Here is a 57,671-nt window from a genome sequence, read left to right as displayed (position 1 = left end):
GTCTGTTGCTGCTCGCGGTCGAGACTGGAAGCCTTACAGTAATTGGGCCTTTAGTGCAGGAAATCTGCACGGAGCTGGTGATGCTTGGCCGAGAAGAGCTGCGAATCAAAGAGACATTTGTACGGATACTCAGTACTGTATTAGCCCGGCTGGAACCCTCTTATCCGGAAATTCGCGCCTACGCGGCAGAGCATTCGCCTCCGATTGGAGAGCTTTACCACAGCTTATATCTGAGTGATCTGCAGGCGCAGTCCGTGTCCTTTCTCGAGGAGATCGCCGGGCAGATGAGCAGTGGAGGGCGGGGTAATGAAGTCAAGAAGATAACCGAGCTGATTCATCGCCGTTACAACGAGAACCTGAAGCTGGAAACTTTGTCCGAGTTGTTTAACTATAACAGCGCTTATCTGGGTAAAATGTTCAAGAACACAACGGGTGAATATTTTAATACGTACGTGGACAAAGTGCGAATTGAGAAGGCCAAGCAGTTTCTGGCGCAAGGCATGAAAGTATATGAGGTAGCTGAAAAGGTTGGCTATATGAACCCCGATTATTTTAACGCCAAGTTCCGCAAATATGAGGGTGTTTCTCCTACCTCCTACCGCAAAAACACCTAAACTTTAAGGGAATGCTGCGCAACCTCCAACTAATGTTAATAATGACGTGCAAACTGGCATCGGTTAGCACGTCATTGTTATTATTCTACTTTTCTACGATAGGCCTCTTCCAAATATTCCTTTAATCCCTCACATTGCTTATTAATTAAAGTCATCCATAATGTTTCACCCTTTTTAGCTAGTTCCTCACGCGTGTATTCGCCTGTCGTGTAATGTCCCCAATTTCCATCTTTGGTGAGTTTATCCCACCCTATATAATCGGCAAATCCATTGTATTCTTCAGGTATTTCCGACCCCATTGTCTCTAATTTCACAAGCTCAGGGCAGAGCCACATTGCTGTACAAACTCCGGTTAAACCACCGTGCATATCATTTCGTCCGTTTAACCCGGCGGCGTTTACGGCTAACTCCCAGGCCTCTCTTTGATACCCTGGAAAGATAACAATGATATCAGGGTACTTGTAGTTCATATGTTTGATAAATGCGTTGAACCAGTAGGCCCCACCATGACCTGAGCATAGCAGGAATTTCTTAAAACCTTGTCTGCGTAGGTTTTCTATAATATCTTCCAGGAAAGCAGTTAGTATATTCGGACTGACCGTAACCGTACCTTTAAATCCGGCATGTTCTTCTGAAGTATTAAAGGGGAGGACGGGTAAAACATAAGCATTTATCGCTTTACCATATTCATTTGCATACCGTTCAGCAATTAAAGAATCAATATGCATGGGTAAATAGGGACCAAATTGCTCTGTTGCCCCAACTGAGATTACCGCCGTATCAATGTTGCTTTCCGCTAATTCTGTTGTTGTGTTTCTATAATCCAACATAATCTGTCCACCATTCCTCATTTGTAATTATTTACCTATCTCATAATACTACACAAATTCATATACGTATCAAAATCTCTAATTCTCACCTGATTTTAGGTCGAATTTATAGGGTACTGCAATCGCTTACACCCCCTTAAAATATAGACATAGAGAGGAGGGGGCTTCATGAAAGCGGCAACAACCTTACAAGAAATCCAGCCTGCTAACGACAAGCTAAACAAAAAGCCTGCTTCAGGGGGACGGTTTTGGAAAACCTTTAAAAATCAGAAATATTTGTACATGATGTCATTACCCTTCATTATTTGGGTGTTCGTATTCAGTTACCTCCCACTTTGGGGATGGACGATGGCTTTTCAGCAGTACAAGCCCGCAAAAGGATTTTTCGAACAGAAATGGGTCGGTTTCGAGCACTTTAAGACTCTTTTTGCAGACGATCAATTCATCTTGGCGCTGCGCAACACGCTAGCGATGAGCGGAATGGGCTTGGTGGCAGGCTTTGTATTTCCGATAACGTTTGCAATTTTATTGAATGAGGTTCGCTTAAACTTTTTCAAACGCTTCGCACAGACGATTTCGTATCTGCCTCACTTTGTATCATGGGTTGTCGCTGCGGGCATTGTAACTAAAATGCTATCTGGCGAAAACGGTCTTGTAAACGATCTCTTAATGGGTGTCGGCTTCATTGACTCGCCCATCCAGTTCATGGCTCAGGGGCATCTCTTCTGGGGAATTGTCACCTTCTCGGATGTCTGGAAAGAAACCGGATGGAACGCGATTATCTACCTTGCGGCCATTGCGGGAATTGGACCTGAACTTTACGAAGCAGCCCGTGTAGACGGTGCTAGCCGGCTGCGCCAAGTTTGGCATATTACGATTCCGGGTATTCGCCCGACGATTACCGTTCTGCTGATCATGTCGATTGGGAACTTGCTTAATATCGGCTTTGAGAAGCAATTCCTGTTAGGAAATAACCTGGTTACCGACTATTCGCAAGTACTTGATCTGTACTCTTTGAAATACGGGTTAGGCATGGCGAGATATTCATACGGTACCGCGATCAATATATTTAACTCAGTAATTAGTGTAATCCTGTTGTTCACCATCAATGGAATATTCAAACGTACTACTAAAGAAAGTCTTCTGTAGAGAGGGGGGCATCATTTTGGGAAGTTCTACATTTGCTAACCGTAAGTCATGGTCTGACCGGATATTTGATATTATCATTTATGTTGTTGTGACCTTTGTTGTCATAGTTACCTTATATCCGTTTTTGAATGTACTCGCTATATCACTGAACGATTCGATCGACAGTGTACGCGGCGGAATCACTATTTTCCCACGGGAGTTTACAGTTGATAACTATATCAAGATATTTTCCTTTACCGGTCTGCTTACCGGTCTGAAGATATCGGCCTTACGTACGGTTATCGGAACGTTTCTCGGATTATTGACGGCCTCGATGCTGGCGTTTACGATCGCCCGTGTAGATTTCCAAGGTCGCAAATTCGTTTCCACATTTCTCGCTTTAACCATGTATGTATCGGGAGGATTAATTCCAACCTACATGCTGATGCGTGATTTGCATCTGATGAATACCTTCGCAGTCTATATTCTACCTGGTGCAGTCAGTGCCTTTAATGTATTCGTTATCCGTTCCTTTATCGATGGTATACCTTATGCGCTTCAAGAATCGGCTACACTGGATGGAGCAAATGACTTTACGATCTACTGGCGTATCATTCTACCGCTAGCCAAACCAGCACTGGCAACTATTGCCTTGTTCTTGGCTGTGGGACAATGGAATGCTTGGTTCGATACGTATCTCTATAATGGCTCCAATGAAGCCTTAACTACCTTGCAATTCGAGCTGATGAAAGTGTTGCAGAGCACGACAGCAGGAAGTGGGGGAGACTACCGCTCCAATATTGTCAGTCAGGCTACGAATCAAGTCTCGCCTGAATCTATCAAGATGGCAATTACCATTGTCGTTACTGTACCTATTCTGCTAGTATATCCTTTCCTGCAAAATTATTTTGTGAAGGGCATGACGCTTGGAGCCGTGAAAAGCTAGATTTAGCGCAGGTCTTTTGCAGGGACAGCTGCTGTAAAAGACCTGACACATGGTATCTACAGGGGTTTCTCCTGTTATACAATAGATAAATGAATCAAGGAGGGTTTACATGATGGCTAGCAATAGAAAAAAAGCTTCCGCATGGTTGTTAGTTTCGACATTAATGCTCGGTATGCTTGCCGGCTGCGGTGGAAATAACAATAATAATGCGACAACCGAGGAGAACACTGGCAATACAGGTACGGATTCGGCTACTGCAACTGCTGCACCTGAAGATACCAGTCCTATTACATTCTCTTTCTTCAGCGCTGACCCAAGTCCAAACTGGACGGGCATGCAAGATGAAGTTGGTAAGGTCCTTACTGAGAAAACAGGTGTAACGCTTGACGCTGAATTTGCCGTGGGTGACCCTGTACAAAAAGTGGCTCTAATTGCGGCAAGTGGTGATTATCCAGATATCGTTGCTGCCAAGAATGACGTTAGTAAGCTAGTGGATGCAGGTGCGATGCTTGACCTTACAGAATTGATTGATAAATATGCCCCGAACATTAAAAAGGTACTTGGCGAAGAAAATATGAAGCGTGCCCGTTACAGTGATGATGACCATGCTATTTATGCGATTCCAACGAATGCCGGAGTGGATAACACGTACTTCAACGCAGGCGGCGGTTTCGAACTGCAGCATCGTGCGGTAAAAGAAGCTGGCTATCCAGCAATCAAGACAGTTCAGGATTATGAAAACGTAATCAAAGCCTATTTAGAAAAACATCCTACCGATGAGAATGGCAATAAAAATATTGGGATGACACTGAATGCAGATGACTGGTATATGTACATTACAGTTACCAACCCTGCCTTTTTAACTACAGGCTCATCAGATGATGGAGAGTACGCAATCGACGTAGATACACAGAAGGTAACTTATCACTTCCGTCGTCCTGCAGAGAAAGAATACTTCCGCTGGTTGAACCATATGAACGATATTGGTTTGCTTGATCCAGAAAGCTTTGTGCAAAAATATGACCAATACAAGGCTAAGATTGCAACCGGCCGCGTTGTTGGCCTGATTGACCAAGACTGGGGTTACGGCGATGCTGAAAAAGCGCTGAAAACCGCTGGTAAATTCGATCAAGGCTATGGTCATTATTCTGTAACCCTGTCTGAGGAATACAAAGATGCTTCTTTCTGGCCAACAGGTTTCATGGCTGGTTACGGTGTCGGTATCAGTACATCATGTAAAGATCCGGTTCGTGCCATCAAATTCCTGGATTACCTTGCTTCTGATGAAGGTCAAGTTCTGTTGAACTATGGTGTTGAAGGTAAAGACTATAAAGTAGAGAATGGCAAACGTGTCATTCCTGATGATGTAAATAACCGTATTGTAAATGATAACGCCAACTTCACCAAAGAAACCGGTATAAGCTTGTACAATATGCTGGGTGTTCACTACGGCGACGGCGTTAAGGATCCTTCAGGCAACTACTACACTACGAAATTCCCTGAACAAATTACTGCCCAATTCAATGATGTTGAGAAGGAAACACTGGCTGCTTACCATGTAACCAACTGGAAAGAACTGTTCCCTAATGAAAGCGAGTTTAAGGTTAAACCTTGGGGTGCTGCTTGGAATATCACGATCCCTGGTGACAGTGAAATCGTGGTGCTGGATAATAAGCTGAAGGATATTACTTGGAAACGTATTCCAGAAGCGATTTTGTCCAAACCAGCGGAATTCGATAAAATCTGGGATGCCTATATGGCAGAACTAGATAAAGCTGGCGTAGCCAAAGTAGAGGCGCTGCGTGAGGAATTGGTTAAACAACGCGTTAAACTGTGGACTGAATAAGCATCATAAATAATCTTAAATAAGTTCAATATGGCGGGGAGTCCGAATGAAAATTCGGGTTTCCCGCCGATTGATGTTCAGGGGGCAAAAAATGGGAGGAGACGTGCGAGTGAAAGACAGCAACAATAATCGTAAAATACTATGGTATAGCAAACCTGCAGCCGTATGGGAAGAGGCTTTGCCCATTGGTAACGGTAGTCTTGGCGGTATGGTATTCGGCGGAATAGATGAGGAAGTTATACAGCTGAATGAAGATACGTTATGGTCGGGCTTTCCACGAGATACCGCCAATTATGAGGCGTTGCGGCATGTTGCCTCGGCCAGAAAGTTGGTGGCGGAAGGCAGTTATACTGAGGCAGAAGCGTTAATCGAAGCCAAAATGCTGGGCAGACGTACCGAATCCTACCAGCCGCTTGGTGATCTGCGCATCAAGCTGTATACGGACAGTCCTGCGGAGAATTACCGGCGGGATCTGAATTTGGATACTGGAATAGCTTCCGTATTCTACACTGTTGGCGCTGTAAGCATTGTGCGTGAAGTATTTTCCAGCAGACCGGACGGCCTGATTGCCGTGAATATTCGAGCTGAGGGGGAAGATCATAACGCGATCTTGCCACAAATCACGGCTGAACTGACCTCACCACATCCTTGTGATGTCCAGGTCATCAAGGGAAGTAAGCTCCTGATGACCGGGCGTGCTCCATCTCATGTCGCCGATAATTATGTAGGCGATCATCCGAGGGCTGTACTGTATGAAGAGGACTGTGGGCTGAGCTTTGCCGTGGCTCTGGAGGTCCGAACTGAGGGTGGAACGTTGCGCGCCGAAGACGGGCGCTTGATTCTCACAGGTGCACACTCGGTCACATTCCTGCTTCCAGCGGCTACAGATTATGCTGGTTATGATCGTATGCCGGGAGCCGGTGGCATTCTTCCTTCAGCTCTTTGTCTGGATCAATTATCAGCGGCTCCAGCTGCGTATACCGAGCTGCGAAACCGGCATGTTAGCGACCATCAATCATTGTTCCACCGTGTTGAGCTTATGTTAGAGTCCCCAGAACGTCTATTCTCCGATGAGCCAACCGATGTTCGGCTGGAGCAGTATCGCGGAGGACAAACTGATCTTGAACTGGAGGCTTTACTGTTTCATTATGGGCGTTATCTGATGATCGCGGGTTCCAGGCCGGGAACTCAGGCACTTAATCTGCAGGGGATCTGGAATCCTTCTATCCAACCCCCCTGGAACAGTAACTATACGACTAATATCAATACTGAAATGAACTATTGGCCAGCTGAAATCTGCGCATTGGGCGAATGCCATGAGCCACTGATAGATTTAATCTCTGAACTTAGTGTAACGGGAGGACGGACGGCAGCTATTCATTATGGTGCCCGTGGTTGGGTGGTTCATCACAATACCGATTTATGGAGGATGTCTTCACCATCGGACGGGATGGCTATGTGGGCCTTCTGGCCGATGGGTGGCGTCTGGCTCTCCCGGCATGTTTATGAGCGTTACGCATTCCGCCCTGATCACGATTACTTGCAGGACACAGCGTACCCTTTGCTTAAGGGAGCAGCGCTGTTCTGCCTGGACTGGCTGGTAGAGCTTCCGGATGGGAGACTGACCACGGGTCTGTCCACTTCACCGGAGAATGTATTTCTGACCGCTGACGGGACATCTTGCAGTGTCTCTGCTGGATCGACCATGGATTTGTCGCTGGCTGCCGAATGTTTCAACCACTTCATTAAGACTGCGGAAATATTGCGGATGGATGCAGACTTACGGCAAGTGCTTACCCTGAAACTGCCGCTTCTGGCTCATCCCGGAATAGCGCCGGATGGGCGGATGCGGGAATGGAATGATGATTTTGCCGAAAAAGAGCTAGGGCATCGCCACGTCTCCCATCTCTATGATTTATTTCCGGGAAACGTAATCAGCCCATCCAAGACGCCGGAGCTGGCACAGGCTGCTTCATTATCACTTGCGCAGCGCTTGAAATCCGGTGGTGGACATACGGGATGGAGCGCAGCTTGGCTGCTTAATCTCTATGCGCGTCTAAATGAAGGCGAGAATGCCTACCGCTGCTTGCGCCGCATCCTGCAGGATTCCAGCCTGCCTAATCTATTTGGCAATCATCCACCCTTTCAGATCGATGGCAACTTTGGCGTAACAGCAGGTATCGCTGAAATGCTGCTGCAGAGCCATCAAGGACAACTGGAGTTATTGCCAGCTCTTCCGGAGAACTGGAGTGCAGGAAGCGTCAAAGGTTTGGTGGCACGTGGTGGTTTTGTTGTCGATATTGAATGGAGTGGGGGCCAGTTAACTAAAGCGGAACTTACTTCGACTCATGGCCACCCGTGTAGAATACATTACCTCCAGCCGTTTAACGTATTAAGTCAGGACGGGTTACTCATAGACGCAGCGAGAGAATTTAGAACTGTGATAGGCGGAGTCTATAGGATTACACCAGGATTGAAGGAGATTTAACGAATAGAGAAGATTATATTGTGGATAACGGTCAAGACTGTCCCCTGTGCAGACTATTTTACACAAGGGGCAGTCTTTTTTAATAACTTTATATTTCTTGAAGAAACGGGTACCATTCATATAATGAACGGTGAAGCCGTTTTTTCTTGTATTAGGCCTTATTACCCGATCATGATGGGCCGATATTAATAATCAGAACGCTTCAAACGTAAGCTTTGGAAATTTACAGTTGTACAGATAAGGTTTAGCGCATCTAATATATAGTGAGACTATTTCATGAGCGAATTTAATAGGTATGAAACAGACTGCAGGAGGAGCTAAACAGATATGAACAAGAAACGCTTCACGCTGATAAAGGCTGTTCTTGGAGGGATGATTATAGCCAGTGTAATTCCACCGATGATTTACTGGGGCTGGGGGCGTGCCTATGCGGCTTCTACTTCAGCAGCGCTTCATAGTGTGGGTGAAGTCGCGCAGAAGCTTACGGGTGCAATGAACAACCGCAGAGAGACGATAACCTTTACCTATGAAGGCAAAACCACAGGTCTGAAATCCAAGCTGCAGTCGGCTCTTGATCAAGCCATGGAGAGCGACCCTTATCTGTATTACATAGTAGACAGCTACGGTTATTCTTATCGCGGAAGCGTAAATTCTGCAAATGTTACCGTGCAGGTTAAGTACCGTGAGACGCTTGCCCAGACTGCCGTTGTGAACCAGAAGGTGAAAGCTGTCTTAAAGAAAATTATTACACCAGGGATGAACAATCATGAGAAAGTGAGGGTTATCCATGAATGGGTTGTGCGGAATCTGAAATATGATAAGTCTTACCGAAAATATACGGCCTATGAAGCCATTCAGAGCGGTAGTGCTGTGTGCCAGGGATATTCTCTGTTGACGTATAAATTGCTAAAGGAAGCCGGCATCACCAATACCATTGTCGAGGGGACAGCGAGGCAGAAGGGTGGAGTTCGGGAGTCACATGCCTGGAATCTGGTACTGCTGGACGGCCGTTGGTATCATCTGGATACAACTTGGGATGATCCAACACCGGATCAGGGTGGAGTTGTCAGCACTTCATATTACCTGAGAACGGATGCGCAGATGCGGGTGGATCATAACTGGACCAAGTTTTATCCGGCAGCCTCCATCGGCTACCACCAAACTTTAGCAGAGCTTGTTAAACTTGGGGGTCAGAAAGTGGCCGTCTATCAAAAGCTGCAGAAGGAGCTTGACTACAGTTTGTACGCGGAGGATCAGATCATCCATTCTGGAGCAGAACTTTCCCAGTTTGCCAATAAAGAAATTTCCTCCGGGAAGAAGTCCTTATTATTCCGTTATAAGGGCAGCGTGAGGATGCTGGAGAATGATCTGCAGGAGCTTTATAAGCTGGGCTTGAATCAATTGTCATACTCCAGTTCAGCGTTTGACAATACTGGTGACCTTAAAGTGTATGTTACCTGGAAGTAAGAGTGCAACGGACCACTCTATATGTAAAAAGAGGATGCTCCAAAAGCCGAAATGGCTTGGGACATCCTTTTTTTGTTGAAAAGCTGAATTATTCAGCTGGTATGCTGAGGTCGCATTGATCCAGTGGAATGATGCTGCTCTTTCTGAACCAACGGTAGCCCATCCAGGTTAAGGCGAAGATCGGCAGGCTGACGTAGGAGACGAGGATGCCGTACCAGTCAATGCTTTTCCCGGAGAAAGCACCGAGATTCTGCCCAGCTATGGCTACCAGACATAACGCGAAGGCAAAGAGTGGCCCGAACGGGAACCATTTGGCCCGGTAAGGCAGCTCATCCAGAGAATGACCTTGCGCTACAAAGGCGTGTCGGAAACGGTAGTGGCAGATGGCTATGCCAAGCCAGTTAATAAATCCGCACATGCCTGAGGCGTTAAGCAGCCAGTTGTAGACAACACCGTCGCCAAAAAAGGAAGCCAGAAAGGCCAACATGCCGACAGCTGTAGTAACCAGTAAAGCTCCGACAGGTACACCACGGCGATTCAGTTTACCTAGTGCGCGCGGCGCCATGCCATCCTTAGCCATTGCATACAGGATACGGGTAGAGGCGTACATTCCGGAGTTTCCGGCTGACAGCACAGAGCTAAGAATGACGGCATTCATCACGGATGCAGCTATGGCAAGACCTGCTTTATTGAATATGATCGTGAATGGGCTAACTCCGATAGCATCGATGCCACCGCGCAGCAGATCAGGGTTGGTATAAGGAATCAGCAGACCGATTACGAGAATAGAAAGGATATAAAAGATCAGAATTCGCCAGAACACTTGGCGGATGGCCAGCGGCACGTTGCGGCGCGGATTCTCGCTCTCACCTGCGGCAACGCCGACCAACTCGGTGCCTTGAAAGGAGAAGCCGGCAGCCATAAAGACACCAACGAAGGCAAAGAAACCGCCGTGGAAGGAACTGCCTCCAAGTTGGAAGTTGCTGAGGCCGACCGCTTTTCCACCCATGATGCCAAAGATCATCAGAACCCCAACCGCGAGGAAGACGATGACAGTTATAATCTTGATAATGGCGAACCAATATTCCGATTCTCCGTATCCACGGGAAGAGAGGAAATTAAGGCTGAACATTACCAGTAGGAACAGCAAGCTCCAGAGGATGGAGGGGCTGTCTGGAAACCAGTATTTAATAATGACTGTCGCGGCAGAAAGCTCTGCTGCAATGGTGACCGCCCAGTTATACCAGAAATTCCAGCCGATGGCGAAACCGAAGGCGGGGCTCACGAAGCGGGTACCATAAGTACTAAATGACCCTGAATCCGGTAAATAGGTCGCTAGTTCTCCCAGACTGGTCATTAGAAAATAGACCATAATGCCGACAGCCGAGAAGGCCAATAGTGCCCCTCCGGGTCCGGAGGATGCAATGGCCCCACCACTGGCAAGAAATAGTCCGGTCCCGATGGAGCCACCGAGCGCGATCATGGTTAAATGTCTTGCTTTGAATGTTTTTCTGAGTCCTGGACTGTTGTTAGTGCTGGCTTGTGTACTATTCTTCTGCTTGCCCTGCATGAATCTGACACTCCTTCTGCTGATCTCATGTTTCTGTTCATGAACGGGGAGTGCTGAGCGCCATAGATTATGTGGAATAGAGTGCCCATATAATTCCTTATATGGGCACAAAAAAACCGCAGACTATAGCTGCGGTTTCTTATATTTCAGTTCCGCATCATACTCCCTGTGAAGATAGCGCAACACCGTGCAGCTTGGCTGTAATTCACAGGCCATGCACGGTGACAGTTCCGCACCTTTCGGTAACGGCCCCAGCCCGCGCCGCAGTAGGAGCGGCAACGCAGGCTTCGGCGAATATTCCTTTCAGCAACGCTTCATAGACGGCTCTTTAACGTCTCCACGCACTTACTCTTTATATCCGCGACCTCTACCTCATCGTAGGTATGATGAGGCTATCTTTATTTCGTTTATAAACACAACAGAGATTAGTATAAAACAACTTTTGCCCTCAAGCAATGACAAATTAAGGCAGGTATGTGTCAGGTACGGCGGCGTTCCGACATTTGCTGCCAGACCGTTCCGGCAGCTTCTTCACCGGATGCGATGCGTTCCAGAGCCATCCGGGCTTGCAGGCCGACCTCGAATTCTGGGTCTTCTGCAGCGAGTGTCAGTGCATCCAGCGCTTCGGCGGTGCCTACTTCGTACAGAAAGCGGGCTGCTCGCCAGCGGACGAGCTTGCTCTTATCCTGCAGCGCAGCCGTCATAACCGGCGTGGCCGCAGGATTGCCGATGTCGGACAGCGTATCGCCAGCGGTGCGGCGTACAGCAGGGGCGCTGTCTGCCATCGCCGCGTAGAGCAGCTCCATCGCTTCGGGCGTGCGCAGATCGCCCAGATAGACCACCGCAAGCCTGCGAATATGCAGCTTGGGGTCATGCAGCGCCGCCTCAAGCTCCGGCAGGAGCTCCGCCGTCGGCGCAAGATCCTCCAGCGCAGCGTAGCGCACGCGCCAATCTTCATTCTTCAGGTCTCGCAGCAGCTCGCCCTGATCCCGAGTTCGTCTCTGCTCGACGAACTCACCGACTGCCCCGTGCGCGATGGCCTGCTGCACGAGGGAGTCGAGGCGTTCCTGCGGATACGCCGCTTCCAGTTCCTGCTCCACCTCGCGCGCAATTTCCGCGGGCTCGCCGTAGCGTACGCCGTAATCGGTGAGCTTGCGCTCTTTGATCATCACGGCGCTAGCCACATCCATCACCGCTTTCGTGAAGCGGGTGGACAAGGAGATGCGTTCTTCATTTGCGCCAGTCTTGACGCGAATCTGCATCGGGATTCCCCGGAACAATTGCACAAATACTTGTGCTTCCCCGAAATGGGACCCGGCATTCTCATCGGTCAGGCTCCAATCCTCCGTTAACCCTTCACCGTTGCCGAAGCGGCGCTGGACCTCCCGAAGAATCGCTGCCCAGTCAGCGCTTCCTTTGCGCTCAAGCGCCGCAAAGTCGGCGGCGTGATAGACGCTGGTTACGCCTGGAATGGTCAGCATATCCCGCGCCCAAGCCGGTGCGGAACGCTGACTTTCCGGTGTATAGGTTCGACGAATTCCAGGTTCCAGACTTTCGTCCAAATGAAGCTTCATCGTATTTGGACTTGGAGTCGGTTCAATAAATGTGATCTTCATACGTGTCTCCTCCTTGAACGGCTTGTACACCGCTGTCATTACCCGCATTTTACATCATTGAAGGTGGTGAACACAAAAGGACTATTTGCATATTCCGCTTAAACCGATAAGTAACTAAGCAGTATTTTGCAAAGAAGTCTGTAGAATCATATAGTTGAAGTATATTCGTGTAAGACAGTTTTTGCCCGTCAGACCTTATAAGGAGAGATACCCTATGGCTAAAACTCGTTATAACAATATTGATAATGTAAGTACCGATAAAACACTGAAAGAATTTCGCCAATGGCGTGAAGAACGTCGCCGCAAGAAGAAGGACTATTCTTTTGTTGTGCCCAATATTCCGCCAAAGCTGTCCTATCTCACGGAAAACAAGTTGGATACTACGATTACCTGGATTGGGCACTCGACATTCTTTCTTCAATATGAAGGGCTGAATATTATTACTGATCCCATTTGGGCGCGCCGACTGGGCTTTGAGAAACGATTGGGAGAACCGGGAATTCCCGTCAGCGAGGTCCCGCCAATCGACCTGATTCTGATTTCTCATTCCCATTATGATCATCTGCACATCGCTTCTATCCGCAAATTGTACCGGACAGGGACGACGATTATTGTTCCGGCCGGGCTTAAACGAAAAATGCTGCGCAAAGGGTTCCATAACTGTGTGGAAATGCAGTGGTGGCAGGAGATTACTCTTCAGGGAATCAAGCTAGCCTTCGTGCCAACCCAGCATTGGACCCGGCGCACTCCGTTTGATACGAATACCTCACATTGGGGCGGCTATGTCCTGCAGCCCTCTCACCCGGAGAATCACCCAGTAGATGAAGAGAGAGGGGAGAAGCAGAAGCTGCCTCCCAACCTGTATTTTGCCGGTGACAGCGGATATTTTCCGGGTTTTAAGGAGATCGGAAGTCGTTACAAGGTACATGTTGCGCTCATGCCAATTGGCGCGTACGAACCGGAATGGTTTATGACTTCTCAGCATGTGAATCCCGAGGAGGCCATGCAAGCCTTTATAGATGTAGGTGCAGAGACAATGATTCCGATGCATTACGGGACCTTTAGACTTGCCGATGATACCGCCCGGGAAGCCTTGGACCGGATGGAGGGCGCTCGAGCAGCCCATAGAATAAGTGCAGAACGAATTAAGACGCTGGGTTATGGCGAGACGCTGGTTGTGCATCCCGAGGTGCGTACTTCCAGGCAATAATGCAAAAAGTGCAACGAGAGTAGAGCAAACAGCGTACTTTACGGGATTTTTGCATTGAATTTATGATATAATGAGCCGGAAACCTAAGAAAAAGGATGGTAATGCTTAATGATTAGCACAAGCGGTGTAACACTCCGCTACGGAAAGCGCGCACTATTTGAGGATGTAAACATAAAATTCACACCTGGTAACTGCTACGGTTTGATTGGTGCCAATGGCGCTGGTAAATCAACCTTTTTGAAAATTTTGTCCGGCGAGATTGAATCCAACTCCGGTGATATCCATATTACACCGGGTGAACGTCTAGCTATTCTCAAGCAGAACCATTTCGAGTACGATGAATTCCCGGTACTTGAGACGGTTATTATGGGGCACACACGGCTCTACGAAATTATGAAGGAAAAAGATGCGCTATACGCCAAAACCGATTTCTCGGAAGCGGACGGCCTGCGTGCGGGTGAACTTGAAGGTGAATTTGCCGACGTAAACGGCTGGGATGCCGAGCCTGATGCGGCTGCCATGCTGATCGGTCTAGGCATTGTACGTGACCTGCATGACAAGAAAATGATGGAGCTCAGCGGCAATGAGAAGGTACGTGTCCTCTTGGCACAGGCGTTATTCGGCCGCCCGCATAACCTGCTGCTGGATGAGCCTACCAACCATTTGGATCTTGAATCCATCGGCTGGCTGGAGAACTTCCTCATGGACTACGAAGGTACTGTTATCGTCGTATCTCATGACCGTCACTTTCTGAATAAAGTATGTACGCATATTGCGGATATTGATTTTGGTAAAATCCAGATGTATGTAGGCAACTACGATTTCTGGTACGAGTCCAGTCAGCTTGCCCAAGCATTGCAGCGCGATTCGAACAAGAAGAAGGAAGACAAGATTAAGGAGTTGCAGGCGTTCATTCAACGCTTCTCCGCCAATGCTTCCAAATCCAAACAGGCAACATCGCGTAAGAAGACACTCGATAAGATTACTCTGGACGACATTCGTCCTTCGAACCGTAAATATCCATTCCTCAACTTTAAGCCTGAACGTGAAGCCGGCAAGCAGTTGCTGACGATCAGCGGAATAACCAAAGCCGTTGATGGCGAGAAGGTACTGGATGAGATCAGCTTTGTAGTGAATAAAGGGGATAAGATCGCGTTCGTGGGTCCGTACTCTCAGCCTAAATCCATGCTGTTCGATGTCTTAATGGGCGAGAAGGAATTAGACGCCGGAGAATTTGCATGGGGGATTACAACAACCCAGGCGTATTTCCCGAAAGATAACTCCAATTATTTTGATGGTGTAGAGATGAACCTCGTTGAATGGCTTCGCCAGTATTCGAAGGATCAGGATGAAACGTTCCTGCGCGGATTCTTGGGCCGGATGCTGTTTGCCGGAGAAGAAGCATTGAAGAAAGCAAGCGTGCTGTCCGGTGGCGAGAAGGTTCGCTGTATGCTGGCCAAAATGATGCTGAATGGCGCGAACGTGCTCATATTCGATGAACCTACCAATCACTTGGATCTGGAGTCAATCACAGCACTAAACAATGGTTTGGCCGATTTTGATGGTACGATTCTGTTTACCTCCCATGACCATCAGTTTATTCAGACGATCGCTAACCGCATCATTGAGATTACACCAGCTGGCGTAATCGACCGCGTGATGAGCTACGACGAGTATTTGGAGAACCCGGAGATCAAGGAAATGCGTCAGCGCATGTATCCTGTAGAAGTATAATTTTTTATATAGAAGAGAAGAGTTAGCAGACAGCGGCTTGTCCACTCCCCAGGGAATGGACGGCTGCTTTTTAAACATTATAAACGAACAACGGCTGCGTCTTCCCCTGAGGGATTACGCAGCCGTTGATCTCAAAATATAAAAATTTATATGCTTCACGCAATAATTCATCCTTATATTTCTCGAAGAAACGGGTGCCGTCCATATAAAGGACGGCAAAGCCGTTTCATCTTGTTGCTGTTCTTCTTGTAACATACTTGCAGTAATGATCTCTGCCTTTGAAGCTAATTATGAACCGCCGGCACGACGGCGCTGTTTGTTAGGCATTTTGTTATTCTGTGATTTCAATGGTTTAGCAGAACCAGCCTGAAATGAAGATTCGGGTTTGAAGCCTTGTTGTTTCTTCTGTTCTAGCTTTTGACGGATGGCATCTGCTAGATTGATTTTTCCTTTTTCATTGCTTTCGCTCATTGTGTTGACCTCCTTCGAAACTAATCCCTACCTCTATTCTAATTGTTTTTAAATGCTGCCACAAGGGCAAGAATAATTGAAGGAACTCTTTGCTTCCAGAAATACTGAAATTATAAGGCTACAAGAGGGGGTGAAGGGAAATGAATGATATTTATGAAGATATACGTAAGGGTGAACGCGGGGCCTGGGTAAGCATAGCAGCTTACCTCATCCTATCGACCTTTAAGTTAATTTGTGGTTATTTGTTTGGATCGAGCGCATTGCTGGCAGACGGCTTTAATAACCTTACAGATATTGTTGCTTCTGTAGCGGTGTTGGTAGGTCTGCGTATATCACAGAAACCGCCGGATTCTGATCATCACTATGGGCATTTTCGTGCCGAGACGGTAGCTGCGTTGTTGGCTTCTTTCATTATGGCGATGGTAGGCATTCAGGTTATTGTAGAAGCGATACGTTCTTTATTTGAAGGAGCCAAGGAAACACCACAGCTCTGGTCGGCGGGTGTGGCTATTGTGTGCGCGGTGGCGATGATGGGTGTATACGTATATAACAAAAGACTGGCCAAGCGGATTAATAATGGGGCACTTATGGCTGCTGCCAAAGATAATTTCTCTGATGCTATAGTTAGTATCGGAGCTGCGATAGGCATTGTTGGGGCACAATTTGGACTGCCGTGGATTGATTCTGCTGCTGCGGTCGGGGTCGGACTGCTTATCTCCAAGACGGCTTGGGATATTTTTCGTGACTCTACCTATCGGCTCACGGATGGCTTCGATGAGCACAAACTGATGGATCTGCGCAGCACCATTGCCCGCACTCCAGGGGTAGAAGGCATTAAGGATGTGAAAGCTCGTGTTCACGGGAATCATGTGCTGGTGGATGTCGTTGTGGAGGTAGACGCAAACATTACTGTTCTGGAAGGTCATAAGATCAGCGACTCCATTGAAGAGCGGATGAGTAAATTACATAACATCATGAATGTGCAGATTCATGTTGAACCCAAAGGCATAACAAAGATATGATTTTCTATTATTATACAATGATAGACATATTCAAGGAGGATTCAAGACTATAGACCTGTATATTACCACAAAATGGAAACCTTATTTGTGAAATTTGGAGCATGTTCCAAATCCCGGGTAGGCCTATAATGAGGGCAGAAAGCAATAAATGTTGTGCGCACCTTTGTTGTATTTCTCAATTTGTTATTCGGGGGAACCTATGATCAAGTCACATAAGCAACTTACAGCATCGCTTTTGGTCTCAGCCGCACTTGCCGTATGCTTGGGCGTTATCAGTCCTCAGCCGGCAGCTGCAGCTTCTCTTTCATCTAGTTCTTCAGTAACGGCTTCTGCCGCAACGGCGATCATCGAGTCAAGTGTTCGTTTGCGTATTACTCCTTCTACAAGTGGCACTGTATTGACCTACTTGAAAGAGGGTGAAATAGTAACGATCCTGGAGAAAACGAACAGCTACTGGTACAAAGTGAGAACTGCAACAGGCACCGTTGGATACACCAGTACTGGGGAGCAGTACATCTCTCTTATTTCTGGCAACGGCGGAGGTTCCGGTACGGTAACACCGGTACCAACAACACCAGCAACTCCGTCTCAAGGGAATACAATCGAGAGTGTGATTGCAGCTGGCATGAAATATCTCGGAACACCGTATGAGTTCGGCTCCAGCCGTAGTAATACCAATACCTTTGACTGCTCCGATTTCATCCGGCAAATGTTTCTGGATGCAGCGAATTTTAAGCTGCCTGCGGATTCACGGCAGCAGGGGGATTGGGTGAAGCAGAAGGGTACGGCGGTCACGAATATTTCTGCTCTAAAGCGCGGTGATCTAATGTTTTTTATGGACTATAAAGGCAGCTCGGCCTCTGCATATGCAGGCATCGATAAGTCCACAGCAAGAATCTCACATGTAGCTATATATCTGGGGAATGGGCAGATTCTACATACTTATTCCGTAGCTTCTGGTGGGGTAAGAGTAGATAATTTAAGCGCTTCTTGGATGAATCGTTTCCTCTTTGGAGGTTCGGTCATTCGCTAAACATATAGGTTTCAAATGTTGCAGGAAGCGAAAAGCATCGCAGGTTTGTGACGGGTGAACTAGGGCGGTTGTAATCGTGGGGCTATCTTTTCAGTAGAATTGCTGAGAGGATGGCCTTTCCTTATTTAAAATATAAGAATTTATATGCTTCACACGATAACTTATCCTTATATTTCTCGAAGAAACGGGTGCCGTCCATATAAAGGACGGCGAAGCCGTTTCATCTTATTCTGTCTGTGAAAGTGCATAACGAAACGGCTGGCCAAGACCTTTTAGAAGGTCCTGATCAGCCGTTTTATTTTATGTACGCCCTGTAGGGCGTATTTGCTTATAAAGAAAAGCCCTTAGATTCCCGTCGTGGTGTTAAAATAAACGATATAGACGGGAACTATTTGTTTAGCTAAGTTGTGGAGTGATTACATAGTTGGAGTAATTATATAAGCGGAGGCAGGAACTTTAATCCATGCTTTTCCGAGCCAAGTATAAATTTCTCTCCATTCATTGCCCCATGTATCAGTCATGACTTGACCTGTAGTATCGATCGTTTGAGCACCAAGCCAACCTGCTGGTGTAGTAGTACTGCCCACAGTAAAGTGGAATGCTGTTGTTTTGGTCAGAATAATCATCGGTGTAGCCGGATGAATATCCGCTGGTGTGATTACAGTCTCAAATTGTTCAGTGTAAGTGCTTCCTGTTACCGTTGTAGTACCTGTAGTAGTACCTGTTACGTCTGCGGCGGAAGCTGTGGCTGCTATGCAAGCCATAAGTCCGACGGCTACTGTAAAGCTGGCGATTTTTTTCATGTGAAGTTCCTCCTGTTAATGGGTTTTGGCTTTGGCGCTTTTTTCCATGTACGCTGTTTGCTAATAAGGTAGTAAACATAAAATGGGTATGATGAACCACAGTGGAATATATATTTATTTTTCCATGACAAGTGAAGAATAATAGTGTATACTTTCAGCTTGATAATTTCAAAATAAAAACCAGCTTTCTACATCGATCTGCCCCTGCGCCCTGTGAAGAGCGATATTATGAATACCACCAAAAAGATATAGAACAATAATCTGGCAATTCCGGCAGCTGCAGCCACAATACTAAAGAAACCAAAGATTCCGGCAATTAAAGCAATTATAAGTAGTATGATAGATCCTTTTAACATTAGGTGTCCCCCTTTCCTTCTAATATGAGGTAGACATATTTTAAACGGCACTTTTGGAATTGAAACAGGGCAGAGGGGGAGTTCTAAAGAGGTTGATTAGTTGTTTCGGCCCATTAGTGAAGGGGTAACTATGCAGTATTAGGGCAGTTCATTTTTAACTAGCCATTTATGATTTGGAAGGGGTTATTGGATATGATCATTCAACTTAGCGTAGCGCTTGCAGCTGTCGCATTCACAGTACTTGTTTTCTTTTTAATTACAACCTTGAAATCGGCGAAGGGATCTCTCGACAAAGTTAGTCAGACCTTGCAGGAAGTACAGAAGACGATGGATGAGCTAACTTATGAAGTGAAAACTACAGTCAGACACGCTAACGATATTACTTTAGATGTGCAGGGCAAAATTCAAAAGATTGATCCCATTATGGATTCAGTACAGAATTTGGGTGATGTTATGAATGAATTAACGCTGACTGTTAAGCAAGTATCCGTAACTGCTATTGAGAAGTATCGTAAATCCCGTGAGCTGAAAGAAAGTGCCAAAGCAAAAGCTATTTCCTTATCGAATGAGACACTAACACCGTCTGAAGAACGTACAGTTAATTCCTATGAAACGGTGTATGCCAAGAAAAAAACAGGGAAAATAGGTTCTGTCCTGAAGGGTGTAGATTTAGCAGCAACCGTCTGGCAGAAATTCCGCCATTAGGATAAGAAGGGGGACAACAACATGAACATTATTATTCTTTTGCTAAGTCTCCTTTCTCCATACTTTAATGCACCGCCCACACAAAGTGAGCCGATTCCTGTCGTTTCCTTGGCGAAGCAACCTTCGATTGTCCTGGCCTTTCAACAGGATCTCAGCTCCACTTCAAATGCCTACATAAGCAGCTTTGATTCTTTGGCAGACGTATCCCTTTATGCGACCAAGGAAGAACTTATACAGGCTAAAGGGAAGCCGCTTAATATAGTGAATGAACTCTGGGAGGACTGTCTAGAGTATCAATACGCGGATATGTCTGCTGGGGTCTCGAACGGGATAGTGATCTATGTTCATGTAACTCCAATTCAGGCACAACAGTATGGTTTGCAGCTTAGTGGAGTAGAGATTGACCCTGGCAAGGGCAAGCTTTCAGAGTTGCTGGGAGCCCCTGACTTTATCGCTGAGGACGGCGATGTTTATATGAGAGGAAGAACAGCGCTCAAGATTTATCGTAATTTGGTTACGGGTGAATGGGATGGAATTGATTTATTTGATGGTAGTTCTTCTTAAATTGTTTCAATCTCATCCATTATGGTTATAAAAGATCAGTTATCTTTTTGTCGAACTGGCCCTTTATATAACCTAAGGAGAGTGAACTCTATGGATTCGATCAACGCACAGTCGTATGCAAAAGTGCTGGAAAATGGTGTTCAGGCTATTGAGGAAGTGAAGCGGCTTGGAAGCAGCGGCTATAGTAAGTCGGAGATTTATGTAATTAGTCATGATGAGGATCGTGAAGGTCGGATTGTTGATGCCGCAAAGATTAATGAGATCGGTTTGCAGGAAGAAGGATTGTTTGGGGCTATCGCCAATCTTTTTCGTTCACGGGGTGAAGCACTCCGCTCCAAGATCACGTCATTAGGATTTAGTGGAGCAGAAGCAGCCTTTTACGAGAAGGAGCTTGATTCAGGTAAGGTTCTGGTTATTGCCAAGAAACCCCTGTTCTAAGTACCGACTGCAGCAAATATGTACCCATAGTTCAATAGCGTAACCTCTAGAACCACTGTGTATTTAGTGGAGCTGGAGGTTACTTTGTTGAAGAACGCAGAGAAGAATGACTTTATTTAACAATAGATTGTAAATGGCAACAGACTACTTGAATAGGTATGATAGAGATATTGCAATACTACATAACTAATGTGAGGTGAGAACGATGAGAATATTAATTGTAGATGACAATCCGACCAACGTAATTATTATCCGTGAAATTCTGAAAAAGGAAGATTACCGGAATTTTATAACCGCATCGTCAGCCAAAGAGATGCTAGAGCTGCTTGGCATTCGTTCCCATAACGAAACAGGACGCACCCGAATGTCTGACGTGGATTTGATTCTGTTAGATATGATGATGCCGGAGATGGATGGAATTGAAGCTTGTCGTGTTGTTCAACAATACGAGCATCTGAAGGACATTCCGATTATTATGGTAACCGCTGTCGGTGATTCCAAAAAATTGGCGGAAGCCCTTGATGCTGGTGCTGTCGACTATGTCACAAAGCCGATTAACAAGGTGGAGCTCATGGCCAGAATCCGGCTGGCGCTTCGGTTAAAGCAGGAGAAGGATTGGCATAAGGAAAGGGATCAGCGACTTCAGGATGAACTGAAGCTGGCTGCTCTTGTACAGAACGCTGTACTGAGTCTGCCGCTAGAAGAGGAAGCTTTTGAAGTGCATGCAATCTATCAGCCATCTTCGGAGCTGGCCGGTGACTTATACGCCTGGTACGCTCTGGGTGACGGACGTTATGGAGTTATTCTGCTGGATATGATGGGACACGGAATTTCATCTTCACTCTTCTGCATGTTTCTTGCTTCTGTGTTGAAGGACACTGTGACTACTTATGTAGAGCCGGAAAAAGTCATACAGGAGCTGAATCGGCGGTTTAATCAGCTCTATATTGAGAAACAGCTGGTTCAGTACTATTTCACAGCCATTTACCTTGTCGTCGATACTCGCCTGAAGCGAATTGATTATGTAAATGCAGGACACCCGCCAGCATTGCTCTTTGAGGGTGCGGGCACGAAGCCGGTGTTGCTGGAGAGCAACTGCCACCCTGTAGGCCTATTTGACCGAATTGAGATTCAGCCGCAGACAATGAACTATGAGGACGAAGGGCATTTAGTGCTGTATACGGATGGTCTGCTGGAACTGGTTGAAGGTGAACAGGAGCAGCAGCTGGACTTTATGATTCAGCATTTGACAGGTGAGCATAAGTGGCAGGAAGAGAATATGCGTGCTGCCTTTTTTAATAAAAAAGCTATTAAAGAACGAGATGACGATAAATGTATGGTGTGGATATCACTGATGAAGGGAACAGATAAGGGATGAAGATTAAAGCCAAGCTGCTGATCGGCTTTAGTGCGATGCTGGCAATTATGCTTGCGCTAACAATGATTGGATATGATCGACTGAATTATATGCACAACCAGCTGGACGGCTTTCAAGATAGATATATGAAGGGGCGCGCTTCTTCGGGAATGCGTGGCGAAGTGAATGATATGGCGCGGATACTGACCACATCCATGCTGAATGCCGATGCGCTGACCGTGGAGTCCCAGAAAAGTGAAATTAGTAAAAAGGTCACCAAAGTAGAAGATTATTTTGCAGACATAAAGTCTTCGATGGCGAATGCGGAAGAGATGGAAATCGTCAATCGGATAGATAGCGCCTATTCTGCTTATTTAGATTATCAGAATAAGGAGCTGGAGCTGCTCACGGCCGGTTTATTTCAGAATGCCAATACCTACCGGAATGCCAAGGGACAGGATATTCAGAATGAGGTGTTGAACAGCTTAAACAGTCTCTCTGATTACAACGTATTCATGATGAATGAAGAAAGTACCCAAGCGAAGACAGCATATGATAGCTCCATTCAGACAGTGACCTTAATTATGATCTTGGGCCTGCTACTCGGGCTTGGGGTTATATTATGGGTGATACCAAGTATTACTCGTGGTCTAAATGTTGTATCGATGATGATCAGCAGCTTTGGTAGTGGCAAAATAAGAGCCATCCGACGAATAAAGGTTACCTCTAAAGATGAAATCGGCGATGTTGCGCGTGTCTTCAAGGAGATGGCTGAAGATATCGAACAGAAGCAGCAGATGGAGAAAGTTTACGCTCAGGCGCAAACTGACCAGTCCTGGCTAAATGCGAATGTGGCTCGGGTCACCGAGCTGCTGCGCGGTGTGCGTTCATTGGAACAGATCGCCCAGACCTTTATCAGTGAATTTACTCCGGTGCTGGGTGCTCAATACGGCGCAGTCTATTTAAAGGATATCCATAACCCGGAATTGCTGAAAAGCAGTGGTTTCTATGCCGTCGATCATGATCAGTTGCCGAAGGAAGGTTTTCTGATTGGTCAAGGACTTGTGGGACAGAGCGCACTCGATAAGACACCCATCAGACTGAATAAAGCTCCTGATGATTATATTACTGTTTCTTCCGGACTAGGGGACTCCCAGCCGGGGAATATTTCTATTTATCCACTTTTATTCGAGGACGAGCTTTTGGGAGTCGTCGAATTTGCTTCGTTTACTCCGTTTAGTGCACTGCAGAATGAGTTGCTGCATCAACTGGCAAAGAATCTGGGAGTGGTGCTTAACAATATTAGCCGCCGACTCAACGTGGAGGAATTGCTGCGGGAATCTCAGGCACTTACAGAGGAACTACAGTGTCAGTCGGAAGAAATGCAGACACAGCAGGAAGAACTCCGCCGTTCCAATGAGAATTTGGAGGAGCAGACGGATGCGCTTCGTCGTTCTGAAGAATTGCTGCAGCGCCAGCAAGAAGAACTGGAGCATTATAATACTGAGCTTGTCTCCAAAACTCGTGCCTTAGAGGATCAGGTACAGGAGGTTGAGGAGAAAAAGGATGAGATTGAACATGCACGCAGTCAATTAGAGAAACAGGCTTTGCAACTGGCAGTTACCAGTAAATATAAATCGGAATTTCTGGCGAACATGTCCCATGAATTGCGGACACCGCTTAATAGTCTGCTTATCCTGTCTCAATTGCTTACAGAGAATAAGGAGGGCAACTTGACCGAGAAACAGGTGGAGTTCGCACATACAATTTATATGTCCGGTGCCGATCTTCTGAAGATGATTGATGAAATTTTGGATCTGTCCAAAGTCGATGCAGGCAAAATGAGCCTGAATTATGAAGAGGTACGGCTAACGGAGCTGAAAAGCTTCATAAAACAAAATTTTGCACCACTGGCAAATAAAAAGGGTCTAACGTTGCGCTTTTCCTTTGCGGATACGTTGCCGGAGAGTCTAATTGCTGACAATCACCGACTGAAGCAGGTTCTGCGTAATTTGTTGTCCAACGCCTTTAAGTTCACAAGTAAAGGATTTGTAGAATTTTCTGTAAGCCTAGCTGACAGCGAACATCTCCCATATGATTTGCCACGCGAAGTAGAATATATGGCCCTTGCCGTAAAAGATAGCGGTATTGGTATTCCAGCAGACAAAATGGATATTGTGTTCGAAGCCTTCCAACAGGTGGACGGGACTACCAGCCGCAAATACGGCGGTACCGGGCTCGGACTTTCGATAAGTCGAGAATTAGCACGTCTAATGGGTGGGGCTATTGTACTGGAGTCCCTTGAGGGGGAAGGCAGCAGCTTCACTTTATATTTACCGGTTAAAGCCGATTATAGTTTGCAGCCAGTCGCTGTTGATGTTGCTGCTGCCCAAGAAGCCACTACTTTGGCAGAGTATGTCGAAGAAAGGCTGACACATACCCTAGCTGGCACTCTCCCAATGCCTTTATCTCAGGTGCAGACAGTGATAGCGGATGACCGAGACGAGTTGACCTCAAAAGATAAGATTTTGTTGATCATTGAAGATGATGAAAGCTTTGCCAAAATATTACTCGATATGGCCCGCAGCCGTGGCTTCAGGGGACTGGTAGCTCTACAGGGAGATATAGGACTGCAGATGGCCAAAGCTTATTTGCCAGATGCGATCATTCTTGACATTCAGTTGCCCGTGATAGATGGCTGGTCGATTCTTAGTGAGCTGAAGGGCGCAGCACAGACCCGTCATATTCCCATTCATGTCGTCTCCGTTAGTGATGAAGTAAAGCAAGGACTAATGATGGGTGCGATGGCTTTCTTAAGAAAACCTTCGTCAAGAGAAGCATTGGAGCGGGCCTTCTCGCAGATTGAGAGCTATACATCCAGTACCTTGAAACATCTGCTGATTGTAGAGGATGACGAAATTCAGCGTCGTTCGATTATGGAGCTAATTGGTCACGATGATGTTGCCATTACCGCTGTTTCCTCAGGCCGCGAGGCACTGGAAGAATTGCGTAAGCAGAAATATGATTGTATGGTTCTTGATCTGATGCTTGGTGATATGAATGGCTTTGAACTGCTGGATCAAATTCGGGATGATGAGAAACTGAACGATCTGCCAATCATTATATATACCGGCAAAGATCTGGATGCCAAAGAAGAGACGCGGCTGCGCAAGTATGCTGAGTCCATAATTATAAAGGATGTACGTTCGCCGGAAAGACTGCTTGACGAGACCACACTTTTTCTCCATCGTGTAGAAGCAAATATGCCGGAGGACAAGCGTAAAATACTGCAGAAGCTTCATAATAAAGAAGAATTGTTCGACGGCAAAAAAATATTGCTTGTCGATGATGATATCCGTAATGTATTTGCTCTTTCAAGTGTACTGGAAGGGTATCATATGGAAGTGAAGTTTGCGGAAAATGGCCGTGAAGCGTTGGAAATGTTAATAGAGCACGAGAATTTCGATCTCGTACTCATGGATATGATGATGCCGGAAATGGATGGATACGAGGCCATGCGCCGCATCCGCCAGATGCCGCAATATCAAAGGCTGCCGATTATTGCCCTTACAGCCAAAGCCATGAAGGAGGACCGTGCTAAGTGTATTGAAGCCGGAGCTTCTGATTATATGAAAAAACCGATCGCCACAGATCAGCTTCTTTCCTTAATGCGTGTTTGGCTGTATTCGTAACTCCAATTTTGGGGTAATGAACTCATAACACTACAAACAGCCAGTCTAAGAAGATATGGCAGGTGGTAAGGGAGTAGGGATCACAATGACAGCAATGAAACCTGAATATGAGGGAAAGACTATTATAACGGATGTCAAAAACGAATTGGAGCAGATCGAAATTGAACTGCTGCTTGACGGTGTACATCGTTTATATGGATATGATTTCAGGAATTATGCGTTGCCCTCCTTGAAACGGCGTATCTGGCATCACGTTCATGCGGAGAATGTACCTACCATATCCGCGTTGCAAGAGAAGGTGCTGCATGATCGTTCCTGCTTCGAACGATTTATTTATAGCCTTTCTATACCTGTAACGGAAATGTTTAGAGATCCGGGATTGTTTCTAACCTTTCGACAAAAAGTAATCCCGTTGCTACGTACCTATCCTTACATTCGAATATGGCATGCAGGCTGCTCCACAGGCGAAGAAGTTTATTCCATGGCTATTCTGTTGCATGAAGAGGGATTGTATGACAAAGCACGCATTTATGCCACAGATATGAACGAACGCTCTTTACAGCAGGCTAAAGAGGGCGTATACGATATTAGTAAGATGAAGCAGTATACCAAGAACTATCTGGAGGCGGGCGGAACACGCGCGTTCTCTGAATACTATACAGCAAAGTATAATTCAGTGATTTTACAGCCATATTTACGCAAAAATATTATTTTTGCCGAGCATAATCTGGCCACCGATACTTCATTTAATGAGTTTAATGTGATTTTATGCCGCAATGTAATGATCTATTTCAATGATGAGCTTAGGGATCATGTACATGGCTTATTCAATGAGAGCTTGAGTCGATTCGGAATACTTGTGCTCGGTTCTAAAGAATCTATTCATTTCACCGGGTATAGCGACAGCTACGAACCCCTGGACAGAGTGGAAAAAATCTATCGAAAGATTAAATAGCAGCTTTGGGGGAGGGTCCTATGGGGTTTCAAGAACCGGTTCATATACTACTGGTAGACGACCGTCCGGAAAATTTGCTGGCGCTGGAGGCAGTGCTTGATAATCCGCAATACAAGCTAATAAAAGCCATCTCCGGCGAAGAAGCGCTGCGATGTCTAATGAGATATGAGTTTGCAGTGATCGTACTGGACGTACAGATGCCGGATATGGATGGAATAGAAACCGCCAAATTGATTAAGGCCAGAGACAAAACGAAGGATATTCCGATTATTTTCATTTCGGCTAACAGTAAGGATGCGGAGCATCTATTCGCAGGTTATTCAGCAGGAGCCATTGATTATATGGTCAAACCCTTTATCCCACAAATTCTGAACTCTAAAATCGAAGGTTTTGTTCAAATGTATTTGACCAGCAAAAAACATCAGACCCAATCTATGTTGCTACAGCAAAAAACACAAGAGCTGGAAAGAATTAATGGTGAGCTTGTCAAGGCTAAGGAAGATGCGGAAATTGCTGCCAAAGCTAAGACGGAATTCCTGGCCATGATGAGTCATGAGATTCGTACACCTATGAACGGTGTAGTAGGAATGATTGATCTGTTAATGGAGACAGAGCTTGCTCCAGAGCAGAAGGAATATACAGAAATTATTCGTAAAAGTGCCGATACGCTCATTACTGTAATAAACGATATTTTGGATTTCACGAAAATGGAATCGGGAAAAATGGAAATGGAAGAGCAACTGTTTGAACTCCGTTCCTGTATTCAAGAGGTATTTAATCTCTTCTCTGTGGAAGCGAGCAAGAAGAATTTGGAGCTTGTCTTTTTTATTGATCAGAAGCTGCCAAAGCTTTTATATGGAGATATGGCCCGTCTTCGTCAGGTATTAATTAATCTGGTTGCGAATGCAGTTAAATTTACCAACCAGGGCGGCGTCTATTTAGTTGCTTCCAATTCACAAACAGCGGATAATAAGATGGTATTAGAATTTACCGTTAAAGATACTGGCATTGGTATTTCCCCAGAGAAATGCGATCGTTTGTTTAAACCGTTCTCACAGATTGATTCTTCCATGACACGGAAATATGGAGGGACTGGCCTTGGACTCGCCATCTGCAAATCTCTTGTAGAGATGATGGGCGGTGAGATCCGGGTAGAATCCATGGAGGAAAAAGGGGCAACCTTTGTCTTTACCATTCAAGTGTCTGCGCCAGAGGAAGAACTGCTAGGGAGCAGCCAGGAAGAGGAACCCGTTGAGGTTATTCCTGGTGAACATGCACAAAGCAAAGCTCTGATCGTGGATGATCACCCTATCAACCAGAGGCTAATGTCCAGCATGCTGCAAAAGCTGGGTCTTAAGGCTGATATTGCCGAAGATGGCGCTCAAGCCGTTTTGATGGCGCTTAGTTATTCTTATGATTTCATCTTTATGGATCTGCAAATGCCCGTAATGGATGGGTTGGAGGCTACTGCACAGATTCGTCTCAGTGGGGGTCTATCGGCCCAGAATGCCGTGATTATTGCGATGACTGCTAATGTGATGGATGGGATTCAGAGTAGATGTTTAGCTTCAGGGATGGATGATTATATTAGCAAACCGCTCAAATTGAGTAGTATTAAGCAGATTATCACCCGTTATTCCCCAAAGAATAAATTGTATCCCGAGCGCAATACGTCTATTTACAATGCTTGATCTATTGAATAATATTTACCTGCAGATTTTTTGTTTCAAGAGTAGGACTTTAGGGTTATTGGTAAAGAAAACACTTATCAGGAGAGATTGTCTATGAATACACATAAAAGCGAAAAGTTCCAGGCAAAAACCGAAACAGAAGGTAGTGTATGTACAGTTTTTCTGAGCGGAGAGCTTGATTTGTCAGTTGCTCCCGATTTCCGGCTAGTTATGGAGCCGTTGGTAGGTGATAAGGGACTTGATCTTGTCATTAATCTTAAGGAATTAAGATACATCGATAGCACAGGTATTGGAATTTTGTTGTCCATCCTGAAAGCAAGGCACGGACTCGAAGTGAAATTTTCAGTGGTCGAAGTTCCTTCGCAAATACAGAAGCTGTTTGATATGACTGGTATTTCCAAATTTTTCGCCCCCCAAGAGGACTCCCACTAGGAAAGGATCGAACTTAGAATGAGTGATGATGTACAAAAAGTGATTCTACAGTTACCTGCCAGCGCAGAATATGTCGATATTGTCAGATTGAACTTATATGGTATTGCCTCAAAGATGGGTTTTACCTATGAGGATATTGAAGATATGAAGGTAGCGGTATCAGAAGCCTGTAACAATTCTGTATTATATGCTTACGGTCAGAAAGATGGAGTGGTTGATGTCATTTTTGAAGTTGGAGCAAAGTCTTTATCCATAACTGTCAAAGATGAGGGGGAGAGCTTTGATGGGTTGGATTCGTCCGGAGAACGTATGACGCTCCATGATAAGGAGCTGAGTGACGTTCAAGTCGGAGGGCTGGGGTTCTATTTGATGCAGGCACTCATGGATGAAGTTAGCGTCGTAAGTGAAACAGGGAAAGGAACAGTTGTTACCTTGACCAAGCGACTTAATTTCACCGAGGAGAAAGTATGAACGAAAAGGTGACTCCCCCAGAGTCCATGAATGAAGCAGTAACCCTTATTTGGGAGTATCAGCAATCGAAGGATAATGATATTGCTACAGTATTGATCAAGAAGTATGAGCCTATGGTTAAGATGGCCTCCGGCAAAATAGCCCGTAACCGTCCCGACTTATATGAGGATTTGTATCAGGTGGGTCAGATGGCGCTTATTCGGCTGCTCCAGCAGTATGATATCAGTATGGGTATTCCTTTTGAACCATATGCTATGAAGAGTATGATTGGACATATGAAGAATTACCTGCGTGATAAATCCTGGTACATACAGGTTCCGAGACGAATCAAAGAAAAAGGGGCTTTAGTCCAGCAGGCGATCGATGAATTAACGATTCGGTTAGAACGTTCTCCTGCTGTAGAAGAAATCGCCCATTATCTTGAATTATCTGTTGAGGAAACTGTAGAGATACTGGCGGGTAGGGAGTGCTATCACTACGTATCTCTAGATTCGCCTATCTCACAAGAAGAGACCGGCGCTACGCTTGGTGAGCTTATCAGCTCAGATGCCAATGATTACGAAACGCTTGAGAAACGAATGGATCTCCAGCAAGCGCTTGGACAACTTAAGGAACAGGAGCAGCAGGTGCTGTTGCTGGCCTTTCAGGATGGAGAGTCACAGCGAGCTATCGCTCAGAAGCTGGGTGTTTCACAAATGAGCGTCTCACGGATTCAGAAGCGGGCTACCGAGAAGCTTAAACAGATTATGTCGAATTCCTCCTATTAAATTTTTATAAATGACAAAGGGCATGCTTTCTTCTTAAGGAGAAAAGTATGCCCTTTATTTTTAAACCTAACTGTTAGCGTCAATATACTTTTTGATCTCGCCAAGATATTCCCCGATAATCGGCACATTAAGAAATAGACTCAGGATATAACCCAACAAACCGAGAATGACAAAGGTGCCAATAGAAAGGCCTAAACCACGGGAAATCCCAGCCATAAGATTCGTAATAATTCGCTTTTTCGGGTCGGTATAGTTCTCGAGAATATCCTTGAATTCAGACTTCTCCAGCGAATCCGCAATTTTATCAAGACGAGCATTTAACCTTTTCAGCTCATGCCGCAGCTCAAAGGGGTGCTCTTCCACTTCGTATACCTTGGTCCTATTTTCCAGATCTCCCATAAGTATTCCCTACTTTCTGTAGCCCGAAGGGCTTATGATCAATCTTTATTGCGCACCAATAGCCAGCTACGGTCAGCTGGCTATTGGCAGGGTAGAGTAGCTTGTGTTTCCATGTAACTTAGTAAGTTGTTTTATAAGTATCTTTAACTTGCTCTTTGGCATCGGACGCTTCATCAGTTACCTCTTTGGAGGCATCAGTTACATCAGCAGATATACTTGCCGAAGCTTCGCTTACCGTTTCGCCGATCTTCTTGCCAGTATCGTGCAAAGTAGCAGCAATGTGCTGTTTGCTTTCGCTCACTGTAGTGTAAATATCGGAGGCCTTAGAGGACACCGTACTCGCCAAATCACTTGCTTTTTCTCCAACAGTAGTAGCTATAGATATAGTTTTGTCAGTCACTGCACCGGCAACCTCTTTGGTCTTGTCAGTTGCAAGTGCAAGCTTGTCGGATAAATCATCGCGCAATTCACGACCTGGTTTTGGTGCAAACAGCAGGGCTGCTGCAGCCCCAAGTAAACCGCCTATGAAAATTCCTTTTAGAAAAGTGCTTCCGCTTTGTACTGGGTATTCCGTTTCTGCTTTATTCATCACAAATCACTCCTTAAGAGAATATTGTATTCCAAAATCAGTCGGCGGGCCGAAACATGCGTTTCGTGTTTCGGCAACGATGCCTTCTTCATTTAGATATCAGGATAACCTGAAGTTCTTACTTCGTATATAAACGTTACTATGTAAGATGAAACACTAGAAGCGTAAGAGAAAGATTTCCGGAGTAAGAAGCAGGATGGTCGAAATAACAAGACTTTATAACCGCTAAACAGTCCGTTTTGGGACTTTACAATCTACCTTACATGACGGAAAGATTATAGAGTTTTCTATTATTAATCATCTAGGTCTGGCTATATAGAGAAAAGAGGAGAGACATCATGGAAACTGTGTTGGTGCGGGAATATCGGTCGGATTTACTAGAATGTGTTCATAGTGGGCATATCGCAATTGTAGGAGAAGGCGGATTATTAAAGGGTTATGCCGGAGACCCCGGTTTTGTATCCTTTACCCGTTCTGCGGCTAAGCCGCTGCAGGCGATTCCAGGTATTCGAGGGGGGATTGTCGAGCAATATGGACTTACTTCAACCGAAATCGCTCTGATGACTGCTTCTCACCGTGGGGAGAGCTACCATATCGACACACTAGAGAGCATTTCGTCTAAAATCGGTATTGAGGAGTCTCAAATGATCTGCGCAACAAGTTATCCGCTGGATCTGAATAGCCATGAACAGGCTATACGCGGTTTTGGGAAAAGAAAATTTTATCATAATTGCTCAGGCAAACACATGGGTATTTTGTCTTATAGCAAACTGAAGGGTCTGCCGCTCGACGAATACGCACAACCAGAGCATCCTGTGCAGCGTGAGATTATTAGCACGATTGCTTATATGGCCGATGTTGCTCCGGAAAGTATTGGCCTCGGCACGGACGGCTGCGGCTTGCCGGTATTTGCTCTGCCTCTGACAGCATTGGCGAATGCTTATTTGAAGCTGGCCTGTCCTGATTTGATCAGCGATGAGCCTACACGTAAAGCGGTTAGCAGGATAACATCTGCGATGAATACCCATCCGGAGATGGTTTCCGGTCACGGACGGTTGGATTCCATTCTGTTAGAGGATGGGAATATCATTGCCAAAGGTGGGTTTAAGGGTGTCTATTGCTTCGGCTTACGCCAGGAACGGCTCGGAATTTCCTTTAAGATTCTAGACGGTTCGGAAGAAGAGTGGGGTCTTATAGTACAGAGTATTCTTGAGCAGTTGGGATATAGCCAGAAAAACACGCTGGAGAAGCTCCGGTCTGCTTTTTCAGGGGTCATTTATAATGATGGAGGTAGACAGGTGGGTCATGCGGCTCCAGAATTCCAATTGGAGTTAATCTAGTTAGAGTAGCTGTCCAGTCCTGCCGTAACAAAGTGCACAGCAAAAGAGCCTCTTGCCCTACTAATCCACCGAATTGGTGGAAGCAGAGCAAGGGGCTCTTTTGCGAAAAAGCTGATTTATTTTTGCCGCAGACGTCCGAGCTCGGACACGAGCGCTTCCACCTGGGAAATGCTGAGTCTATCACTGCCCATAGTTACTTCGTAAACATCAAGAATATCCTCATAGTTATTCACCGAGAATGCGGATGCCTGCATAGCTGCGGCACTGGCCATCTTTAGTTTCGTTTTGATACCTTCGATCATATATTCAACATTTTCCTGACTAGGCTTTGTTAAATCCATTGGGTCACTAACATCCTCTCTGCTCGGTGTATTCATCCTTTATTTTATCATGTTTGGGTGCTGTACCACCATTTTTTTGTGAGGATAGCTAAAATCATGTAAAATTAAAGGTAATTTAAGAGGGTCATTCACATCGGAGGGAGCGAAGGCATTGGCGATTAGGGAGCAGGGCAGTGGGAATCGGAGCAGAATGAAAGCTGATGAGCTAAGTTCCTTCTTTCGGGAAATTGCAGAACAACATGTGGTAGAGCAAATCACCTTCCTTTGTATCGGAACAGACCGTTCTACAGGGGATGCTCTAGGTCCGCTGACAGGCAGTAAACTATTGGAGTACGGCTTTTCGCATGTGGTTGGCACGCTTCCGTCTCCGTGTGATGCAGATAATCTGGTGGTTCGTATAGGTGGCATACCTGCTGAGCATATTGTGATAGCCATTGATGCCTGCTTGGGACCTCCGCTTGCGCTTGGCTTCTTTTTTGCCGCTCACGAACCATTGCAGCCAGCACAATCGGTCGGACTACACTTACCGGCTGTAGGGCATTATAGTCTTGCTGCCATTGTTGATATTAACGGTCCCAAGCCCTATCGGACATTACAGACAACTCCGCTGTACAGAGTCATGCTTATGGCTGAACAGATTGCCGATGCGGCGGCAGCAGGATTCGGGCGGGTACGTTAAGAAAGTTTCAAGGAGACGGTATTAGCTTAATAATAGTTAACACTTTTTACATAGAAAGAAGGAATCAACTAATGGAAACAGTTCACTCAAACGGAAGTAATATTAACTTTACTGATCAAGGCGAAGGTGAAGTTATCGTATTGCTGCACGGGTTTTGCGGCAGCGCCGATTATTGGGAGAAAGTCATTCCTGCCTTAAGCGGCACCTACCGCATCATAGCCCTTGATTTGCGTGGTCATGGTACTTCGGATGCTCCACTTGGAGCTTACAGCGTTGAACAGATGGCGGATGATGTGTTATCCGTGCTGGATACGCTTGAGATTTCGCAGGTCACTTTATTGGGCCACTCACTAGGCGGCTACATTACACTGTCCTTTGCACAGCGTTACGCCTCCCGCTTACAGGGCTTTGGGCTCATTCATTCCACTGGATATTCAGATAGTGAAGAGGCTAAAGAGAAACGTCTGAAAAGCGTCAGCACGATTCAAAATGAGGGAATTACCGCCTTTGTAGATGCGCTGGTACCTGGACTATTCGCTCCAGAAACGGCTGAAGCCGCTCCACAGCTGTTGGAGCGTACAAAGGAGATAGGTTACAGAACGCCTCCACAGGGTGCAGCAGGAGCAGCACTGGCTATGCGTGAGCGTCCGGACCGCCGTGACGTGATCTCAGCCAGTGAGCTTCCGATATTGCTCGTTGCCGGAGAGAAGGACGCACATGTACCGCCTGAAAGAATTTTCACTTCGGACAAATCCAATGTAACGCAAGCGACGATTCCTGGGGTAGGCCATATGAGCATGTACGAAGCGCCAGAACAATTAGCTGGCATCATTAAGGACTTTGTTCAAGCCGCTGTACAGAAATAGCTGCTGTGGATTCATTAAGTAGCAGAAAGAGGCAGTCCCCGCTGGATTTGGCGTGGGCTGCCTCTTTCTGCTAGTCTCTATTGAAACTTGCGAATGGCCGGGATGCTTAGAACCAGTGCAATACAGGCCATACCGCTTCCGGCAAAAATAGCGATAGTAGCGACGCCGCCTATGAGGTCCGCCAACCATCCGACAAGAATATATCCTACTGGCAGCAGGGCGAAGGAACCTAGTAAATCCAGACTGGCTACCCGTCCGAAGGCCTCCTGTGGGACAAGCTCCTGCAGGCTGATCTCCCAGATGAGGCCGAAGATCATAAGACCAAAGCCATCTAAAGCGAATAGAGCGATTGCCCCTATTGGTGTAGGGACAAAGGGTAGCAGCAACAGTGCCAATCCGCTAAGAAAAGCTCCGCCATAAGCCATAAGACCCCGATGACTCCATTGTGGCCTCATGCCGTACAGCAATCCTCCGACGATTGCGCCTACACCAGAGAAGGTGACAGCAAGGCCGTAAAGGTAAGGCTCCCAACCATGATGAATCTTAAAGAGCCACGGAACAAGAATACTTGTAATTCCCGCATAACAAATATTAATAAACGAAAAAGCTAAAATCGTAATCCACAACCAAGGATTGCTCCGCAGCACAGCTACTCCTTCTTTGAAGTCTGCCTTCCAGTCCGGTGCGGATTGAACTTCAGGTGCTGGAGAAAATGGGTCGCTGAGCAAAGGCGGTGCCGAGAGTTCGGGCCTTAATCGGACGATCAGGAATTTGCGCAAATAGATAAGGCAGAGAAATGATAATAAATAAGTTAAGGCATTCATGCCGAATCCGAAACCTGCGGACAGATGAGTAATCAACAATCCGCCGAGCGCTGGGCCGATCAGCCTTACCGTTTGCGTGGTCATTTGCGTTAGCGAATTGGCTGCATTTCGAATGTCAGGTGTGAATACGGTAGCACGGACTGCGGCATAAGCGGGCTGAAATAGTCCGTCAAGCAGACCATAGAAGCCTACTAATACAAATAACAGTGGAATACTGAGCAGACCCGATAACGAGAGGACCGCAGTTGTCAGCATGATGACACTACGGAATATATCCGCCAGCATCATAATCCTTACCCGGTCATACCGGTCAACAATATGTCCAGAGATCGGGAGCATGAGTACATTGGGCAGCATGTAGGCAGCCATGACAAAGCCCATGATCGTTGTAGAGCCAGTCATGGAATAAACCAATACAGGGAGAATAACCATCGTTATTGAGCTGCCCAGAAAAGAGATAAGATGCCCCAGCCATAGATAAAGGAACGCTCGTGAGCTGGCAAAAGGAGCAGCAAATCCCCGCAGCGGATTGCTGCTGGCCTTTTCAGGTGTGTGGACTGGTATCATTAGGATTCACCACCTAACTGTTGGGTGGAATCGGCGCGTAAGCGGCCAATGGCGATATCAACACCATATTCTTCACCATGGGTGATTTTGGATTCCCACGTGGAAATGAACTGCTTTAGGTCTTGCTGGAAGGACTCCAGCTCGCGTGCGGATAACGTCAGTCTTGTCGTGAAATGCTCGACAGTATCCTCTTTCTGAAACTGAAAGCCGCTAAAATTCTCTGACCGGAACCAGGTAGCTTTGGAGCGGTAAAATTTTTGGACAATTCCTCCGGCGACTTCGGTACGGACGAGTTCAAGCAATCCGCCTTCAAACAGCTTGATGATATGGTAATGGATGTTTCCTGGAGTCTTCTGCAGTTCTTCAGCAACTTGTTTGGAGGTGCGGGGATCTCCAGCAAGAGCATGCATAATTTTAATTCGTAATGCACTTTCCAATAATTTATCCTGCTCAGGTGTAACCTGCAGTGGAGTATTGCTATCGTGCAGCTGGATCTGCGGTTGAAGGTTATCATTACCTGCTTCTTGTTGTCCGTGTGGGTTATTCTTCATGGTTGTTGCCTCCTGATTGAACGATAAGTTGGAACGATTGCTGTAGATGATCTATTTCATAGTTCGATCTGTAATCCAGATCGTAGCTGGATCTAGTGTATTATATCTATTGTTTTCCTGTCAAGGTCTTGGGATTTCCATCTATAGAATGGCATAGTACTCGGGAATGGTTTAAGATTAATCAGAGAGATTTACAGCCAAGGTATTAGAAAAGGGGTGTACAGCATGTTTCGAAGAGATTATATTGTCCGGATGATTGAGGACATGACGGCGATGGTTGCCAAGGTAATGACTCTGAAACAGGAGCGGAAGACGACGGAAGCATTATGGGAAGTCGATGAGCTGCTGAACCGGCACTTCCGGCTGAACTCCCGACTTTTGAATTCACTGTCCGTGGAGGACATTATAGATATGTATCGTCTGGGCGGTGTGATCGAATCCGACAAATTACAAGGAGTGGCCCGGCTGCTGAAAGAAGAAGGCAGCATTTATGCCGGGAACAACAATAAGGAAGCAGCGTTATTCAGAAGTATGCGGGCGTTGCATTTATATTTGTACGCGGATCTGAATGGTGCTGATCGTGAACTGCTGAGTATGACGCAAGATATTAATGAGCTGCTGCAGGAAGTGCAGGCTTACCGGCTTCCGGTCAAGACGGAGCGGCTGTTGCTGGCTTATATGGAATCGGTTGGACGTTTCGGTAAAGCCGAGGACAGTCTTTACAGGCTGTGGGAACAGGGTGAAGATGTGGCAATGGCGGGAGCGGAGCTGTATGGGCGGCTGCTGCTTATATCGCCTGTCGATTTGGAACAAGGTAATCTTCCCTTGGAGGAAGTGAAACAGGGAATACAAGAATGGTGCAGGCTCAACGTGATCCCCGCGGAGTCTAATATTCTTTAAATCCGCCAATACCAATATTTAAGGAGCTAACTGCACTCTTGGTAGACCATGATATAATGTATGTTAATCGAATTTTTAATCCGAAAGTGAGATGTGCGTTGTGGAATCTTTAAAAGCTCTTATTGAACAACTAATTAGCGACCGTACTTTGATTACGGCGACCTTAAGCCAATTGCGCAATAAAGGAGAGGCCTCCTACACGAAGGTGCAAATTAAACCTGTTGAATTAAAGGGCAAGCTTCATCACCAGTTTGCCTATTACATTGGTGCAAAGGTTGAACATCGCAATATACCCGTGGAATTAGCGGCGGAGGAACTGACACTTTTACTGAGAGAAACATTCCGTCAAGGCCTGATCTGTACCGTAGAGGCTGATTATCAGATATTAGTCAGCAAAAAATACAAAGTGTCGATACTCACCAAATCCCCAAGTAAGCAAGAAGTACCGGATCTGGCTCACAACCGCCGCAAGCGTTATGTATTGGAAGATGGGCAGCCGGTGCCGTTTCTTGTGGAACTTGGTATTATGAATGCTGAAGGCAAGGTGCTGGCCAAGAAATACGATAAGTTCCGGCAGATCAATCGCTTTCTGGAGATGGTGGAAGATGTGCTCGCCGATCTGCCGACGGGGCGACCGTTGACCATTGTTGATTTTGGCTGCGGTAAGTCCTATTTGACGTTTGCCCTGTATCATTATTTGGCAGTCCGTGAGAAACGGGAGCTGAATATTGTAGGTCTGGACCTAAAAGCGGATGTGATTGAGCACTGTGCACAACTTGCTGCACGACTGGGTTATGATAAGCTCCATTTCCTTGTTGGTGATATTGCTGAATATAATGAACTGGAGCAGGTGGATATGGTCGTAACCCTTCACGCCTGTGATACCGCAACAGACGCAGCATTGGAAAAGGCGGTACGCTGGGGTGCGTCAGTCATTCTGTCTGTGCCTTGCTGCCAGCATGAATTATTCAACCAAATTGAGAGTGATGTGCTCAGCCCTTTGCTGTCGCACGGCATACTGAAGGAGCGCTTCTCAGCTCTGGCTACCGATGCCATTCGTGCCAAGCTGCTGGATCTGATGGGTTACCGCAGCCAATTGCTAGAATTCATCGACATGGAGCATACACCGAAGAACATTCTGATCCGTGCGGTCAAAAGCGCAGGCGGCGATAACGCATCTAAATGGCGCGAATACAGTGCATTCCGCGATTTCCTGGGCGCGAAGCCTTATCTTGAACGGGTATGCGCCGATCTGCTTCCCACTGAAATTTCAGTGCAGGGATAAATAATTGTGTCTTGTGTCGTCAAAACGGCCTACTTCCTTACAGGAGGTAGGCCGTTTTGGTTGTGGGCAAATATGGGCAGACTGGAGGTAACTTAAGTAAACAGGGGAAATTAAAATGTGCCGTGGGAAGATAGAGTATGGTTGGGAACCCGTAGTAAATTATATTGCTGCAGCTGCAGTTATAGGGGCCGGAGCAGCAGCATGTTTGCTGCGCGGATTCTTTTTTGCTGAGGAGATGTATGCTTTCTTAGTAGTATGGTTTGTTCTGTGTGCAGTAATTATAGTTCTTAAATTTGTTGTAGCTCACAGGAAAGGGAATAAAGGAGTATCGGGAAATGTTCTTGCGGGGGACAGTGTACTACAGAGAAAGGGCAGTATACGCAGAACTCAAGGAGCAAGAGTGGTACTGCTGGGCGGTTCTGTTCTGATTCTCGCTCTCTATGCCATCCACTTGCTACGGGGATCTATATCTGCCCAAGGCACAATGAACGAACTGTTACGTTGGGGCCTTTACGCCAGTTTTGCTGTTGTGGTCTATACCTGTGCTGGTAATCGGCAAGTGGGTCGATTACTCATCGCGGCTTGGCACGGAGTAGGAATGACGTTATGCCTTACTGCTCTATTGGCAGTCTGTGGAGTTTTGCCGCTCCCTTTTGCAATAGCCTACAGTAATGCATCGGGAGTTAGTGTTACAGGTGCCAGACTGGGCGGACTGCTTGAATATCCCAATACATTTGGTGCTGTAATGGCCGTTTTTCTTCTGGAGCGGTTATTCAGCATCGCTGGTGTTTCCGCGAAGCCAAGCACTCGATCAGCGTTGCTGCGCCAGCTGCCGTTATTTCCGTACGCAGCCGCGCTGCTGCTCAGCGAGTCGCGCGGCGCTTGGCTGGCGGCGGCCTGCGCCGCGGCCGCCGTACTGCCTTGGAAGCGGCGGCTCCTCGCGCCGCTTCTTACCGCTGGCGCCGCGCCCGTGGCCGCTGCGGCACTGCTCTACCGCCAACTGGCCCATGCCGGGTTGGCGGTAGAGCCCTTGCCCGGCCTGCTGGCGCTGGCCGGGCTCTGGGCCGGCGCGCTGCTAGCCGGCCTGTGGCTGTGCCGCCGCCAGCGCTGTGCGGCGGCGGGCTGGACCCGCGCCGCCGGGCTAGCACTGGCGGCGGTAGGTTGGACGGCGGCGGGCACCGCCGTCCTCCTGCACGTGCACGCGCGCATCATCGGACCGTCATCGACGGTATCTGCGCGCGGGCTTTTTTACCGCGACGCGTGGAAACTCGCGGCAGAGGCTCCCTGGCTGGGTCGCGGAGGCGAGACCTGGGCCAGTGCCTATCTCGCCATCCAATCCCACCCCTACGTGGGCAGCCAGGTGCATAATGGTTATCTCGATATACTGTTAAACCTAGGCATTGTCGGCCTTACAGCCACCGCCCTGATACTGCTGGCGGCAGGCTGGCTGCTGGCAATGGCCGCACCCCAGCTGTTGCCGCCGTTTCTGGTCTTGACTCTGCATAGTGCTGTTGATTTTGATTGGAGCTACGGGTTGGTCTGGCTGCTGCTGCTCTGGCTGCCTGCGCTTGCTGTTGCTGAAATGGGGCAAACTGCTATTGCAGCCCCCCCTCTCAAACCGGTCAATCAGTCAGCTTTTACTTACTCATACCAGATCAATCGCCCAACTGCTCCACGCAGATTTTCCTATCCGAGTCAAGTTGTTGCTGCTGCAGTCTGTTGTGCTTGCCTAAGTCTTAGCCTGCTGTCAGTACATGCTTATAGAGGTATAGATTTATATCGACAAGCGGGGCAGGTCACCACCTTTACAGAAAGAACAGTACTGCTGCAAAAGTCCTTGGACTGGAATCCATATGCGCCTGGAACGATAGTGGCTTTATCGCGCATGCTTCCGACAGGCCAAGCAACAAGCTTATTGCAGAGCAGCTTGAAGTATGCTCCAGAAGATGCCGCTTTAAGCTGGGAGCTGGCAGAGCGTTTGATGAGAGAGGACAATCTGGGGGTTGCACTATATTGGATACGGAGAAGTTTACAGCTTGATGTCTACAACTATGTTAAACGGGTGAGAGTCGTTGAAGGCCTGCTGGCGATGGGCCAGGGCAGACTAGCAGCTGGGAGGGTAGGGGAAGCTCAGAACAGTGCTGCTGCCGGGATGGAGCTTCTGCGGCAATACCGTTTGCTGGTGGAGCAGGAGAACATACGCGGAGGGCGACATAATGACCGTCATTTCAGAGTTACCGAAGAAGCCGACAGCTTAGACTGGCGGCTGAGAGGATTGTTGATCGCTGCTGGCGATTCGGAAGGAAAAGCCAAACCACTTTCACTTGCTCACTGAAGCTATGTGAAATGGATATTTCTATTTTAAATGTAACCGGATCACGCGCAGGGCTTGCCTATACTGCCTCCAAGCATGCTGTAGTTGGAATGACGAAGAATGTCGGCTATCAGTATGCAAAGCTGGGGAAGGCATGGTCCTCATGCCCCGAGCAGGGGAGAGCAGTGAAATAGCCAGTGTAGCCTTGTTTTTTGGCTTCGGATGCCGCAAGCTCTGTGAATGGTACTGTGATAACGGCTGATGCCGGGTGGTTGGCTTATTAAATTAATGGTGGTGTGAATGATGGGGGTACGGTTCGCTGGAACTGTATCCTTTTGAATTGAGAGAATGAGAGAGCCTTCTTCAGAAGTAGAAGTCGTAAGCTTTCCTATGCTAGAATAGGCTAAGAGAAACTGGCGACATAGAGCAGGAGCGGAAATGTTGTAATTAACTGTGCAGCAATGCCGCATTTTGCCAAATAACGGGAGGAGGAACTCAAGAATGCATTTTATTTCTGATCTAATCTCGCAATTGTTCGAATGGATTCAGAATTTAGGTTATTTCGGGATTATGATCGGACTAATGATTGAAGTCATTCCTAGTGAAATTGTTTTGGCTTATGGTGGTTACCTGGTCTGGTCGGGGGATATTAATTTTTTTGGCGCGGTTCTGTTTGGTACCGTGGGCGGCGTTATTGCGCAGATTTTTGTTTACTGGATTGGCCGCTATGGCGGCAGACCTGTACTGGAGAAATACGGCAAGTATATTTTTATTAAAAAGAAGCATATCGATCATTCCGAAGTTTGGTTTGCGAAGTATGGCACCGGCGTAATCTTCACGGCCCGTTTTATTCCGATTGTGCGTCATGCCATTTCGGTTCCGGCAGGGATCTCCCGCATGCCGCTCGGTAAATTTACATTGCTAACTACGCTTGCTGTTATTCCTTGGAGTACATTATTTGTTTTTCTAGGATACAAATTGGGTGACCAATGGGAGAATATCGATGAGAAAGCTGCTCCCTACACGAAAGAGATCATTTTAGTGGCTCTTGCCGTTATTATCATTTACTTCCTGTTCAAGTGGTATAAATCCAAAAAGAAAGGTAGTGCAATATGAAACAGAATGTAGCCCCTAAATATGGTCAAGGTCTGACGCCCCGTCAATTCGTAGAAGGTATGACCCGTAATCAGCAGGCGTTCGAAACCTGGTATGAGAAATTTACTTGGGAAGATGAGAGCGACCATGAGTATTTTGAAAGTCTGAACCACCGTGACGATTTACGTGTGCTCATTCTTGCGGCAGACTGGTGTGGCGACGTGGTACGTAATGTTCCGGTTGTCTTCCGTATTCTGGAGACCGCGGGTATTAAGACAGAAGTATTGATTCTTGAAGAACATCCAGAAGTAATGGATGACTATCTGACTATGGGCGGCAGAGCCGTTCCGATCGTAATTTTTGCGGATTCGGGTGGATATGTACTGGGCCATTGGGGTCCTCGTCCGGAGCATGTGCAGAGTCTGATGAATGAGTTCAAACGTGAGAATCCTGACCGTGAAGCCGCCGATTATGAGAGCAAAATCACGGAAGTACGCAAGGCAATGGGTCAAGCCTACGGGGAAGGAACGGAATCACATGCTGTTATCGCCAAAGAGCTGCGTGCGCTGATCTCCGGATTCTAAATACATGTTAAATATTCGCTCATTTAATCTTGGACCTCTTCAGACGAATGCCTATCTACTGACAGGAGCAGATCCTGCCAAAGGAATCATTATCGACCCCGGAATGAATCCTGCCGCACTTGTACGCAGTATCGAAGGTATGGAAATCGAAGCTATTTTGCTGACACATGCTCATTTTGATCATATGGGTGGTGTGGATGAGATTCGTAAGCTTAAGAAATGCCCTGTATATTTGCATGCGCTGGAAAGTGAATGGCTGACCAGCGCCAAGCTGAACGGTTCATTGCTGTGGCCGGATGTTGCACCACCATTAACTACAGATCCCGCAGAATATGATCTTGCTGAAGGCCAAGTCCTCAAGCTGATTGGACATACCTTCCGTGTATTTCATACACCGGGACATTCCCCAGGCAGTGTGAGCTTCCTGTGCGGTGATGACCTCTTCTCCGGCGATGTGCTGTTCAAGCTTGGTGTTGGACGCACGGATCTACCCGGCGGTAGAGAGCGGGATTTATTCGACTCTCTACGTGGTAAGCTGTATAAATTGGATGAAGGAGTCAAGGTGTATCCAGGACATGGCTCACGGACAACGATTGGTTTTGAACGAGTCCGTAATCCTTATGTGACTATGTAATTCATGGATAGACAAAAGAATACAAACTTGATACAATATTGTTAATTAAATGTAACATTTACCTCGCGAAGCACGCAGACTGTGGAATAATCCCGGTTTGCGTTCTTTTTTTTGTCTACATATAGCATTAAATGTATGGGGGGAAGTAGATTGAAGAACGATATACGTTATCGCATGGACTATGGGCAGTATAATTCAGCAGCAAGATTGGATAGCTTTTGCAGCTCGAATTGCCGTTTTTTTTCGGACTGTCCGGGAAAAGGCGGCTTCTGTTCGTTTATTGAACAAAGAGAACTGTTGTCAGAACAAGAGAATAGGAGCGCTCTGCAGGCTGCTCAGGTGATTCCCACTCTCCAGTCATTGACTTCATTTTGGAGTTTCCCGACAGGTAGAGGGGCTATCCAGCCTTGGCGCCGCAAGTTATGGGAGCTCAAAAATAAATTCTGAGCGGAATTGAACGATTCGCCATACTCAATCGTATTATAGGTAAATTCTTTTATTTGAACAAACTCGTGGATGAGAGGCAGATGAGCGACCAGGTGCAGGAGCAGATCAGACAAGCGCAGCAAGGCGATGCTTCGGCGCTGGCTGTGCTGCTGCGGGAACACTATACTTTTTTGTACAAATATTTGGTCAAGGTTACCATGGACCCCTTGCTTGCAGAGGAGATTGTCCAGGATACGATGGTTCGGTGCATGGAAAGAATCAGTACCTATAACGGCTCTTCGGCTTTCTCATCTTGGTTGATTACGATTGCGACTAGACTTTATATCGACCGGAAGCGGCGTTGGAAGCGGGAAGCGGAGTGGAAGCAGCAGGAGGAGCAAGGCGCCCGTTCCATCCGTTGGCGGTTTGAGAGTCGGGGTGAGGAATGGAGTGTAGTTCTGGATGCACTCTCCAGGCTGCCAACTGCCCAGCGGGTGGCTCTACTGCTGAAGCATTATTACGGATACAGTTATGAGGAAATCGGAGCGATATTGCAAATTCCGTCCGGGACAGTCAAATCACGGGTAGCCTATGGTATAAGCCAAATGAGAAAGGAGTTGAATGAGGATGGAGAATGAGCAGGATCAGGAGTTGTTTTTGCAGAAGCTGACAGGGGAACTTCACCGCCTGGATGCACAATATGATGACTTAAACCCGCCTTCAATACAGGAACTCGAGCGCTTGATTGCTTCAGAAGCTGTCCGGAGAAATCGACAGGCTCGTAAAGAACTACTGTTATTCTGGCTGATATCTTTAATTCTCCTCAGTTCATGTCTGGCTGTCCTTAGCTCTGCACCGGCTATATATTGGGTTGTTCAAGCACTTATACCCGTTGTGGGGCTCAGCGGATTGGCGGTTGCCCATATAAGACGAAGAAGAGAGGGTGCAGAAGATTGAGAGAGCTGCAGGATATCCCTCTATGGTTATGGATTTGTTTAGCAGCCGGTTTAATGACACAGGGAACATGGTTGTTTCGGAATGCGAGAAGCAGAGGCAGGAGAGCGTGGTTTTGGGGATTATGGGGGATTACAACGATGCCTACACCAACGGTTGTATACCTGCTCCTTGTCATTTTTCCAGAGAAACGCAGACAGAAGATAAAATAATGAGAGGATGAGTTAATCATGGATAGTGTGAATTGGGGATTAATTATGCCGTTGCTGATTTTACAGGCATTGTTGGCAATCATTGGTTTGATCTCATTGGCCAAAGTAGAACACACACGTGGTCCGAAGTGGCTGTGGTTAATTATTCTTATTTTCGGCAACTTGCTGGGCAGTATTGTCTATTTTACGGTAGGAAGGAAAGATATCTGATGCCACTGCTTCAGGTCACTAATTTACGCAAAAGCTATGGCAAGCATACATCTGTCGATGGGATCAGCTTTGAGATAGAGCAAGGGAGATGTGTAGCTTTGCTGGGTCCTAATGGGGCGGGAAAAACAACCACACTGCGCATGCTTGCTGGATTGCTGCAGCCTACTTCTGGGGCCATTTCTTTTGATGGCAGTCATCCTGGAATGGATTACCGCAGGGCACTCGGATATTTGCCTCAGGCTCCAGCTTTCTATGGCTGGATGAGCGGTATGGAGTATGTTACCTTTGCCGCAAAACTTAGCGGCAGCGGATCTAAGGAAGCTGCCAGTATGGCGGCAACGGCTATTGAGCGCGTAGGTCTCACTCAAGATGCCCGCCGCCGGATTGGTGGTTATTCTGGAGGAATGAAGCAGCGGCTGGGACTTGCGCAGGCGCTGGTGCATCGCCCCCGCCTGCTGCTGCTTGACGAACCGGTATCTGCGCTTGATCCACTGGGCCGCCGGGAGGTTATGGAGCTGCTGCGGGATATTCGTGAAGAGACGACCGTGCTATTCTCTACACATGTGTTGCATGATGCTGAAGAAATATGTGACGACATTATTTTGATGAATCGTGGTCTAATTGCAGAACAGGGAGCCTTATCCCAGCTTCGCTCGAAATACAGTCTGCCAGTTATACGTATGCGCACGGAGAAGAACGACGGAGCGCTGAAATGGCTGGAGACTTTGGCTTCGAAGCCTTTTATAGTGGAGGCCCGTCTCTCAGGCGATGGAGCAGTTTTTAATGTTAGCGATGTAGAAGTTGCCCGCCGGAGTATTTTGCAGGAAGCGGCAAGCCTTGATATCCCGTTACTGCAATTCGAAGCAGGTTCTTCTACGCTTGAGGATTTGTTCATGAAAGTGGTGGGGGCATGAAGAGTGTCTGGGTTTTTTATCAAAAAGAAATGCTGGAATTACTACGCAGCTATAAACTGCTCTGGATACCGGTAGTGTTCATAATATTAGGGATTATGCAGCCGCTAACGACCTATTATATGCCGGAAATTCTGAAAGCCTCCGGAAATGTACCGCCAGGGCTCCTGGAAGGTTATGTTATTCCGGGTGCGGCTACTGTTATGGCGCAAGCGCTTGGACAGTATGGTTCTATGGGGATGCTAGTATTGGCACTGGCAACAATGAATAGTCTTTCTGGTGAACGGTATAGTGGGACTGTGGAGATGGTCCTAGTAAGACCACTGACACCAGCAACTCTAGTCATTGCCAAATGGGCTGCTCTGCTGACTTTGCTTATGATTGCGCTTGGATTGGGAGCTATCGCTGCGGGCTATTACATTGAACAGCTGATTGGTTCTTTATCATGGAGCACCGTTCTGGCTGCTGCCTCCATATATGGACTCTGGCTGCTGTGTGCGGTCTCTATGACATTACTGTTCAGTGCTTTTCTGCGCGCACCTGTCGCCGCTTTTCTGGGCCTCTTATTAACAGCTGGTTTGGCGCTGGCTCATAGCTTGTTGCCATCATGGTTGGATTGGACACCCGCGGCGCTTCCTGACTTATCCGCCCAGGTGCTTTTACAAGCTGGTAGTGTATCTTTGGTTGGCCCTTGCCTATCTGCAGGGATTTTAATCCTGATTTGTATGGGCGGAGCTTCGCTACTGATCCGTAGGAATATATTGCCGAATTAAGACAGGAATAGAGCGGTAGCCCTCTTTCTATCAATAAAAGAGAATATCTTGGAAAAATATTTGAATTGGCTCTCCTCCTGCTGGACAGCACTATCTTTTTTTAGTAGACTGTTGAAACAAGCAAAACCATAATAGATTTTGGAGCAGGAGGTAGGACGATGCTGCATTTAGGAGAGAAGATTGTCATAGTTGCGGACGCTTTCGAGCAGAGTCTTCCTATCGGAGACTACGGTTACCTGATTGCTTACGATCGCAATCCGGATAACGCGTTTGATTATGTCATTCGTGTACCTCAAGCAAACCGGAACTTTTATGTTACGGCAGAGGATATTGAGGCCGAAGAGAATCTGCTAGTAGTAGAGGCTGAGAGAGCTACGCACGAAGCGTTAATCGATTATGCCTTGTCCACGTATAATGAGAAGCTGTTTCATCATTTGATGAACGGTGAAGATATGGAAACAGAAGAGACGGAAACTGTGTCAAAAGAAGGTCTGTCTCAAGCGGAATTTATCAAACAAGTAAATCTCCGGGCTTGGATATAAGTAAAGCCGGCGAAAGTCGGCTTTTTCTTAATAGACATATGATGCTAGGAAAGGTATCCCTTGCCATTTTGGCTTGAGGGATACCTTTTTTGTATATTGCAGTCATCCCGATTTATCCTGAATTCAAGCCATCATTGAATTGTCGAGGCTTCTACAATATAATTAGAAACGTTATCCGGGCACTTTAGCCCGTTACACTGGAGGGATATATTGATGAGTATTACCACAAAAGATGTGCAGCATGTGGCCAAGCTGGCCCGCCTGCAATTAAGCCCAGAAGAAGAGGCCACCTTTACAGAACAAATGAATGCTATTTTACAATATGCCGAGAAATTAAATGAACTGGATACCGACAATGTGAAACCGACTACGCAAGTATTGCAGGTCAGCAACGTCATGCGTGACGATGTTGTGAAGGAGAGCCTTTCTCAAGAGGAGGCACTGCTTAACGCACCGGAAGATGAAGATGGGCATTTCAAGGTGCCTGCTGTACTGGAATAACTAATATCAATTGAGAGGAGGAAGAATTTTGAGCTTGTTTCAATATCGGTTACCTGAAATACATAACATGCTGCATAACAAAGAGATATCAGTCAGTGAGCTGACTGAAGAATCGTTTGCTGTCATTGCACAGCGAGACGAGAAGGTACATGCATTTTTGACACTAAATGAAGAGGGGGCTCGAGCGACGGCTCGTGCCTTGGATGAGAAGCTAGCTTCCGGAAGTGCACGTGGGTTGCTGTTTGGTCTTCCTGCCGGGATTAAAGATAATATTGTTACCAAGGGATTACGTACGACTTGTGCCAGTCAATTTTTGAAGAACTTCCAGCCCGTATATGATGCTACTGTTGCCAGCAAGCTGCAGCAGGCTGATGCAGTAACGATTGGCAAGCTGAATATGGATGAGTTCGCTATGGGTGGTTCCAACGAGAACTCCAGCTTCGGACCTGTTCGCAATCCGTGGGATCTGCAGCGTGTGCCGGGCGGCTCCAGTGGTGGTTCGGCTGCTGCGGTAGCAGCTGGTGAAGTATTCTTTGCCCTTGGTTCCGATACAGGCGGTTCGATTCGCCAGCCTGCTTCTTACTGCGGCGTTGTTGGCCTCAAGCCAACTTACGGACTAGTATCACGCTACGGTTTGGTAGCTTTTGCTTCTTCACTTGATCAGATTGGCCCGGTTACGCGTAATGTGGAAGATTCTGCTTATGTGCTGCAAGCCATTGCCGGATACGATGCCCAGGACTCCACCTCGGCTAAGGTAAATATTCCGGATTATTTGAGTGCACTCACCGGTGATGTATCCGGGCTGCGCATCGCTGTCCCGAAAGAATACTTGGGCGAGGGAGTAGAGGCTTCTGTTCGCGAGACGGTACTGTCCGCACTGAAAGTGCTGGAAGGTCTGGGAGCGGTCTGGGAGGAAGTATCCCTTCCTCATACCGAATATGCGGTAGCAGCGTATTATTTACTCTCCTCTTCTGAAGCTTCCTCCAATCTGGCTCGCTTTGACGGCGTACGTTACGGTGTACGTGCGGATGATGGCGGTGGCTTGCTTGATTTATACCATAATTCTCGCAGCCAAGGTTTTGGACCAGAGGTTAAGCGCCGCATTATGTTGGGTACTTATGCGCTCAGCTCCGGTTACTATGATGCTTATTATTTGAAAGCGCAGAAGGTGCGGACTTTAATTAAGCAGGATTTTGATGAAGTATTCAAGAAATATGATGTAGTTATCGGGCCAACTGCGCCAACAACAGCTTTCAAGCTGGGTTCGCAGACGGAAGATCCGCTGACCATGTATTTGAACGATATTCTTACTATTCCAGTCAGCCTAGCTGGTATCCCTGCCGTTAGTGTTCCTTGCGGATTTGCTGAAGGTTTGCCTGTCGGTCTGCAAATTATCGGTAAGGAATTTGATGAAAGTACGATTCTGCGCGTAGCGCATGCCTTTGAACAGAATACAGATCATCACAAGCAGCGTCCACAGCTGTAATAAGCTTTTGAAGGAGGGAATGGAATTACTTATGTCTAAATACGAAACGGTCATCGGACTGGAAGTTCATGTGGAGCTTCATACGAAATCCAAGATTTTTTGCGGATGCTCCACTGAATTTGGCGCTCCGCCTAATACACACACTTGTCCTGTCTGCCTGGGACATCCTGGCGTACTGCCGGTGCTGAACCGCCAGGCGGTAGAATATGCAATGAAAGCAGCGATGGCGCTGAATTGTACCATTGGTGATGTTAGTAAGTTCGATCGCAAAAATTACTTTTATCCCGATTCACCGAAGGCCTATCAAATTTCGCAGTATGATCAGCCGATCGGCCTGAATGGCTGGATTGATATTGAAGTGAACGGAGAAATCAAACGAATCGGTATCACACGTCTTCATTTGGAGGAAGATGCCGGTAAGCTGACCCATGTAGACGGCGGTTTTGCTTCACTCGTTGATTTCAACCGGGTCGGAACTCCACTCATTGAGATCGTATCCGAGCCAGATCTGCGCTCCCCGGAGGAAGCCCGTGCCTATCTGGAGAAGATTCGGGCTATTATGCAGTACTGCGACGTATCCGATGTTAAGATGGAAGAGGGATCGATGCGCTGCGATGCGAACATCAGCTTGCGTCCAGAAGGACGGGAAGAGTTCGGTATTCGTGCGGAACTTAAGAATATGAATTCATTCCGTGGCGTGCTGCGCGGTTTGGAATATGAACAGATCCGCCAAGCCGAGATATTGGATGATGGTGGAATTGTTATACAGGAAACACGCCGCTGGGATGAAGCTGGAGGCCAAACCTTATCCATGCGCGGCAAGGAAGAGGCTCATGATTACCGTTATTTTCCAGACCCGGATCTGATTGTACTGCATATCGAGGATGCATGGAAAGAATCCATCCGCGCCACCATTCCAGAACTTCCTGATGCGCGCCAGGTTCGTTACAGTGAGGAATATGGCCTCACAGCATATGATGCTGGTGTAATCACATCCTCCAAGCTGCTCGCAGATTTCTTTGAGGGAAGTCTTGCCTACACGCAGGATGCCAAAGCTGTAGTTAACTGGATTACGGGCGAGTTGCTGGCCTATCTGAATGGCAACAATCTGGAATTGTCGCAGGTAAAGATTACTCCCCAAGGAATGGGCGAGATGATTGGTCTGATTGCAAGCGGAACTATCAGTAACAAGATTGCCAAGATTGTCTTCAAGGAGATGCTGGAGAGCGGGAATTTACCAGGGGCAATTGTTGAGGACAAGGGATTAGTTCAGATCAGCGATGAGGGTGCGATCAAAGGGATTGTTGAAGCGGTCGTAGCGGCCAATCCGCAATCTGTAGAAGATTATAAAGCTGGCAAACAGAAGGCGATTGGTTTCCTTGTTGGACAGGTTATGAAAGAAAGTAAAGGGAAAGCAAATCCGGGCCTCGCGAATAAGTTGCTAGCTGAGGTACTAAACAGCTAATTCTTAATTTAGGGTATATACTTTAGTAATATAAACTTAGGGCTTGTCGACAACGGCAGGCTCTTCGTAGCATATAAGGGGAATGTGCGGATGGATACAATTATTAAGCTAAACCTGCAGGATGACAGCACCGTTAATGAACTGTGGAGCCTTCAGCATCAAGCCTACCGTCTCGAAGCGGAGCTTATAGGATTCCATGAGATTCCGCCGCTGCTGGAGACCAGAGATATGCTGAGACACGTTAAAGAGGAATTCTATGGCTGCTTCGATAGTAACAATGACCTGATGGGGGCTGTTGCTACAGAGGAAGAGTCACCGGGGAAACTGACCATTACAAGAATGATGGTCGACCCGGGCTATTTTCGCCAAGGAGTGGCAGGCCGCCTCTTAGAATATGTCTTCAAGCGTTATGAAGGAATGGAGCAGTTTATAGTATCAACTGGCAAACTGAATATCCCGGCAGTTACTTTATACACCAAACACGGATTTATTGCCGTTGGATTGGAGGAAGTGGTTCCTGGGGTGGAATTAATTGAATTTCATCGGAGTGGTACACATTGAATAACGAGGCCTATACACCCAGCTATGAAAGGAGGAGTCCCGAAATGAAAGATGAATCTACAATGCTTCCTATTGATGAAGATCAGCGTGATCCTGGCGAGCCGGAGTCTGCAGAACTCGGATCTCAGACTCAATTAATTTCGCCGCGTCTGAAGAGACATACCCGGAAACGCAAATTTATTGCCGGATTACTGGCAGCGATCATCCCTGGCAGCGGGCATTTATATTTCGGGCTTCTCCGCAAAGGGATTTCTTTTATTTTTCTGATTCTGCTGGATATCGCAGCATTACTCTATTTCTCCTCTATAGGGATGCAGATCAATGTTCCATTGCTTATTTTATTAGCACTGCTGATTCCGGCACTATATTTCTATAATGTGTTCGATGTGCTGCAATCCGCAGACCGGATTCTTCGTTTCCCTGAGGATCAAGATTCTGAAATTCTATTAGATAATGCTGCGGATACCAAACGGCGTAAATTTGTTAGTGAACCCGGCATTTCGTTTGGACTGTTGTTGCTGCTCGGAGGAGTTATGCTCTTTCTATTTCGACAAAAGCCAGAATGGCTGCAATTCTTCATTGAGCATTATGCAGAAGCGGCAACTGCAGCAGCCTTAGTGTGCTTTGGCTTATTACTTGGAGCTAGAGAGATTACTAGAGGATTTCACCGGCGTAAGAACGCCGAACGTCGTAACCGCCGGGTCGGAAGATTTACGGCGTCCCTGCTGCTTATTGGTGTCGGAGTTCCCTTGTATCTGGATTGGCGAGAGGGAACTGATTTTATGCTTCTGCTGCTGAAGTGGTGGCCGGTTATACCTGTGCTATGGGGAATTGAGTACCTGCTAATATTCTTTTTCAACCGTCACCGTTCGAATTCTGACGTAACAGGAGCTAGAACCAGACTGGATTTGCGCGGATTACTATCCGCCATATTATTAGCTGCTAGTATATTTATCGTAGCCGAGCAAGAACATTACTTGCATTTGTGGAATCGAGTCAGTCTTAACCTGACCGCAGCAGCAGTTGATTACGGTGAGGCAGAAGGCAACAAGTTTCAGAAAGCGCCATTAATTATTCCTGTCGAACTAGATACGGCCAAGATATCGATCGATGGTATCAACGGAGATATTTTAGTGCATCGTGCTCCGGTAGAGGATATTGAGATCGTGACTACAGTTTGGGTAGATCAGTTAGAGGGAGTTATGGCTGAAGCAATCTCTGACCAGTCCTTTGTAGATGCTACACCAGGGTCAACCATCAAGATTACCCCCGAGAGCAAGGCATACGGTGATTCCGGCAAACGCCAGCCACGCATGAATTTGGATATTTCTCTTCCGGAGGACCGCCGATTTAATCTGGATATTAGGACAATGAACGGTGGCATTACCTTGCAGAACGTGGAAGCAATTGAAGATATCTCACTGGAAACCGGGAATGGGCAGCTTATTCTGCACCGCATATTAGGCGAGGTTAAAGGAAAAACGCTTAACGGGGCTGTACGGGTCAGAGGGGTTCAAGGAAGCGTTGATCTGTCAACGAGTGGTGGTGACATGAATGCTTGGGACGTAACAGGGCCTCTTAAGTTGTCAACGGCTGTTGGCAATGTAGGTGCCATCAATAATGGGGATAAAGTGGATATTTCCAGTAAGAATGGCAATTTGGAGGTTGATGGTGCCAGATCAAATCTGCATGCAGAATCCCTGAATGGCGGAATTAATGTGCGTTCTGATTTACTTGGAGGAGATTGGGATATTTACAGCGCGGTTGGTGATATCAGCGTCTTTTTACCTTTGGTAGGAGATTATAAGGTGGAAGGCTCGAGTGGATATGGTGATATCGTTTCTGATTACCCAGGACTGCTTATTGATAAAAAGACGATCTCTGGGAAAGCTGGGAATGGAGAACACAAAGTCCATATCGAAGGAAACAGTAGTTTAAATGTGATGAAATATTGAAATAAGTAATTTTTATTATATAATAATGAATATAATGTACAGACCTCGTTGACAACGTTCAAAGGCCGGTCTTACAATTAAAAGTAGAGTCTATATTATGTTTTCTAAAAGAAGGCGGTGGCATTGATGGGTAGTGGCGTACAACATGCTTTGGAACAATTGAAGACAACCGGTGTCCGTATTACGCCCCAGCGTCATGCGATTCTTACTTATTTAATGGAAGCTATGAATCATCCCACGGCGGATGATATATACCGGGCGTTAGAGCCGAAGTTCCCGAGTATGAGCGTAGCAACCGTATACAACAATCTAAAAATGTTCATGGAAGCCGGTATGGTTCGCGAGTTGACCTACGGTGATAACTCCAGCCGTTTCGACGCTAATGTGTCTGATCATTATCATGTGATCTGCCAGGTTTGCGGTAAGATTGAAGATTTCAGCTATCCATCGCTTCATGATGTAGAGCTTCGTGCGGAGCAGGCTACAGGCTTTAAGATTAATGGATTACGCATGGAACTTTATGGGGTATGTAAGTACTGCAGAGATAAGCAGCATTAAGAAGTACAGCATAACAGAATGGCTTAGGTCCTGTTGCAGCGTATTTCCGGGCTATAAGACATATTGCTCACCTATTAATAACGTGCGGAATCCGAAGACGGAGGACTCACGTTATTTTTTTTGAATACTGCTCTTGCTGAAAGATAACTGCGATAACTGCCAATTATTCGGGTTATGCGAAACCAAATAGGTTACGCAAGCGTATACTTAAAGTCGGCAAATGCCGTTTCTTTTATAAATTCAGCTACGATCTGGAGGATATATATCTTGGACAGAAGACAGAGACAAAGACGTGTCAACAAGCGCGGACTTCTTTTTCGCCGCCTGCTTGGACTTTTGATCGTTGCAGCCGCAGCTTACTGGATTGTCTTTTTTGTATTACCAAACCGATTGCACATTGACCCTGATTGGAAAGGTTTGGAACAGCCTATCTTTGTTAAAGGGGAACTAACTGGTTTTTCTGCTTCGGGCACAGGTGATAGCTTGCTTTTGCCGCTACCATTATTGCAGAAATATGTGGATTCATCTATTCGTTATGAAGAGGCAACTAAATCAGTCATTCTATCAACAGATACCAGTCTTTTGTATATGCAGGAGAATTCGAAAGACGCAAGCCTGAATAATAAGCCGCTGCAACTGCGTCTTGCTCCTGAAGAAAAGGGTGCTCTAACGTATCTTCCTGCGGACACTTTGCAGGACCTCTACGGGTTCGAAGTACAGGAGGATACAGAAACAGGCGCTGTTCTCTTAATGACCGCTGGAGAGACTGTACCGCTTGGTAAGGTAAAGGGTGAGAAGGGCGACAAGGCAAAGGCTTTGCGCAGTGAGGCATCGATTCATGCGCCGATTGTGGCCGATATGCCTCCGGGAGCAGTAGTGAGAATCTGGAACGGAGACAACAAGGACTGGCTGTATGTTCAGATGAGCAGCGGCTACACGGGATATGTTCAGGCCAGCGGGATTGTTCTTGATGGTCAAAAGACAGTGGAACAGAAGCCTTCCACCCCATCACGGGCTGAACGGAGCTGGAAGGGGAAGCCCGTTAATATGTTCTTCGAGGCTGTCTATGAACGCAAGCCTGATCCGGATTCAATAGGGAAGCTGCCGGGGGTGAATGTCGTTAGCCCAACCTGGTTTAGTATTATTGATATTAATGGGAATGTACGCAGCAAGGGCGATACTACCTATGTGAAGTGGGCTCATAACCAAGGTATGGAAGTATGGGGTTTACTGAGCAATAGCTTTGAATCCGATTTGACTACTGGTGCTTTATCCAGCTATGAGAAGCGGATGAACACGATCGTCCAGATGCTGGAATACGCTGATTTATACGAGCTGGACGGTATTAATATCGACTTTGAGAATGTGTACACGAAAGATGGAGAGAATGTTACGCAGTTTATGCGGGAACTGAAGCCTATGGCACAGGCCAAGAATTTGATCGTCTCAATGGATGTTACACCTAAATCCAACAGTGAAATGTGGTCCTTATTTCTAGATCGGAGGGCACTAGCAACAGTGACTGATTTTCTAATTGTTATGGCCTATGATGAGCACTGGGCTGCCAGTCCTATTGCCGGCTCAGTTGCTTCACTACCTTGGGTGGAAAGCTCCCTAAGCCGTATTATAGAAGAAGACGGTGTAGCGCCTGAGAAGCTAATTCTCGGTGTCCCATTGTATACGCGCATCTGGTCGGAGACTGAGGTAAAGGGTAAGACAAAGGTAAGCTCCAAGGCTGTCGGCATGAAGGCCGTTCAGAAAATTCTTGCTGATAAGAAGCTTAAGCCAACATTGGATAAGGATGCAGGACAGAATTATATAGAGTATAAGGAAGACGGCATTCTACGTAAAATATGGATTGAAGATAAGGTATCTCTTAAAGCGAGAGTTGAGTTGGCCAAGTCTTTGGGACTTGGTGGGATTGGAGCCTGGAACCGCAGCTTCGCCATCCAGGATGCTTGGGAAGCATTAAAAGAAATTCAGAATTAATATATTCACATAGACATAACTAAGGGGCTCCCATCGTGGGAGCCCCTTTCGTATTAGGTAGCATTGTATTAGTGCTTCAACTGCTGTTTTTCAAGCTGCTCTGCTGTAATATTCGCCTGTGCAGGATCGAGAGTGAGAATGGTATGACAGAACATGCAGCGGTCAGTTTTGCCGAGTATTTTGGTCAGCTTATGACATTCAGGACACTCTACCTGTACAGCACTAGTTGATAACATGCCAGCCCAGAAATAAATTGCAAGACTGGCCATCATAGTGATTAGTCCGATAACGAGTCCAATCGCAGCGAATACTTTGCCTGCCGAACCCCAAAATACGATGCCTGCTGTCCCAAAAATCATAAGCCCCATTCCAAACATAGTAAGCAGTAATCCCCATGTACGGAAAGCATTGATTTTGGCCGATTTAAACTTCATGTGTGTTTACTCCTAACTAAATATAGTTGGATTAACAGAAGGAATTTGTATCAATTTGTAGAATAATATTATTAAGTGAATTATAACTGAATGGATGCAAAATCGCCAAATTTGATGGAGGGAAGCATGGAACTGTCTAATTTGACCTTATTAAGTGGAGAAACGTTTGATGAGAATGTTCTAGGGGCTGTCGCCTTGCGGCGAAATGGTAACGCACCATACCAAAGCGTGCTTCTTCATGAATTTGATATGGTGGTATTAATGCTGCACGAGGAGTTGGAGCAGCAACATATTGTCACTCATACTATAGCCGGTACGAAGCGCACTCAAACGCTGCATGTGGGTCTTTCCGCTTTGGAGCGGGCTGTTATGGCAGGTGATAATAATGAACTCATAACCAGCCTGATGGCGGGCGAATTAATCTGGGACCCTCGAGGAATATTGAAGGATATGCGGCAGGAGATATTACACTTTGACGGGCCACTTAAAGAACGGGTGCTTTTTATGGAATTTGCCCGTTTTTTGCATATGTACGTGAAGTCCAAACGGTATCTAGATGCAGGCTGCATTATGGATGCTTATAACTGTATATTAATGGCATTATACCATTGGGCTCGTATCGAAGTGGGTGAAAGTGGGAGTTTTCCGGATCCGGCAGTTTGGGAGCAGGTAAAGAGTCTCAACAGTTCAGTTCATAAATTGTATGAAGAATTAACGATCAGTACAGAAACGCTAGAGCAACGAGTAGAGCTTGTGCTACTGGCTTGCGAGTTTTCAATTATGTCCAAAATGGCTGATAGCTGCACTATGCTTCTCAAGCTCCTGAATGGACGTAAAGAGCCATGGAGTATAAAAGAGTTGCTGCAGCATTCAGGCTTGAGTCACCTGGAAGCTGAGTTGCCACTGGTCCTACGCAAGCTGGTGTCCCGTTCATTAGTCCGAGAAATAACATCTTGGGCTGATACTACTGCTGATGATGGTTATACTATTCGTTATACTTTGTAGTGACATGCTTAAAATATATAGAATGAAATAGAGATAAAATGTTTAGGATAGGGAGAGTCTGAGCACTCTCTTTTTTTGTTTATTCATTATAAAAGTGAGCTATAGAATTTGTAACGAATATTATAGTTGACTCATTCCTAGATGATGTGTTAAATTATAACTCGTGCCTCTGAAACGACGAATTGCCTCAAAAGCAGTTGGAAGTTAACCCAAAAAAGAAATTAAAAAAAGGTTGACTAAAACAAGGGTGCTGTGATATATTATAAAGGTCGCTGCTGAGACGCAGTGATGACTTGAAGAGAGAACTTGATCTTTGAAAACTGAACAACGAGTGAGTGGGATTTTACGAAAGTAAAATCCAAAAGAAGATGAGTTTCACAGCGTTTACGCTGAGTGAACTTGTCGGTTAGAGAATGTAAATTCTCGTCAGATGTTTCAAAATGAGCAATCGCTCTTTTCAATACAAATTGGAGAGTTTGATCCTGGCTCAGGACGAACGCTGGCGGCATGCCTAA

The 57,671-nt window shown here is 46.6% G+C and carries 58 protein-coding genes, 1 pseudogene and 1 riboswitch (1 of these 60 running past the window's edge); of the genes and pseudogenes, 46 read left to right on the top strand and 13 right to left on the bottom strand.

Annotated elements, in window-relative coordinates:
• Positions 1–614 carry the end of a response regulator transcription factor gene (locus tag GJB61_RS28880; protein WP_154122501.1) on the top strand. It extends 937 nt beyond the left edge of the window, so the window shows 614 of its 1,551 coding nt (coding positions 938–1,551); the start codon falls outside the window, past its left edge; the stop codon is at positions 612–614.
• An 80-nt stretch (positions 615–694) separates the two neighbouring features.
• Here GJB61_RS28880 and GJB61_RS28875 read toward each other — a convergent pair whose 3' ends face one another.
• Positions 695–1,444, bottom strand: coding sequence for a creatininase family protein (locus tag GJB61_RS28875; protein WP_154122500.1), 750 nt, complete (start codon positions 1,442–1,444; stop codon positions 695–697).
• A gap of 168 nt (positions 1,445–1,612) precedes the next feature.
• On the opposite strand from GJB61_RS28875, the gene GJB61_RS28870 reads away from it, so the two are divergent.
• From GJB61_RS28870 to GJB61_RS28850, 5 genes are all read left to right on the top strand, one after another.
• Entirely contained in the window at positions 1,613–2,593 is a 981-nt protein-coding gene (locus GJB61_RS28870) for an ABC transporter permease (RefSeq protein ID WP_154122499.1), read from the top strand.
• A gap of 16 nt (positions 2,594–2,609) precedes the next feature.
• The gene (locus GJB61_RS28865) at positions 2,610–3,518 is read left to right on the top strand and encodes a carbohydrate ABC transporter permease (RefSeq protein WP_229522514.1); all 909 of its coding nucleotides are present in this window, start codon (positions 2,610–2,612) and stop codon (positions 3,516–3,518) included.
• A 112-nt stretch (positions 3,519–3,630) separates the two neighbouring features.
• Positions 3,631–5,364 (top strand): ABC transporter substrate-binding protein, encoded by a 1,734-nt coding sequence (locus GJB61_RS28860; protein WP_420819780.1) that lies wholly within the window; start codon positions 3,631–3,633, stop codon positions 5,362–5,364.
• A gap of 91 nt (positions 5,365–5,455) precedes the next feature.
• Positions 5,456–7,852, top strand: a complete 2,397-nt coding sequence (locus tag GJB61_RS28855; RefSeq protein ID WP_154122496.1) for a glycoside hydrolase family 95 protein — start codon at positions 5,456–5,458, stop codon at positions 7,850–7,852.
• Between the two features lie 327 nt (positions 7,853–8,179).
• Positions 8,180–9,319: a transglutaminase domain-containing protein gene (locus GJB61_RS28850; protein WP_154122495.1), complete on the top strand. Its 1,140-nt coding sequence runs from the start codon at positions 8,180–8,182 to the stop codon at positions 9,317–9,319.
• A gap of 88 nt (positions 9,320–9,407) precedes the next feature.
• Here GJB61_RS28850 and GJB61_RS28845 read toward each other — a convergent pair whose 3' ends face one another.
• Both GJB61_RS28845 and GJB61_RS28840 read right to left on the bottom strand, forming a co-directional pair.
• A complete protein-coding gene (locus tag GJB61_RS28845; protein WP_154122494.1) occupies positions 9,408–10,889 on the bottom strand; it encodes an amino acid permease in 1,482 nt (493 codons plus the stop codon).
• A 167-nt stretch (positions 10,890–11,056) separates the two neighbouring features.
• A riboswitch (Lysine riboswitch) is annotated at positions 11,057–11,267 on the bottom strand.
• Positions 11,268–11,368: 101 nt separating this feature from the next.
• Entirely contained in the window at positions 11,369–12,505 is a 1,137-nt protein-coding gene (locus GJB61_RS28840; protein WP_154122493.1) for a virulence factor, read from the bottom strand.
• A 214-nt stretch (positions 12,506–12,719) separates the two neighbouring features.
• Here GJB61_RS28840 and GJB61_RS28835 point away from each other — a divergent pair, with 214 nt between their 5' ends.
• Positions 12,720–13,715, top strand: coding sequence for an MBL fold metallo-hydrolase (locus GJB61_RS28835; RefSeq protein WP_154122492.1), 996 nt, complete (start codon positions 12,720–12,722; stop codon positions 13,713–13,715).
• Between the two features lie 108 nt (positions 13,716–13,823).
• Positions 13,824–15,449 carry an ABC-F family ATP-binding cassette domain-containing protein gene (locus GJB61_RS28830; protein ID WP_154122491.1) on the top strand — a complete coding sequence of 542 codons (1,626 nt, stop codon included), beginning with the start codon at positions 13,824–13,826 and terminating at the stop codon, positions 15,447–15,449.
• A gap of 288 nt (positions 15,450–15,737) precedes the next feature.
• Here the strand turns inward: GJB61_RS28830 and GJB61_RS28825 are convergent, their stop codons facing one another.
• Complete coding sequence (locus GJB61_RS28825) at positions 15,738–15,920, bottom strand: hypothetical protein (protein ID WP_154122490.1); 183 nt, start codon at positions 15,918–15,920, stop codon at positions 15,738–15,740.
• 140 nt (positions 15,921–16,060) lie between these two features.
• Between GJB61_RS28825 and GJB61_RS28820 the strand changes: the two genes are divergently transcribed.
• Both GJB61_RS28820 and GJB61_RS28815 read left to right on the top strand, forming a co-directional pair.
• Complete coding sequence (locus GJB61_RS28820) at positions 16,061–16,942, top strand: cation diffusion facilitator family transporter (protein WP_154122489.1); 882 nt, start codon at positions 16,061–16,063, stop codon at positions 16,940–16,942.
• Between the two features lie 199 nt (positions 16,943–17,141).
• Positions 17,142–17,975, top strand: coding sequence for a C40 family peptidase (locus GJB61_RS28815; RefSeq protein ID WP_154122488.1), 834 nt, complete (start codon positions 17,142–17,144; stop codon positions 17,973–17,975).
• Positions 17,976–18,391: 416 nt separating this feature from the next.
• Here GJB61_RS28815 and GJB61_RS28810 read toward each other — a convergent pair whose 3' ends face one another.
• Entirely contained in the window at positions 18,392–18,778 is a 387-nt protein-coding gene (locus GJB61_RS28810; RefSeq protein ID WP_154122487.1) for a hypothetical protein, read from the bottom strand.
• Positions 18,779–18,966: 188 nt separating this feature from the next.
• Complete coding sequence (locus tag GJB61_RS28805) at positions 18,967–19,134, bottom strand: DUF1328 domain-containing protein (RefSeq protein ID WP_154122486.1); 168 nt, start codon at positions 19,132–19,134, stop codon at positions 18,967–18,969.
• A 192-nt stretch (positions 19,135–19,326) separates the two neighbouring features.
• On the opposite strand from GJB61_RS28805, the gene GJB61_RS28800 reads away from it, so the two are divergent.
• From GJB61_RS28800 to GJB61_RS28755, 10 genes are all read left to right on the top strand, one after another.
• Positions 19,327–19,839: a DUF948 domain-containing protein gene (locus GJB61_RS28800; protein ID WP_154122485.1), complete on the top strand. Its 513-nt coding sequence runs from the start codon at positions 19,327–19,329 to the stop codon at positions 19,837–19,839.
• Positions 19,840–19,860: 21 nt separating this feature from the next.
• Positions 19,861–20,403 (top strand): hypothetical protein, encoded by a 543-nt coding sequence (locus GJB61_RS28795; RefSeq protein ID WP_154122484.1) that lies wholly within the window; start codon positions 19,861–19,863, stop codon positions 20,401–20,403.
• Between the two features lie 90 nt (positions 20,404–20,493).
• Positions 20,494–20,841, top strand: a complete 348-nt coding sequence (locus GJB61_RS28790; protein WP_154122483.1) for a YflT domain-containing protein — start codon at positions 20,494–20,496, stop codon at positions 20,839–20,841.
• Positions 20,842–21,046: 205 nt separating this feature from the next.
• The gene (locus tag GJB61_RS28785; RefSeq protein WP_154122482.1) at positions 21,047–22,219 is read left to right on the top strand and encodes a SpoIIE family protein phosphatase; all 1,173 of its coding nucleotides are present in this window, start codon (positions 21,047–21,049) and stop codon (positions 22,217–22,219) included.
• Positions 22,216–25,890, top strand: coding sequence for a response regulator (locus GJB61_RS28780; protein ID WP_154122481.1), 3,675 nt, complete (start codon positions 22,216–22,218; stop codon positions 25,888–25,890). Before GJB61_RS28785 ends, GJB61_RS28780 begins: the two co-directional genes overlap by 4 nt.
• A gap of 85 nt (positions 25,891–25,975) precedes the next feature.
• Entirely contained in the window at positions 25,976–26,845 is an 870-nt protein-coding gene (locus tag GJB61_RS28775; protein ID WP_154122480.1) for a CheR family methyltransferase, read from the top strand.
• 20 nt (positions 26,846–26,865) lie between these two features.
• A complete protein-coding gene (locus GJB61_RS28770) occupies positions 26,866–28,536 on the top strand; it encodes a response regulator (RefSeq protein ID WP_154122479.1) in 1,671 nt (556 codons plus the stop codon).
• 93 nt (positions 28,537–28,629) lie between these two features.
• Positions 28,630–28,968 (top strand): STAS domain-containing protein, encoded by a 339-nt coding sequence (locus GJB61_RS28765; protein ID WP_154122478.1) that lies wholly within the window; start codon positions 28,630–28,632, stop codon positions 28,966–28,968.
• Between the two features lie 18 nt (positions 28,969–28,986).
• Positions 28,987–29,439, top strand: a complete 453-nt coding sequence (gene rsbW, locus GJB61_RS28760) for an anti-sigma B factor RsbW (protein WP_154122477.1) — start codon at positions 28,987–28,989, stop codon at positions 29,437–29,439.
• Positions 29,436–30,206: a sigma-70 family RNA polymerase sigma factor gene (locus GJB61_RS28755; RefSeq protein ID WP_154122476.1), complete on the top strand. Its 771-nt coding sequence runs from the start codon at positions 29,436–29,438 to the stop codon at positions 30,204–30,206. The genes rsbW and GJB61_RS28755 overlap by 4 nt, the downstream gene beginning before the upstream one ends.
• A gap of 66 nt (positions 30,207–30,272) precedes the next feature.
• On the opposite strand, the gene GJB61_RS28750 is transcribed toward GJB61_RS28755, so the two are convergent.
• On the bottom strand, positions 30,273–30,605 hold the full coding sequence (locus tag GJB61_RS28750; RefSeq protein WP_154122475.1) for a DUF5665 domain-containing protein: 333 nt from the start codon (positions 30,603–30,605) through the stop codon (positions 30,273–30,275).
• Positions 30,606–30,723: 118 nt separating this feature from the next.
• The gene (locus tag GJB61_RS28745) at positions 30,724–31,194 is read right to left on the bottom strand and encodes a YtxH domain-containing protein (protein WP_154122474.1); all 471 of its coding nucleotides are present in this window, start codon (positions 31,192–31,194) and stop codon (positions 30,724–30,726) included.
• A gap of 338 nt (positions 31,195–31,532) precedes the next feature.
• Between GJB61_RS28745 and GJB61_RS28740 the strand changes: the two genes are divergently transcribed.
• Positions 31,533–32,534 carry an asparaginase gene (locus GJB61_RS28740; RefSeq protein ID WP_154122473.1) on the top strand — a complete coding sequence of 334 codons (1,002 nt, stop codon included), beginning with the start codon at positions 31,533–31,535 and terminating at the stop codon, positions 32,532–32,534.
• A 116-nt stretch (positions 32,535–32,650) separates the two neighbouring features.
• Here GJB61_RS28740 and GJB61_RS28735 read toward each other — a convergent pair whose 3' ends face one another.
• Positions 32,651–32,875: a DUF1128 family protein gene (locus GJB61_RS28735; protein WP_154122472.1), complete on the bottom strand. Its 225-nt coding sequence runs from the start codon at positions 32,873–32,875 to the stop codon at positions 32,651–32,653.
• 190 nt (positions 32,876–33,065) lie between these two features.
• Between GJB61_RS28735 and yyaC the strand changes: the two genes are divergently transcribed.
• Positions 33,066–33,554, top strand: coding sequence for a spore protease YyaC (yyaC, locus tag GJB61_RS28730; protein WP_154122523.1), 489 nt, complete (start codon positions 33,066–33,068; stop codon positions 33,552–33,554).
• Positions 33,555–33,625: 71 nt separating this feature from the next.
• Positions 33,626–34,420 carry an alpha/beta fold hydrolase gene (locus GJB61_RS28725; protein ID WP_154122471.1) on the top strand — a complete coding sequence of 265 codons (795 nt, stop codon included), beginning with the start codon at positions 33,626–33,628 and terminating at the stop codon, positions 34,418–34,420.
• 77 nt (positions 34,421–34,497) lie between these two features.
• Here the strand turns inward: GJB61_RS28725 and GJB61_RS28720 are convergent, their stop codons facing one another.
• Both GJB61_RS28720 and GJB61_RS28715 read right to left on the bottom strand, forming a co-directional pair.
• The gene (locus GJB61_RS28720; RefSeq protein WP_154122470.1) at positions 34,498–35,811 is read right to left on the bottom strand and encodes an MFS transporter; all 1,314 of its coding nucleotides are present in this window, start codon (positions 35,809–35,811) and stop codon (positions 34,498–34,500) included.
• A complete protein-coding gene (locus tag GJB61_RS28715; protein ID WP_154122469.1) occupies positions 35,811–36,362 on the bottom strand; it encodes a winged helix-turn-helix domain-containing protein in 552 nt (183 codons plus the stop codon). Before GJB61_RS28715 ends, GJB61_RS28720 begins: the two co-directional genes overlap by 1 nt.
• A 225-nt stretch (positions 36,363–36,587) precedes the next feature.
• Here GJB61_RS28715 and GJB61_RS28710 point away from each other — a divergent pair, with 225 nt between their 5' ends.
• The 22 genes and pseudogenes from GJB61_RS28710 (at position 36,588) to GJB61_RS28610 (ending at position 55,717) form a co-directional block, all read left to right on the top strand.
• Positions 36,588–37,262, top strand: a complete 675-nt coding sequence (locus GJB61_RS28710) for a DUF6483 family protein (protein WP_154122468.1) — start codon at positions 36,588–36,590, stop codon at positions 37,260–37,262.
• Between the two features lie 91 nt (positions 37,263–37,353).
• Entirely contained in the window at positions 37,354–38,547 is a 1,194-nt protein-coding gene (locus tag GJB61_RS28705; protein ID WP_154122467.1) for a class I SAM-dependent methyltransferase, read from the top strand.
• Between the two features lie 115 nt (positions 38,548–38,662).
• Entirely contained in the window at positions 38,663–40,882 is a 2,220-nt protein-coding gene (locus GJB61_RS28700) for an O-antigen ligase family protein (RefSeq protein WP_154122466.1), read from the top strand.
• 38 nt (positions 40,883–40,920) lie between these two features.
• Positions 40,921–41,145: pseudogene (locus GJB61_RS28695) on the top strand (SDR family oxidoreductase); the annotation flags it as partial.
• A gap of 217 nt (positions 41,146–41,362) precedes the next feature.
• A complete protein-coding gene (gene uptA / locus GJB61_RS28690; protein WP_154122465.1) occupies positions 41,363–41,977 on the top strand; it encodes an undecaprenyl phosphate transporter UptA in 615 nt (204 codons plus the stop codon).
• A complete protein-coding gene (locus GJB61_RS28685) occupies positions 41,974–42,540 on the top strand; it encodes a thioredoxin family protein (protein ID WP_154122464.1) in 567 nt (188 codons plus the stop codon). Before uptA ends, GJB61_RS28685 begins: the two co-directional genes overlap by 4 nt.
• A gap of 4 nt (positions 42,541–42,544) precedes the next feature.
• The gene (locus tag GJB61_RS28680) at positions 42,545–43,174 is read left to right on the top strand and encodes an MBL fold metallo-hydrolase (RefSeq protein WP_154122463.1); all 630 of its coding nucleotides are present in this window, start codon (positions 42,545–42,547) and stop codon (positions 43,172–43,174) included.
• Between the two features lie 150 nt (positions 43,175–43,324).
• Positions 43,325–43,621, top strand: a complete 297-nt coding sequence (locus tag GJB61_RS28675; protein WP_154122462.1) for a hypothetical protein — start codon at positions 43,325–43,327, stop codon at positions 43,619–43,621.
• Between the two features lie 80 nt (positions 43,622–43,701).
• Entirely contained in the window at positions 43,702–44,238 is a 537-nt protein-coding gene (sigY, locus tag GJB61_RS28670; protein WP_154122461.1) for an RNA polymerase sigma factor SigY, read from the top strand.
• Positions 44,228–44,557 carry a YxlC family protein gene (locus GJB61_RS28665; RefSeq protein ID WP_154122460.1) on the top strand — a complete coding sequence of 110 codons (330 nt, stop codon included), beginning with the start codon at positions 44,228–44,230 and terminating at the stop codon, positions 44,555–44,557. The genes sigY and GJB61_RS28665 overlap by 11 nt, the downstream gene beginning before the upstream one ends.
• Positions 44,558–44,585: 28 nt before the next feature.
• On the top strand, positions 44,586–44,777 hold the full coding sequence (locus GJB61_RS32035; RefSeq protein WP_229522513.1) for a hypothetical protein: 192 nt from the start codon (positions 44,586–44,588) through the stop codon (positions 44,775–44,777).
• 7 nt (positions 44,778–44,784) lie between these two features.
• The gene (locus tag GJB61_RS28660) at positions 44,785–44,976 is read left to right on the top strand and encodes a PLD nuclease N-terminal domain-containing protein (RefSeq protein ID WP_154122459.1); all 192 of its coding nucleotides are present in this window, start codon (positions 44,785–44,787) and stop codon (positions 44,974–44,976) included.
• Entirely contained in the window at positions 44,976–45,890 is a 915-nt protein-coding gene (locus tag GJB61_RS28655; protein WP_154122458.1) for an ABC transporter ATP-binding protein, read from the top strand. Before GJB61_RS28660 ends, GJB61_RS28655 begins: the two co-directional genes overlap by 1 nt.
• Entirely contained in the window at positions 45,887–46,660 is a 774-nt protein-coding gene (locus GJB61_RS28650) for an ABC transporter permease (protein ID WP_154122457.1), read from the top strand. The genes GJB61_RS28655 and GJB61_RS28650 overlap by 4 nt, the downstream gene beginning before the upstream one ends.
• 158 nt (positions 46,661–46,818) lie before the next feature.
• On the top strand, positions 46,819–47,202 hold the full coding sequence (locus tag GJB61_RS28645; protein ID WP_154122456.1) for an ATPase: 384 nt from the start codon (positions 46,819–46,821) through the stop codon (positions 47,200–47,202).
• Between the two features lie 213 nt (positions 47,203–47,415).
• Positions 47,416–47,703 carry an Asp-tRNA(Asn)/Glu-tRNA(Gln) amidotransferase subunit GatC gene (gene gatC / locus GJB61_RS28640; RefSeq protein ID WP_154122455.1) on the top strand — a complete coding sequence of 96 codons (288 nt, stop codon included), beginning with the start codon at positions 47,416–47,418 and terminating at the stop codon, positions 47,701–47,703.
• Between the two features lie 28 nt (positions 47,704–47,731).
• Positions 47,732–49,189, top strand: coding sequence for an Asp-tRNA(Asn)/Glu-tRNA(Gln) amidotransferase subunit GatA (gene gatA / locus GJB61_RS28635; RefSeq protein WP_154122454.1), 1,458 nt, complete (start codon positions 47,732–47,734; stop codon positions 49,187–49,189).
• A gap of 19 nt (positions 49,190–49,208) precedes the next feature.
• Positions 49,209–50,654 (top strand): Asp-tRNA(Asn)/Glu-tRNA(Gln) amidotransferase subunit GatB, encoded by a 1,446-nt coding sequence (gene gatB / locus GJB61_RS28630; RefSeq protein WP_154122453.1) that lies wholly within the window; start codon positions 49,209–49,211, stop codon positions 50,652–50,654.
• 90 nt (positions 50,655–50,744) lie between these two features.
• Positions 50,745–51,215, top strand: coding sequence for a GNAT family N-acetyltransferase (locus tag GJB61_RS28625; RefSeq protein WP_154122452.1), 471 nt, complete (start codon positions 50,745–50,747; stop codon positions 51,213–51,215).
• A 44-nt stretch (positions 51,216–51,259) separates the two neighbouring features.
• Positions 51,260–53,170, top strand: coding sequence for a DUF4097 family beta strand repeat-containing protein (locus GJB61_RS28620; protein ID WP_229522512.1), 1,911 nt, complete (start codon positions 51,260–51,262; stop codon positions 53,168–53,170).
• A 126-nt stretch (positions 53,171–53,296) separates the two neighbouring features.
• Positions 53,297–53,728: a peroxide-responsive transcriptional repressor PerR gene (perR, locus tag GJB61_RS28615; RefSeq protein ID WP_154122451.1), complete on the top strand. Its 432-nt coding sequence runs from the start codon at positions 53,297–53,299 to the stop codon at positions 53,726–53,728.
• A 267-nt stretch (positions 53,729–53,995) separates the two neighbouring features.
• Positions 53,996–55,717, top strand: a complete 1,722-nt coding sequence (locus tag GJB61_RS28610; protein ID WP_154122450.1) for a glycosyl hydrolase family 18 protein — start codon at positions 53,996–53,998, stop codon at positions 55,715–55,717.
• Between the two features lie 68 nt (positions 55,718–55,785).
• On the opposite strand, the gene GJB61_RS28605 is transcribed toward GJB61_RS28610, so the two are convergent.
• Complete coding sequence (locus GJB61_RS28605; protein WP_154122449.1) at positions 55,786–56,151, bottom strand: YgzB family protein; 366 nt, start codon at positions 56,149–56,151, stop codon at positions 55,786–55,788.
• Between the two features lie 126 nt (positions 56,152–56,277).
• Between GJB61_RS28605 and GJB61_RS28600 the strand changes: the two genes are divergently transcribed.
• Complete coding sequence (locus GJB61_RS28600; RefSeq protein ID WP_195724511.1) at positions 56,278–57,156, top strand: nucleotidyltransferase-like protein; 879 nt, start codon at positions 56,278–56,280, stop codon at positions 57,154–57,156.
• A gap of 260 nt (positions 57,157–57,416) precedes the next feature.
• Here GJB61_RS28600 and GJB61_RS32030 read toward each other — a convergent pair.
• Positions 57,417–57,671: hypothetical protein (locus tag GJB61_RS32030; protein ID WP_229522511.1), on the bottom strand; the 255-nt coding region annotated here is incomplete at its 5' end.

The sequence above is a fragment of the Paenibacillus monticola genome, assembly GCF_009664975.1.
GTDB lineage: Bacteria > Bacillota > Bacilli > Paenibacillales > Paenibacillaceae > Paenibacillus_AQ > Paenibacillus_AQ monticola.
The sequence above is the reverse complement of the archived record's forward strand: the minus strand, read 5'-3'. Positions and strand labels throughout refer to the sequence as shown.

Coding starts and splice junctions, on each gene's coding strand:
- GJB61_RS28875 (WP_154122500.1), bottom strand. CDS start 1,444: ATGTTGGATTATAGAAACACAACAACAGAATTAGCGGAAAGCAACATT.
- GJB61_RS28870 (WP_154122499.1), top strand. CDS start 1,613: ATGAAAGCGGCAACAACCTTACAAGAAATCCAGCCTGCTAACGACAAG.
- GJB61_RS28860 (WP_420819780.1), top strand. CDS start 3,631: ATGGCTAGCAATAGAAAAAAAGCTTCCGCATGGTTGTTAGTTTCGACA.
- GJB61_RS28855 (WP_154122496.1), top strand. CDS start 5,456: ATGGGAGGAGACGTGCGAGTGAAAGACAGCAACAATAATCGTAAAATA.
- GJB61_RS28850 (WP_154122495.1), top strand. CDS start 8,180: ATGAACAAGAAACGCTTCACGCTGATAAAGGCTGTTCTTGGAGGGATG.
- GJB61_RS28845 (WP_154122494.1), bottom strand. CDS start 10,889: ATGCAGGGCAAGCAGAAGAATAGTACACAAGCCAGCACTAACAACAGT.
- GJB61_RS28840 (WP_154122493.1), bottom strand. CDS start 12,505: ATGAAGATCACATTTATTGAACCGACTCCAAGTCCAAATACGATGAAG.
- GJB61_RS28835 (WP_154122492.1), top strand. CDS start 12,720: ATGGCTAAAACTCGTTATAACAATATTGATAATGTAAGTACCGATAAA.
- GJB61_RS28830 (WP_154122491.1), top strand. CDS start 13,824: ATGATTAGCACAAGCGGTGTAACACTCCGCTACGGAAAGCGCGCACTA.
- GJB61_RS28825 (WP_154122490.1), bottom strand. CDS start 15,920: ATGAGCGAAAGCAATGAAAAAGGAAAAATCAATCTAGCAGATGCCATC.
- GJB61_RS28820 (WP_154122489.1), top strand. CDS start 16,061: ATGAATGATATTTATGAAGATATACGTAAGGGTGAACGCGGGGCCTGG.
- GJB61_RS28815 (WP_154122488.1), top strand. CDS start 17,142: ATGATCAAGTCACATAAGCAACTTACAGCATCGCTTTTGGTCTCAGCC.
- GJB61_RS28810 (WP_154122487.1), bottom strand. CDS start 18,778: ATGAAAAAAATCGCCAGCTTTACAGTAGCCGTCGGACTTATGGCTTGC.
- GJB61_RS28805 (WP_154122486.1), bottom strand. CDS start 19,134: ATGTTAAAAGGATCTATCATACTACTTATAATTGCTTTAATTGCCGGA.
- GJB61_RS28800 (WP_154122485.1), top strand. CDS start 19,327: ATGATCATTCAACTTAGCGTAGCGCTTGCAGCTGTCGCATTCACAGTA.
- GJB61_RS28795 (WP_154122484.1), top strand. CDS start 19,861: ATGAACATTATTATTCTTTTGCTAAGTCTCCTTTCTCCATACTTTAAT.
- GJB61_RS28790 (WP_154122483.1), top strand. CDS start 20,494: ATGGATTCGATCAACGCACAGTCGTATGCAAAAGTGCTGGAAAATGGT.
- GJB61_RS28785 (WP_154122482.1), top strand. CDS start 21,047: ATGAGAATATTAATTGTAGATGACAATCCGACCAACGTAATTATTATC.
- GJB61_RS28780 (WP_154122481.1), top strand. CDS start 22,216: ATGAAGATTAAAGCCAAGCTGCTGATCGGCTTTAGTGCGATGCTGGCA.
- GJB61_RS28775 (WP_154122480.1), top strand. CDS start 25,976: ATGACAGCAATGAAACCTGAATATGAGGGAAAGACTATTATAACGGAT.
- GJB61_RS28770 (WP_154122479.1), top strand. CDS start 26,866: ATGGGGTTTCAAGAACCGGTTCATATACTACTGGTAGACGACCGTCCG.
- GJB61_RS28765 (WP_154122478.1), top strand. CDS start 28,630: ATGAATACACATAAAAGCGAAAAGTTCCAGGCAAAAACCGAAACAGAA.
- rsbW (WP_154122477.1), top strand. CDS start 28,987: ATGAGTGATGATGTACAAAAAGTGATTCTACAGTTACCTGCCAGCGCA.
- GJB61_RS28755 (WP_154122476.1), top strand. CDS start 29,436: ATGAACGAAAAGGTGACTCCCCCAGAGTCCATGAATGAAGCAGTAACC.
- GJB61_RS28750 (WP_154122475.1), bottom strand. CDS start 30,605: ATGGGAGATCTGGAAAATAGGACCAAGGTATACGAAGTGGAAGAGCAC.
- GJB61_RS28745 (WP_154122474.1), bottom strand. CDS start 31,194: ATGAATAAAGCAGAAACGGAATACCCAGTACAAAGCGGAAGCACTTTT.
- GJB61_RS28740 (WP_154122473.1), top strand. CDS start 31,533: ATGGAAACTGTGTTGGTGCGGGAATATCGGTCGGATTTACTAGAATGT.
- GJB61_RS28735 (WP_154122472.1), bottom strand. CDS start 32,875: ATGGATTTAACAAAGCCTAGTCAGGAAAATGTTGAATATATGATCGAA.
- yyaC (WP_154122523.1), top strand. CDS start 33,066: ATGAAAGCTGATGAGCTAAGTTCCTTCTTTCGGGAAATTGCAGAACAA.
- GJB61_RS28725 (WP_154122471.1), top strand. CDS start 33,626: ATGGAAACAGTTCACTCAAACGGAAGTAATATTAACTTTACTGATCAA.
- GJB61_RS28720 (WP_154122470.1), bottom strand. CDS start 35,811: ATGATACCAGTCCACACACCTGAAAAGGCCAGCAGCAATCCGCTGCGG.
- GJB61_RS28715 (WP_154122469.1), bottom strand. CDS start 36,362: ATGAAGAATAACCCACACGGACAACAAGAAGCAGGTAATGATAACCTT.
- GJB61_RS28710 (WP_154122468.1), top strand. CDS start 36,588: ATGTTTCGAAGAGATTATATTGTCCGGATGATTGAGGACATGACGGCG.
- GJB61_RS28705 (WP_154122467.1), top strand. CDS start 37,354: ATGTGCGTTGTGGAATCTTTAAAAGCTCTTATTGAACAACTAATTAGC.
- GJB61_RS28700 (WP_154122466.1), top strand. CDS start 38,663: ATGTGCCGTGGGAAGATAGAGTATGGTTGGGAACCCGTAGTAAATTAT.
- uptA (WP_154122465.1), top strand. CDS start 41,363: ATGCATTTTATTTCTGATCTAATCTCGCAATTGTTCGAATGGATTCAG.
- GJB61_RS28685 (WP_154122464.1), top strand. CDS start 41,974: ATGAAACAGAATGTAGCCCCTAAATATGGTCAAGGTCTGACGCCCCGT.
- GJB61_RS28680 (WP_154122463.1), top strand. CDS start 42,545: ATGTTAAATATTCGCTCATTTAATCTTGGACCTCTTCAGACGAATGCC.
- sigY (WP_154122461.1), top strand. CDS start 43,702: ATGAGCGACCAGGTGCAGGAGCAGATCAGACAAGCGCAGCAAGGCGAT.
- GJB61_RS28665 (WP_154122460.1), top strand. CDS start 44,228: ATGGAGAATGAGCAGGATCAGGAGTTGTTTTTGCAGAAGCTGACAGGG.
- GJB61_RS32035 (WP_229522513.1), top strand. CDS start 44,586: ATGGATTTGTTTAGCAGCCGGTTTAATGACACAGGGAACATGGTTGTT.
- GJB61_RS28660 (WP_154122459.1), top strand. CDS start 44,785: ATGGATAGTGTGAATTGGGGATTAATTATGCCGTTGCTGATTTTACAG.
- GJB61_RS28655 (WP_154122458.1), top strand. CDS start 44,976: ATGCCACTGCTTCAGGTCACTAATTTACGCAAAAGCTATGGCAAGCAT.
- GJB61_RS28650 (WP_154122457.1), top strand. CDS start 45,887: ATGAAGAGTGTCTGGGTTTTTTATCAAAAAGAAATGCTGGAATTACTA.
- GJB61_RS28645 (WP_154122456.1), top strand. CDS start 46,819: ATGCTGCATTTAGGAGAGAAGATTGTCATAGTTGCGGACGCTTTCGAG.
- gatC (WP_154122455.1), top strand. CDS start 47,416: ATGAGTATTACCACAAAAGATGTGCAGCATGTGGCCAAGCTGGCCCGC.
- gatB (WP_154122453.1), top strand. CDS start 49,209: ATGGAATTACTTATGTCTAAATACGAAACGGTCATCGGACTGGAAGTT.
- GJB61_RS28625 (WP_154122452.1), top strand. CDS start 50,745: ATGGATACAATTATTAAGCTAAACCTGCAGGATGACAGCACCGTTAAT.
- GJB61_RS28620 (WP_229522512.1), top strand. CDS start 51,260: ATGAAAGATGAATCTACAATGCTTCCTATTGATGAAGATCAGCGTGAT.
- perR (WP_154122451.1), top strand. CDS start 53,297: ATGGGTAGTGGCGTACAACATGCTTTGGAACAATTGAAGACAACCGGT.
- GJB61_RS28605 (WP_154122449.1), bottom strand. CDS start 56,151: ATGAAGTTTAAATCGGCCAAAATCAATGCTTTCCGTACATGGGGATTA.
- GJB61_RS28600 (WP_195724511.1), top strand. CDS start 56,278: ATGGAACTGTCTAATTTGACCTTATTAAGTGGAGAAACGTTTGATGAG.